The following is a 57671-nucleotide window of genomic DNA, read 5'->3' as shown; positions in this document are numbered from 1 at the left end:
TAGAATCTCTTTCCAATATTCCTTGTTCCCCCATAGATTCACAGCCAGGAACGTACAGATAGCCAGCACAAAGGTAACGGCAATATTACCTGTAATATTCGCACCGCCGGGGAAGAAAGGAATCAATCCCATCAGATTATTGATCAGGATAAAGAAGAAAGCCGTCAGCAGATAAGGTGCATAACGCTTATAATCCTTACCGATACAACCCTTTATCACATCATCATTGATTGCCAGGATACAAGCTTCCATCATGCCCACCATTCCTTTAGGAGCTTCCTTTTCTACTGGATGTTTTTTGTACCAACGGGCACAACTCAACACTAGAATCACCAGAATGGCACTATTGACAAACAACCCGGTAACATTCTTTGTAATAGAGATATCCAAAGGTTTTACTTCGTTACCGCTAGCATCCTTTTCCACTATCTTACCTTTATATTCACCGTCTTTAGCAATGTACAGTCCTTCATACTCTCCGTTTCCTTCCTCAAACCTAGAAGAAAGAAAAACGTGCCATCCTGTACTGCTTTTTACGATTACCGGCAGTGGTATAGCTATAGGTGTATCTCCTATGTCAGTGATATGCCATTCATACGAATCACCTATATGTCCGAAAACGATTTCATTTACGTCTACCTGCTGCTCTTTATAGTCAGTTTCCGACTCTTCCCGGGCATTGGCTCCTTGCAGAAAAGCGATCAGCAACATTAAAACCGTTCCTATATATCGTAAACTTCTCATATTACTTATACTTGTACCTATTACTTTTATGTTTTATCTCAAAATGAAAAAAGAAGCGGGTTTCAAAAATCAGAAAGATAATATAGAATACCATGTAAGTTCCTATAAATGACAGTACTTGATGTGCCACCGCCACTGCATAGACGGACATAATCAAGATGCTCAACATCATCTTCGTCACTTTCGCCACCAAGTAAACCGCCACCATTTTTTGCGGACTTACCCGATAACAGCATCCGAACATAAATATGTAAAAGAGGCCGAAAAGATAAAAAAATATCGGTATGGAGGGATACCAGGCAAAATAATACCTAGGCAACAAGGTGTGAAATACCAAGGCTCCTCCCCAACTCAATACAACCATTAATATGGTCAACGATATGATAAATTTTCTCTTTACGGCTAACAAAAACATAATTATGTATTAGATTTCCACACAGGCCGAAACTATATTGTCCCTCACCTCAACGAACCCACTCGATATTCCAATTGATTTCTCCAATTCGTCCTCCGTGTATTTTATCTCGCCTTTTATCAGTGATGATATCAGCGGAGCATGATCATACAGGACAGAAAAAGAGCCTAATTCCCCCGGTAGTGTCACTATTTCCACTTTGCCGTCAAACAAAGTACTTTCCGGAGAAACCACTATCAAATGAAGATCTTCATGATGTTCCATACTTACTTTTATTTCTTATGGCTGGCAGCATCCAGCAACTTCTTTCCCTTTTCTATTGCTTCCTCTATCGTTCCTACATTCAGGAATGCCTGTTCCGGCAAGTAATCCACCTCACCGTCCAAAATCATCTTGAATCCTTTTATCGTATCTTCGATAGAAACCATGACACCCGGCACACCTGTAAACTGTTCGGCTACGGCAAACGGTTGTGAAAGGAACCGCTGCACCCGACGCGCACGGTTTACAGTCTGACGATCTTCATCACTCAATTCGTCCATACCCAAAATAGAAATGATATCTTGCAACTCCTTGTTGCGCTGCAAAATCTGCTTCACACGCTGAGCCACATCATAGTGCTCCTGCCCTACAATCAGCGGATCAAGAATACGTGAGGTTGATTCCAACGGATCTACAGCCGGATAAATACCCAGTTCGGTAATTTTACGGCTCAATACGGTCGTTGCATCCAAGTGAGTAAATGTAGTAGCGGGCGCAGGGTCTGTCAAGTCATCAGCAGGTACATACACAGCCTGTACCGAGGTGATAGAACCATTCTTGGTAGAAGTGATACGTTCCTGCATCTGTCCCATTTCCGTTGCCAGTGTCGGTTGGTACCCCACGGCTGACGGCATACGGCCCAACAAAGCCGAAACCTCGGAACCTGCCTGAGTGAAACGGAATATATTGTCGATAAAGAACAAAATGTCACGTGGTCCGTTGCTGTCACCGTTTTTGCGGTCACGGAAAGATTCGGCAACGGTCAGCCCCGAAAGGGCAATGGAAGAACGCGCGCCGGGAGGCTCGTTCATCTGTCCGTACACCAATGTGGCCTGTGACTTTTCAACTTCATTATAATCTACTTTGGAAAGATCCCAATGACCTTCTTCCATGCTTTTCTTAAATTCTTCTCCGTAGCGGATTACACCAGATTCAATCATTTCACGCAACAGGTCGTTGCCTTCACGTGTACGTTCACCGACTCCGGCAAAAACAGAAAAGCCGTTATGTTTCTTGGCAATGTTGTTAATCAGCTCCATAATAAGCACGGTCTTGCCTACACCGGCCCCCCCAAACAATCCGATTTTACCACCCTTTGAATAAGGTTCCAGCAAATCAATAACCTTGATACCTGTGAAGAGCACTTCCTGCACAGTAGACAATTCATCAAACTTAGGGGGCTCACGGTGAATGGGAAACGCCCCTTCCTTACTCAACGGGCGCATACCGTCCACAGCTTCACCTACTACGTTCATCAACCGGCCTTTAATCTGATTACCAACCGGCATAGTAATAGGATGTCCTGTCGGAATTACTTCCATACCACGTTGCAAACCGTCCGTACTATCCATAGCTACAGTACGCACTGTGTCTTCACCAATGTGTTGTTGAACTTCCACGACTAGAATTCTGCCGTCATTGCGTTTGATAGTCAATGCATCATGAATGCTTGGAAGAAGCAGATCGGTGTCGATGCCTTTGCCCTCAAAATACACATCGACTACCGGTCCGATAACTTGTGAAATATGTCCAATAATCTGTGACATAAGCTTCTATTTACTTTTATTTGATAATTTACCTTTTCTATATTAACAAATATCGCAGGCTTTTTGTTTACCTACCTTTTGCTTTATATGCGCAGCAAAGGTAAAGATTATCTCAGTAGATTGAACTTAAGCTAACATTTTTTACACATCAATACGACATTATTCCACCAAAAGAAGAAAAAAAGAACATTTCCGCTACTTTTTGTGCATTCCTTCACGAGATAACTGTTTACTTAAATTAGCAATTCCCAAAGCAACCACTGCTGTTACCGTAGCTGCATGCTCTTGGTATTCTGGTATATTCTTCGTATAAAGATCACGTTCCGTATGCCATATTTCCCCATAAGAGAAATTATATCCTTTTATGTCTTGTGTATTGAAACCAAAAGTAGGCACTCCTTCCACTGCAAAAACACTGGCATCCGTACCGCCGCTTTGAGTAGGACGTTTAAAGGGTTTCGCTACCTTTACCTCAAACGGATAATCCGCACGGATCTCTTTCACAGGCTTGCACACTTCCACAAAATCATCATACATAGCCTGAGGAACGGAGATTCCCACCGGTGGAGTCGGCCCTCCGTCCCGGTTGAACAGATTGGCAATCTTTCCCAATTCTTTTGCATGAGTCTTGACATATGCTTTTGCACCCAATAATCCAAATTCCTCTCCAGCAAAAGCCACAAACAGTATAGTACGTTTAGGTTTTGCACCGGAAAGTGCAATCATACGGGCAGCCTCCATCATAGGACCAATGCCTGTGCCACAGTCTATACCACCGGTTGCCACATCATAAGAATCAAGATGTCCGCTTATAATAACATATTCATCCGGATATTTAGTGCCCTTAATGGATGCTACGACATTATGATATTTCACAGGACCTAGTTTGAAATGATTACGAATATCAAATTCCAGCCAAAAGTTCCGTCGTTCTTTCACCATCTGTTTAATAATCTTGTATTGATGTTCATCCAACTTGATATCACAGACTTCGGGCAAATTATCAAACGTAGTATGGGGATCATTCAATAAAGCACGATCATACAAAGCACGTAAAGGTACAGGTGCCGACTGAATAAAGCCAAGTGCTCCTGCCTCACACATCTCTTTATAAAATAGTCCCGGCATTTCACGCAAAGGCTTCATGGCATGTTTGGTTCCTTTGCTCCAATTCTCTTCCATCAAGGCAGCATTCTGCTTTTCTATTTCTATATTTTCAGCTTTGATAGCAGCTCTCAACGAATCTCCTTTAGCAGAACGGTCAACAGGCCAACCTACATTTTCACCTGAGATCAACACCCAAGCGCCTTTCAACTGATGTTTCATGCGGTCCAGCTCTTCTTGAGTACGGGGCTCTATCAAAACATGCCCGCGTTGCAGACCTTTAGTACCTGAAGTGTAGGATGGAGTGACAAAATGCAGATCCATTGCCTGATCTCCCCCGATTAAACGTCCGAACCATGGACCACGGTTAAAACCTACCGGCAGTTCTCCAGCTTCTTCCAAGCGTACATCAATACCCCATCGTTTATATTCACGCATCATCCACTCGGCTGCATTCTCATACGCATCCGAGCCTATAACTCTTCCCCCAAAACGATTGGTGAGAATATCCAACTGATGCATCACCCGGTTATCTGTTTGGCCCGTTTCAATGATTTTCTTTACGGCGGCAGGTTGGGCAAAAGTAGTCCCTGCATACAAAGAAGCAGCTATAACAGCTGCCATGCACATTTTGTTCATCATGGTATTTCTGTTTGTTAGTTGTTAACGATTACAAATATATAGCAAATTTTGGAACTTCAACTATTAATTTCCAACAATTTATCAGGAGAAACCGAATATTTTTGAAGTCGTACAATACAAACAGTATTAAAATGAAAGTTTATTCAACTTTCATTTCTTTCTGGCGCACACAACCATGACTAGAGTTTTTATACGAAACTCAAATAAACTCTTCCACCAAATACATCTCGTTGAATAAAACTTGTTGATAATTGGAAGAATCACTCTCCAATAAATTTAACAAAGTATACTCAGCTCCACGTACCCAATACACAAAATCACGATTGGGATGGTAATCCTTCGCAAATTCCAGCAACTGTTGCAAATTAAAATCGGAGGAAATGATACCCGCACCGCTTTTTTCGGCATCATATGCATTACAGTCCTGTTCTATATGGGCAGGAACCATCAGAATAGGCTTGCCTAAATACATGGCCTCGCACACCGATTCAAATCCGGCAGTACTGGCATAAGCCTTGCATCCCGCCATCTGCCTCAAAAATTCCACATCATCCAGTTGATAAAAGCTCAATGTATTATCCACTCTCTTCACCGGTTCCTCCTCCCACTTGTCCCAAAAGAAACGAAGCGGTATCCTGGGATGTTGCCTGTGCCATTTCATTACATTTTCACTGAAACCCGCATTAACCATATAGCCATGTATATAGTCACCGGAATAAGGTTCATGTAAAGTCACTTCCTTACGCAACAAGGGAGGAATCACACGGATATTATTCTGAGGATCATCCTTCATGTAACGAAAAGAAAGAGCCAAACGTTCCTTCGCCCCCAAGCTGGTCAGTACGGTAAAAAACTTCAAAAGAGCCAAGCTTACTTTATCAGCCTTCGGAAATTCAAAACTTTTATGCAAGAACAGATATTGATGTCCTATGCAGATTTGCGGAACAGAGGGACGGAACAGGAAATAAGTCAGTCCGGTCAGCAATTCATAGAAATTGATAACCCTGTCCGCACCACTGGCCTCGATACGCTGACGAATGTAGTTAATGCTATTGATATACACAGGAAGTTTCACTAGATTATACGCTACGCTCCGCATCAAACTCACCCGTTTGTTGGCTGGTGTAGGCAGAAAATTAGGACTGACAAAACGTTTTATGGGAGCATGGATGTTACGATTGAAAAATCCCGGCAAGCGGCGCGAACTACTTTTACCTACCAGTACTTCCACTACTTCGTGACCGTTCCGGCGCAATATTTCCTCCAACGTAATGGCTTGAGTAAGATGTCCTCTCCCCTCACCCTGTACTATAAATAAAAATTTCATGAGGCTGTATGTATTAGGGTAAACTCTTTATTATCTTCATTCTCATCAGCTAGTACATGATGGTATTCCATGATATTCCAATTCCCGTCCGCATCCTCAGTCAGTGCCGAAAGGCTTTCTACCCAATCGCCCGAATTCAGATAATGAATACCATCATAATAGGTATTAGCCGGATGATGGATATGACCACAAATCACTCCGTCACATTTACGTACACGTGCAAACTCCACCAATACTTTCTCAAAGTCCGATATATAGGAAACAGCCGACTTTACTTTTTGTTTGACGGCCTGTGACAGAGAATAATACGGTTTCCCCCGTTTGGTACGATATTGGTTATAAAAGCGGTTCGCCCATAAGAGGAATGTATAACCTGCATCGCCCAACCGGGCTAACCATTTCATCTGTGTGGTAACCCGGTCGAATAGATCGCCATGTGTCACATAATAACGCTTTCCATGTGTTTCAAGGATGTATTCTTTGACGATTTTTACGTTATAGAATGTCATAGGGACCAAGCCGTCCAGGAAATCATCGTGGTTGCCACGCACATAAATTACTTCAGTACCGAAGTTCTCCATCATTTTCATGATAACCTTAAAGAAATCAGTATGTTTTGCTTGCCACCTCTTAGTACCCGCCTTACGCAAATGCCAACCATCTATAATGTCTCCGTTCAATATCAGACGGTCACAATTGACAGATTTCAAAAAGTTACTGACCTCTATTGTTTTAGAATGAGAGGTTCCCAGATGGATATCCGATAAAACCACTGTAGGATAATACGTTCTCAGATGCATATCTTTATTATTAAAACTATGCAAATATCCATGTTATCTGTTACAAGATCGTGTCGGTAAAATTACTATGCTATTAAAATTAATGAAAAGACAGGCCGTTTCTTCATGGAACAAGAAACGGCCTGCAAAGCTTCAGTTTATCATACATAAACCATACTTCAATCTATAACTAACAATTAATTGTCAATATCAATCACATTGAACTGCATATCAAACTTTATCTCCCAACCATTAGAAAGTTTCACTTCATAGTCATGCTTGTCCCTCTCGATCTTGAGCATCTTGGCATCGGGGTAATTCGTAGCAACGTACTTTTTTATTGCTTCAGGAACCACAGCGACAGGTACAGCGCTGTATTTGCAATTCACTTCTGTCCAAATACCTTTTTTATCGAATTCCAGTTTGTCTCCATTAGTAAAAATCACATCATAGCTTTTATCAAACCAGTCTGTTTCCATTTTAGCCATCGCCACCTTATTATCGGGGAAATGAGTTTTGATAAAAGTCTGTGCAGTCTGAGGCAATTGGTTTACTTGAATAGGTTTGTCATCATCCGCCCATACCACTGTTTGCAACGTAAATAAGCACACTAACAATAATAATACCTTTTTCATAATCGTCATTTTTTTTATTTGGTTCTACATTCTGTTTTCTGATGCAAATATGAAGGGAGATTCTGAAAAGAATTTGAAATTCTAAAAAAAACACGATTTTTTTTATTGATTATGAGTGGATGCATAAAGTGTAAAACAATGCTCCCCGCTCTTATATTCATAGCAAAGCCTGAGAGCCTGCATTTTACATATCGTATCTGCTATTGCCAAACCTAGACCGGTAGAGCCTTCTTTTTTCTTTCCTTGATAAAAACGCTCAAAAATACGCCGGGCATCCAGCGGTTGTGCCGCCCCTGTATTGCAGAACATCACACTGTGGGGAGTAATGACAATCCGGATGTGTCCACCGTCCATATTGTGTACAAAAGCATTCTTCAACAAATTGGTAAGCAACACCACTGCCAATGTTTCATTTATCGTAAGATAGAAAACACCTTCTTCCTCTATACTTGTTATGATCTCACGATATTGATACACTTCTTTATAGTCCTCCAGATATTGCCTCAATAATTTATTCACTTCTACTTGGACAGTATCCGTAAATTGACCGTTCTCTATCTTCGAAAGCAATAACAAAGACTTGTTCAGCTTCGTTATATGTTCCAAAGTCTGGTGGGTTTTCATCAACTCCTCCAATTGGCTTTCTGAAAGATTTTCATCCTCCATCAGCATCTCCAACCGATTACGACAAATAGCCAGTGGTGTCTGCATCTCATGAGATGCATTACCAATAAATTGTTTTTGCTGTTCGAACATCTGCTCACTGCGCTCTGCATAACGAACAGCCGCTTCATTTAATTTTCTGAATTCTGAAACCCGGGTATTATTTTGTAAAGGCTCGTTTACCTTACCGATACGATATTTATCCAACCAATGAAGCAATACATAAAGAGGACGCATATTCCGATAAAACACCCACACATTAATAACAATTATAGTCAATAATAAAGCGATATAAAGAAAAATAATCCAACCTGCCATAGCATCTTTCAAATCTTCTTTTTCTATAGAAGGAATCGCTACCGTCAATTCAAAAAACTTTTCGCCATCATCCTTAAAAATGGTCGTAAGGATTCGTGCAGGTTCAGTTTCATCTTTTTCAGGAATATAAACCATAGAATCTTTATAAATGATATCATCACAAGATCCTGCATATTCCTTCGTCACTTCACGCAGGAAATACTGATTGTTGGAAGCTGTATTTTTAGAAGGAAGCTCCTCTCCCGCCAATGCACGTATGATGATAATTTCCGAATAATCCTCCAATGAGTCATCCACTTCATCATTCACCTCATCCATTACAGCAAAATAGAAAAGGATGGCCCAGCCGGTCAATAAAACCGACAACACCAACGATATACGGATAATGATATAATAAATCAGTTTCATTTATTCCACTACCATTTTATATCCAAAACCATAAACAGCCTTCAGTTCAGGAGTAGCTCCAGCCTCTTTCAATCTCTTTCGTAAATTCTTGATTTGGGCATAGATAAAATCAAAATTATCGACTTGATCTATATGGTCGCCCCATACGGATTCGGCAAGTGTGCTTTTATTAACCAATCTGCCGGGACGGTTCATAAAATAAACCAGAATATCATATTCCTTACGGTTCAGTTCAAGCTTCTTTCCAGCTACGGTCACCCCATATTTATCGGGAAAAATTTCTATATTTCCGTATTTGATACTATTTTCCCCACCTTGCTGATGACGGCGTATCACACTTTTGATACGTGCATTCAGTTCCACCAAATGAAAAGGTTTAGGCAGATAATCATCAGCTCCGAGCTCCAATCCTAGTACTTTGTCTTCTATAGAGTCTTTGGCTGAAAGGATGATCACATTTTCCCGTTTATGCATTTCTTTCAACTTTTCCAACAAATCCAGGCCACTGCCATCCGGCAACATAATATCCAGCAAAATGCAGTCATAATCATAATCCTCTATCTTTTGTAATGCGGTACGGTAATCGGCAGCAATTTCCACCACATAACGCTCCTTTTCCAATGAGCGCTGAGTCACTTCACGCAAATTAGCATCGTCTTCTACTAATAGTATTTTCATAAGTCCTACTTTTGGTTCTTAAAGACAAAGAAACAAGATAATTCTGAAAAAACACTGAAATAAGAAAAAAAACGAAGAAACCATACAATTTTTTCCATCACCCAACTAATAAACAACAAATATCAAACTAAAAACCGTTATCAACTATACAATCAGCCCCCTGCATCTACCACAACAAGACGCAAGGGGCCACACACAACTCTCTCTAATCAAACCCTAATTATTTGATTTCCATTTGAGAAAAATCCATTTGGCTCAAGCCTACTGGTGACGGTGTTTCTTTTAAATCAAAAGAGACTTCCTTTTCACCATTTTTAGCCGAGTTTATTTTTACCTTTATACCCTTTGTTTCCGATGTTATTTCCAAAGAATTCAAATTAAAGGATACCGCACCGTTTCTCCAATAACCAGTAGTATCAGCATACGTATTGTAACGATATTCTAAATGAATATAGCCATCCTGATCGGGCGTAATTGTAGTGTTCTTTACCAAACTAACCAAATGTTTCACTTTAGAAGGCATGTTCTGATTAAAAATAATATTCAAATAACCGCCACTAATCCACATATTACCTTCAAATATATCTACAGGATCATTTCCAAATTCTTCTTCATTCTCTGCTGTCAGCTCCTCTATAGGTTTAGTTAGAATTTCCTTTATACTCAACACTTTGACTGAGCAATCATATCCTTCCGGATAATTATCATACAAAGGATTGAAATAAAGAATAACCCGTTGTCCATCTATCGGGGAATACCAAAAATAATCAGTCGTTGCAGGCCAGATTTGTCCCCATCTGTCACCTGTAAAGTCATAAACATGGGCACCTTTCACATTTACAGTAGCCCAATCCACTGCCACATCACCAAGAGAGTAACCATCATCATCATCACATGATTGGAAAGTGACTCCCATAACTGCCAGGAATGCTAATAATAAAAGGTTCAACTTTTTCATAACTATAATGTATTAATCTATTTTCTACTCTTAAAAGTAAGAAAGAGATCGAATACTGCATATCATCCATTAATATTAACTTATTTTCAGTAAAAGTCTTGTAGAAAAACCAGATTCATCAAGGAAATAATAGAAACTTCCCGATTCGTCACGAACCGGGAAGCTTAAAACTGAGTTATATACAGATTTTCCCATTCAGGGGGAACATGGCTTTTCAGCCTTGTTTTGTTAAGGCAAATGGTTATATATTTTAAAGTTTAGTTTTTAGTGTATTATATTAATTTACATAACAAAAAATATGCCATGGGGCACATCGGCATCCAATACTCTAAAAATCAACAAAATAACCATTATTTCATTTTTCACATTATGTAGAAATACCACAATTTCATTCCACAATTTTGTAGAATTAATCCCCGTTTTTAAAATATATCTTTATCTTTGTAGAATTGATTACTCACTAAACAATATAATTACTATGAAAAAAAGACATTACGGAATGCTTTCATTGGCACTTACTTCATGCTTGGCTGTTCATGCGGAAAACAAAAATCAAAATACAGACAAGCCCAATGTTATCTTCATCTATGCTGATGATTTAGGATATGGTGACTTGGAGTGTTATGGAGCAAAAAACGTACAAACTCCAAATGTCAACCGTCTGGCATCCGAAGGGATACGATTTATCAACGCACACGCCACCGCCGCTACCAGTACCCCATCCAGATATTCCATGCTGACCGGAGAATATGCATGGCGTAAACCCGGAACAGATGTAGCTGCCGGCAATGCAGGAATGATTATACGTCCCGAGCAATATACTATGGCAGATATGTTTAAAAGCTCCGGATATGCCACAGGAGCATTTGGCAAATGGCATTTAGGATTAGGTGATAAAACTGCACAACAAGACTGGAATGCTCCTCTCTCCGCTTCTCTAGGTGATTTGGGGTTTGACTATTCTTATATCATGGCAGCCACAGCCGACCGGGTTCCCTGTGTATTTATCGAGAATGGCCAAGTAGCCAATTATGATCCTTCAGCTCCGATAGAAGTAAGCTATATAAAAAATTTCCCCGGTGAACCTACCGGAAAAGACAACCCTGAACTTTTATATAATCTGAAACCGAGCCACGGTCATGATATGTCTATCGTGAACGGCATCAGCCGAATCGGTTATATGAAAGGAGGTGGCAAAGCATTATGGAAAGATGAAAATATAGCCGATTCCATTACCGCACATGCAGTTGATTTTATCAAACAACATAAAGACGAGCCTTTCTTTATGTATTTCGCCACTAATGATGTGCATGTTCCCCGTTTTCCACACAATCGCTTCCGTGGTAAAAACAAGATGGGACTGCGCGGTGATGCTATCGCACAATTTGACTGGAGTGTAGGTCAGTTACTCGAAGCCCTCGATAAAATGGGATTGACCCAGAACACATTAATTATTCTTTCCAGCGACAATGGACCGGTAGTAGACGACGGATATGATGACAAGGCAGAAGAGCTACTGAACGGGCACGAACCTGCCGGTAACCTGAGAGGTGGAAAATACAGTGCATTTGAAGGGGGTACCCGTGTTCCTGTAATTGTACACTGGCCTAAAGCCATCAACAAGCCGGAAGTCAGCGATGTGCTTATTTCACAAATAGACTGGCTGGCATCACTAGCTTCTTTGGTAGATGCCCGTATTCCGAAAGGAAGTGCTCCCGACAGCTACAACCGGTTAGCAAATTTATTAGGACAAGACAAAACAGACCGCCCATGGGTTATTGAACAGGCATCCAATCACACCCTATCCGTGCGTACTAAAGATTGGAAATTTATTGAAGGCAGCGATGGTCCTAAAATGATTCCATGGGGTCCGAAAATTGAAACTGGTTATTTAGGTATTCCCCAGTTATATGATATGAAACAAGCAGGTGAAAAGGTGAATTTAGCGACTGAACATCCCGAAAAAGTATTCGAATTACAACAAATATTGAGAAAAGTACGAGATAAAAGTATTCAGATGAAGTAACATGCTGAATACACACCAACCCAATGTTTCCAAAAGGGTGAATCAAGACAAAAGAATCACATAAAGGGTCTTGAATTCACCCTCTTTTTTAATCAAGAAAATTTCAATATGGTCCTCATTTCAAAAGAACCAATCCTTATAGACAAAGATCCTTTTCTTTAAAGTCAAAGTATTTATAACAAAACACCTTGAACACTTTCACAAGAATGGGTTACACACAAAAACTCTCAAAGATACAAGATACGTTTTTCCACTTTACCCATAAAAAAGAAATCTCAATTTATTTCTTTATTTTCCCTTCATTCACCAGTTCAGACAGCGCCCTGGCCAATGACGGACGAGTAACTCCCAGCTTCTGCGCCACCTCCTGCTGATTATGAATAACAGAATGTGTTTCTAGATATTTCAACAAACGAGTCTTTAAATTCAACAAAGCAAACTCATTCAATTTCCTGCTTAAAAAGACACTCCTGTCCGAAATATCCTTCAAAAAATTCTGCATCATCAATGGATGCAAACGCATAAATTCTAAAAATCTTTCTTTACCTATTACAAAAACCTCACAAGGTCCTATTGCCTCTACATTAACGGGAAAACGATTTTCAGTGGCAAAAATAAAAGCCGAAGCCAGCAAGTTAGGAGCTCCAATTTCTTCTACCGTCAGTTCTTTCCCTTCATCATTTATCATTCCCGCCCGTACACTTCCCGATGCAAGAATGTACAGCCCTTTACATAAGTCACCTTGCCGGGCAATGATATCACCCGGTTCAAAGTGCTTCAAACTATTCGGAAGTCCGAATAGGAAAGCAACCAATTCTTCCTCTTTCATTCCCCGGAAAGGAGCCATCTGCAATAATCCTGTCAGTTCCATCCTACTTTCTTTTAACTGTTATTTGTATCCGCTGTAACATATGGTACAACTTAAAAGACGAAAACCGTCTACTTTTGCACAAAAGTAATAGAAATCATTAAAATGAAAAAAGATATGGAGAATAACATGTTTTGTTTCCAATGTCAGGAAACGGCCAAAGGTTTCGGTTGCACCTTAAAAGGTGTTTGTGGAAAAAATGCAACTACAGCACGTACCATGGATTTATTGCTCTTTGTAGTACGAGGAATTTCTGTTGTGGCGGATCAATTGCGCCAGCATTCCCTCCCCGTTGAAAAAGAAGTGGACAATTTCATTGTAGACGCCTTATTCTGTACCATTACCAATGCCAATTTCGATGACGAAAGCATTACGAAACGCATTGACAAAGGATTAGCAATACGTGATGACCTTAAGCATCAAGCCTCTGCCAAGGATATTCCTCTGCCGGAAACCGATGAGTTAAATTGGAAAGGCAGTCACGATGAATATGATGCAAAAGCCGCAACAGTCGGAGTTTTACGTGAACAAAACGAGGATCTACGCTCTTTAAAAGAACTGATTATGTATGGTCTGAAAGGAATGGCTGCTTATCTGGAACATGCCATGAGGTTAGGACATAATGACGAAAGTATTCATCGTTTCATGCAGAACACCATCGCACAAATTACAACAAAATCTTTATCGGCGGATGAACTGACTGTATTAGCACTGAAAACAGGTGAAATAGGCGTTCGAACAATGGCTTTGCTCGACAAGGCAAACACTTCCAGTTATGGTAATCCGGAAATTACCCATGTAAATATAGGAACAGGTACCCGCCCCGGTATTCTGATAAGCGGACATGACCTGCATGATCTGGAAGAATTGTTGGAACAAACCAAAGACAGTGGCGTGGACGTATATACTCACGGTGAAATGCTTCCTGCACATTACTATCCGGCATTTAAAAAATATACACATTTTGCAGGAAACTATGGAAATGCCTGGTGGAAACAACGGGAGGAGTTTACCTCGTTCAATGGTCCTATCCTGTTCACAACCAACTGCATCGTTCCCCCTCTGCCCAATGCCACTTATAAAGAACGCATGTTTACCACTAATTCTACCGGATATCCCGGCTGCAAGCATATTACAGCAGACGAGAAAGGACATAAGGACTATACTGAAATTATAGAAACAGCCAAACAATGTGCCGCACCGACAGAAATAGAACATGGAGAAATCGTTGGTGGTTTTGCCCATAATCAGGTATTACAACTAGCAGACAAGGTCGTAGAAGCGGTAAAGAGCGGAGCTATCCGTAAGTTCATCGTCATGGCAGGTTGTGACGGACGTATGCGCAGTCGTGATTACTACACCACTTTTGCCGAGATGCTCCCCAAAGACACAGTCATTTTGACTGCGGGATGTGCTAAATATCGTTATAACAAACTAGGGTTAGGTGACATTAATGGCATTCCGCGTGTTTTAGATGCAGGACAATGTAACGATAGCTATTCATTGGCAGTCATCGCCCTCAAACTGAAGGAAGTATTCGGGCTACATGACATCAATGAACTGCCCATTATTTACAATATCGCCTGGTATGAACAGAAAGCGGTAATCGTATTGCTGGCATTACTCAGTTTGGGAATAAAAGAGATTCATCTCGGTCCCACCTTACCCGCATTCCTCTCGCCCAACGTGACGAAAGTACTGGTCGAAAACTTTGGAGTAAGCGGTATCGGTACAGTAGAAAGTGATATGAGAAAATGGGGATTAACGAACGAATAAACGGAATAATTATGAAACAGAAAAATTACCATTCATGTACAGTCGGACAAATTGTAGCCGGCAACTTTGATACAACCAAAGTATTCTCCCGTTACCATATTGATTTTTGCTGCCATGGCAATACTCCGTTTGCAGAAGCCTGCCGGAACCGTGGTATTGATCCCGAAGCAGTAGCACATGAATTAAATGAATTACAAGAGAATACGGTTAGTAATGCTCCTGACTTTGCCGGATGGCCCATCGATTTATTAATAGACTATGTATTGAAAATACACCATCGGGGAATCCGTGCCAAAGGTCCGCAAATAGAAGCATTATTAACCAAAGTAACCGAAGCGCATTCAAAGAATCATCCAGAGTTACTGCAAGTCCAGGCACTGTTCCGCGACTCGCTTCTTGATTTGGAAAATCATTTATCAAAAGAAGAGAATGTATTATTTCCTTATGTTTATGAAATGTTCCAAGCCAAAGAGGAAGGCTTGAAAGTAGCTAAATTCCATTGCGGCACCATTCTGTATCCCATCGAAGTGATGGAAGATGAACATAATCACGAAGGAGAACGTTTTGAAAAAATCTCTTCATTAACCAACGGATTCACCGCCCCTGAAGATGCTTGTGCCAGCTTCCGCTTGGTTTTACAACAATTGAAACAATTTGAAGAGGCATTACATGAACATATCCACCTGGAAAACAATATCATTTTTCCCAGAGCATTAGAATTGGAAAAGAAGGAAGCCATCTGATAACTACACCATGACACTTCCATTTACAAAAGTGCCCAAAGTGAAATAATGCACAAATCACTTTGGGCATCTTCATGTATTATAACCCACGCTCCACTATATAATCTTGTCCCTGTTCTGTCATCAAGTCATATTCATACACCTTATACAAAGCAGGATATTGCGGGTTTATCTCCTTGGTAACCAAAGGCTCTTTGATCTCTGCCTGCATATAATATTCATTCGGATTCTTACCTTTTGCCTCTTTTAATCCAACCCCACGCAAAGGAACATACGAACGTAAACGCAAATTACCTCCCAAACGGGAATGAATCTTCGCTTTATCCAGCTGCACGCCATTCCAGTTCATATCCACCACAAATCCTCCACGGGCAACCAGTCCTTGCACACTTCCTGTGGCCCAGGCATCCGGAAGAGCCGGAAGCAAATGTACAGCTCCGTCATGGCTCTGCAACAACATTTCAGCCACACCGGCAGTGTAGCCAAAATTACCGTCAATCTGAAAAGGCGGATGAGCATCAAACAGATTAGGATAAGTCCGTCCTTGCGGATAAGCCTCTTTCACTTCATCCCCAGGCAGCAGCTTCAACATATTATTAATAATCCAGAACGCATGATTACCGTCCAGCAAACGGGCCCACAGATTAACTTTCCAGCCAATGGACCAACCGGTAGCTTCGTCGCCACGCTGTAACAACGTGTTTTTAGCTGCCTGGAAAAGCAAAGGATGGGTGTAAGGAGATATCTGATTACTAGGGAACAATCCATATACATGAGAAATATGGCGATGCTTGTCATTCGGATTATCCAAGTCTTCCAGCCATTCCTGTAACTGATTGTATTTCCCGATCTGCATCGGGGCCAGACGATTTAACATAGACTGCAAAGAATCTTGATAAGAAGCGGACATTTTTAGAATTCTTGACGCATGCAATGCATTGCTAAGCACATCGAAAATTATCTGATTATCCATCGTACAACCTGCCACAATCGTTGAAGCTTTTTTAGTATCCTCTCCCGAAGGTCCATGTTCCGGAGACATGGACGGAGCAGTCACCATCCAACCGTATTCAGGATGTTCAGTCAAATAATCAAGATAAAAATCAGCAGCTCCTTTCAATGCCGGATAGGCTTCGGAAAGAAACAGCTTGTCCCCACTATATAAATAATGCTGCCACAAGTGGGTAGTCAACCAAGCACCTCCCATGGGCCATGTACCATAAAACGCCTTATCCACCGGACCGGTGGCACGCCATATATCTGTATTGTGATGAGCCACCCATCCGTTGCATCCATACATAGTCCGTGCCGTTTCCCTGCCGGTAACTGACAATTCTTTCACCATTTCGAACAAGGGCTGGTGCGTTTCACTCAGATTGGTCACTTCAGCCGGCCAGTAATTCATTTCCGTATTAATATTGATGGTATATTTTCCATCCCATGGAGCAGCCAGTTTATTATTCCATATACCTTGCAAATTGGCAGGCTGACCTCCCGGCTGGGAGGAGGAAATAAGCAAATAACGTCCATACTGAAAAAGCAACACCGCCAAAGAAACATCCTTACCCTCATTGAACAGTTCGATGCGTTTGACAGTTTCCAGCTTAGCCCGCTCACTGGTTCCCAAATCCAATCTTACACGGTCAAACTGCTCTTTATAAAGAGCTATATGCTCCTGTAAAACCTGACTATAAGGGCGTCCCAATGCCAGAGACAGATATCCGGACGCTTTTTTACTCTCATTGCCACTTATATCGTGATAATTAATAAAATTCGTACCCGATGAAACATACAGAGTAACACTGTCCGCTCCTTCCACTGTAATGTTTTGGTCATCAATTTTCACCTTACCCCCATCCACATCAGCCTGTGTCTGTGTTTCCATACGAATCAATCCTTTCACTCCCTCATGATCCCTACCCTTTCCGGTCAGAACCAATTTCTTTCCTTTCCTGCTGACTTTATGCTCCAATGGCGACACATATCCGACCTTAAAATTCAGTTTCCCCGGCCGGTCTGCTGTCAAACGGACCACTACCACCTTATCAGGAAATGATGCAAAAACTTCACGTTGAAAAGTCACGCCATCCACTTTGTAACGGGTAGTAGCCACCGCACGTTCCAAATCCAGATCACGATAATAATCGGTAACCTTTTCATGTCCGGGGGTTTCTATAATCAAACTGCCGATTGTCTGATAGGGCATACCATGCTTTCCGGCATAAAAGTTTTCTTGAATCAAGTTCTGAGCCTCCATGTTTTTTCCGGCGAAAATCAGTTCACGCACTTGGGGCAGACTTTCCAATGCTTCCGGTTTGTCATTCCGGTAGGGACTGCCTCCCCACATGGTTTCATCGTTTAGTTGAAGTTCTTCACGGGCCGTTCCGCCATATACCATCGCTCCCATCCGGGAATTGCCGACCGGAAGCGCTTCCACCCACGTTCCGGCAGGTTGCTTATACCACAATTTCAGATCACCAGCCTGAATAGATAACGAAAAAGACAATAAAATGCCTGCTAATAATGAATAAGTTTTCATGGTTAATAGATATTGTATAATGTACAAATATAATTCTATTAACCATACAAACGAAAAGACAGAAGCATTTTATTGTCTAAAAAACAATTATGATAAAGAAAAGACCAAATATTACACCTCCTCCCTATCTGATAACCGGAATCACATAATCGTATTTTCTCAATATTTCCGTTACAGGAGACAGTGGAAGCAAGTCAGGGCGGGGAGATATAAAAGACTTGCTGCCGATAGCCGAGCAATGCCAGGAAGTGGGATTCACGGGAACACCGGGAGAAGTTCGGAACGGCATATTCAACGGCAACAGTAAAGAGGAATCCGCAGAAGAAAGGAAAGTTCCGGTTGTGCATTGACGGAATGCCTATACTTGAATGGTTCAAGATGAAATTTAAAGAGCTTAAGGAAAAGCTGGGTGTAGGCCACACTCCAAAAAAGAAAAACAGGCCCCAAAGAGAGTTGAGAATATAATTCTTTGGTAGAAAATAAAAATGTAATTCTAATTGTTAATGAATTGCACTTTGAGTATTTTTGTAAATACTTTGTTTCACTGATAAATAAACCAAGATGAAAACTATATTTTTATGTTTCTTCTGTCTTTTCACTATCGGATGTACGCATCAGTCCAGTCAAGAAAACTGTGTAGAAATCGGCAGTGCGGATGCAATCTGCGTAAGCACCGATACTTTAGGGAAAACAGTACGCATGAATATGCTACATGGGCATTATACCACTGAAAGTGAAGAAGTGTTCGCTATTGTCCTCAATCCTCAGAAACTTCCACTTAGTTATGGCAGAAGATGGATTTTAGAAAGATGGGAAAATAATCAATGGGTAAGGCTTTGGACGAAAAAGCCCACAGGTTTTTTTGATGACGAAATTATACCGATTACCCCACCTATATATTATTGTTTCAGTTTTCCTATTAAATACTATAAAACAACTCCCGGCAAATATCGTATTTCCATATCACTGTGGAATGATATGGAGAAAATAAACCTCAATGCTGAATTTGAAATAGAATAAACATCTCTTTCACTAAACAATTCAATGTTATGAAAACAAAAATATGGGTAGGAGTTCTATTTTACTCTTTTTTGGGATGTGCGAATAAGGCACCAAAATCAAATCTTACAAGCAAATTAGACTCTACAGGTGAAGCTGTCTATTTTATAGAAGATACTGTTGTTGACCAATCTGCAGGCTTGCAAGTCATTGAAGCCTTAAGCAGGGTCTATGGAAATGATCCGAATTCTATAGGAGGTTTCATCGGTAGCCCGCGTTGCCCTTCTTTCTTGGAAGGTATGTTCTTTGACGGTTCCACGTTGGTTTTTCAGGTAAGAGGTGACACAGCGCATGCAAGGCGAATTTTGGAATCTACTGCCGGTAGCAAAGCTTTTCGACTGGAGCAAGTTACTGAAAGTAATTATTCACAGCAACAACTTATGAGCATCGTAGACGAGTTGAACCAGCGGTTTGACACATTGACAGACAAGAAGCTGAAAAATAATATGACCAGTTGGGGTGTAGGATTACGGAATGTTGAAGTCAGGTTTATTCTCAACACTCCCGAAGCCCGACAAGCATTCCGGGAAAAACTCATGGATTCTCCCGCCATTCGTTTTGAAGGACCGGAACAGCCGATAATCGATGAACGCATTGGTATAACTGATACGCTCGGTATTTCCCTGCATCCGGAATATTCCGTTTACTCCACTGAGGCATCCACAGCTTCCTTTGTTTTGCTAAATCAAGGAAACAAGAACATAATGTGTGGCGAGCATTATTTCATTACTTATGAAGACGAGAATGGCACTTGGCGTGCATTGCCCATCAATGACGCTGCCATAGATATAGGTTATATGGTACTTCCCGGTGGGCATCATTTGTTTACAGCAAATCTTTATCCCGAAGTTCACTCCAATAAACCGGGACGTTACCGTTTTTTCTATGAAGTCATGCTTGATGCTGATACCCCATTGCGTCATGACATATTGATGATGACCGAATTTCGATTGACAGACAACAAAGAAGCTGTAAAACGGGCAATTAAAATGAATATCCCTAAGGAACCGGAAGGGTATGGTATCAGATACGTTCCCGTTCAAGAAGAATCTGCTAAAGAAAATACAACTTTTAAGTAGTTTAATGGATAGCAACATGAAATATTTACTCTTTATATTATTAATACTATTTTGCTCTTGTTATTCCGGCTCTTCCAAGAAAGGGCAAAAAGACAAAAGGGATAGTATTTGTTTGCAAAAAGAACTATATGCTTTACATAAGTATGTGGATAGCATTATTAAAACTGACACCATTTTGCAACAACGCTTTCATTGTTTTGGAGCTGGGCTAACCAAAGATAAAATATCTATTGACTGGAGAACAAACTCCAAAGGGGATTTCGGTTATAAAATCTCAACTCGCTATTGTTGTATCACATGTAAAAAAGAGCTATTTTTCCATGCGAATTCACTCTTTTTTACTTAACTTTGCACAGAAAAGGAACAAAATAATACAACAATGGACGTTAGAGAATCTTTTTGAAAGATTAAAAGCAACAATCATGCGTAATGATTTCTTGCGGACGATTATTATTATCGGATTAATAGCTTTGGCTTGTCTGATAATTTACACAGTAGGAAAATGTACAGGCAAATTCTTTGCAACGATATAAGTATAATAGTAAATATAGAAAAATTAATATGATTATGACAGACAAAAAAATTTAGAGTATTAAACCTTGTATTATTCTCATTCATACTCTTGTTCAGCTTGACGAAATATCTATTTCCAGTAGTAATTGTACCTATTGGTTGGATACCATTCATAGAGAATCCATATCCAGTATCTGTTGCATCCATATTGAGAAATATATTATTGGTTTTTGCTATTATTATCAACCTCTATCATTTAGTTAGGGATAAAAGATAGTTTACCGTGAGGAATCTGAACATTCCCGTCCTTGCGGATGTGTCATCCATAGGAACGGGGTGTTAAACACAATCAGATACCTTATTCACACTATACAATGAAAAGGAGAAGTTTAAAATATGGTTTGTTTTATGCTATAGGATTGCTTGCCGTAATAATGTTTGCATCTGCTTTATGTTTTTGGATAATACCTGCGGTAAACGGGAAATGGGAAGCTATGTCTATTGCGCTGTGGATGTACGGGTGGTATTATGGTTATTACCTATTTACTAAGCGTTATACCAAATGGTGGAAAGAGATAGGGGAATGAACAGTAATATAATCATTCATTATTTCAAATTGCGGTCAAAGCAACTATTCCGAATTTTAAAGGAGTGGGGGATTACCAGAAGCCTGTTTTTGTCCGGACTTCTTTTTTTTAGTATTCTGTATGTTGATAAAGGCAAAACAAAGTTGGATAGTGCCAGCGGTCGCAATCTTAGGATTGATAGGCTATCATAATGAGCGAAAAGACAAAGATTTCCTCCTGCTGCAAACAAAAGATGCCATAGCCCTTTTTAGAGTAGAATACTTGCTCATAGGTTTTCCTTTTATATTAATCGAATGCCTGAGAAGCCGTTTCCCCGAAGCAGGAGCCATGATAGTTACCAGCCTCTTATTGCCTAAATTGAAAGCAATAAAATGGAAATCCATCGCCTTTCCGTTACCATTTCTTTATAAGGGAGGGCTGGAATATTCCCGGATACACAACAGGTTATTACCCAATAATTTGCAAGCAATAAGTCAGGAATATGGCCGTAGCTTTTAATTGTACATTCTAAAGGGTGAAGATTTAACGCTTTTGTTATTTCTTAACTCATGTTGCCAATATTGGCAAACTCTTCTTTATTTCGGTGCAATTTGTGATTGACATTCCACTTTAATTTTGCCTCATTGCTTAAGCTGCTGCAAAAATGTTTTGTTTTATTGTGTTGGTTTCCTTTCTTTTGCTATGTCAAACATCAGTATTTTTCCATTACGTTCTATCTCCAAAGTAAGACCATCAGCCTGTTGAATGTATTTCTCTAATTTGCCACTTGCCACAGACATAATATCTGTGTTTATCGCTCCGTTATCAACAGCGATTACCTTATCTCCTAACATCAATCCTGCTTCTTCTGCAAGTCCGTTTATTTCCAAAGCCGTAACACAAACCGCATTGTTGCGGACATTGATACGTAAACCGAGTGGGGAAAGTCCATCATGAATGGTCGGGAGTATGTCAGCACATTGTTTGACGTATAAATTTTTGCCGACAAGTATAAAATTCATTTTTCCAGCAAAGATATTACCTGCCACATTTTTATCGATAGATGGTATATAGCTCAACGTACAATCCGGAATTACTATACCGTTACAGAACATCGTGATTCCACGGAACTCTGCAATCGTATCTGTCAACCCTTCTCTACGATAATTTGTATACGTTCTCTGTGAATGGGACATCCTTAATTTCTCATAAGTATTTTTGTCTATTATGATGTCATAATTCGAGCCCAAGTCAAACATCAAATCCAAACTGTCAGTCTGCTTACTATACAGTGGCAAATTGTTTACCCCTCCTTTAGCAAGAGTAAATCCTTCTGTTTCTTGCTTTAGTATATCTTCATTTTTAAGCGAGAATGCAGTCATTTCATTGCTATCCATATTGAACTTCCAACCTATATTTCCCATGATAGCACGTCCTAACACCGGGCGATATAATGTATTATACATACCATTATCCTTTGGAACAGATGTGAAAACAACTCTCTTTAATTCGCAATCTCCAAGCTGGATATTATTTACTCTATATAATTTTGAGAAATAGACTTGTTTGTAAAAATTGAATGTCGGCATCGGTTTCCGTTTCCAATATTCAGCCTCGTATCGGTCAAGAATTTCTTGCTTAGCCAGAGCAGTAGATGCTTGTGTATCGAACAAGAGCGTGTCAGTATATTGACCGTTTATTATAGCAGCTACTCCAAAATAACCATTGGGGTCACGGATTATTGGAGAGGTTTGAATAAACTCAGAATCAATGTTTTCTACTGCACTTCTTTGCTCTGCATTAAAGTTTTTAACCCAAATGCTTATATAAACAAAGTAAATAAGTATACAAATCAGCAAAGCTGATAATGTGCGGACTAAATATCTAAACAACTTTTTTACCATATTATTTATAGATTTAATCATTTAAAGAGTAATAGCATTCGTGAAGTTTGAGGTATACCATAGCCAATTTCATAGTTAGGGGCAGAACTGTTTAATCCCGATGTATGTAAGAGATTGATAAGTTCATTTCGACTCATTCGTTTGTACTCCAGTAGAGAAGCACATAATCCGGCAATGACAGGAGCCGTATATGACGTTCCTCGGCGTGGAGGCTGTGCGTAAGCACATACATCGGGCTTTATGAAATCGACACCTCCATAACCTATAGAACTGTAACCGGCGCGAGTTGTGCTGTCTGATTCAATGGCACCAACGGATATAACCTCCCTGACATCGGCAGGGAAATTTGAGTAACGCCAAGGCTCATCCCCCTCGTTACCCATGCTCTGAATAAATATCAAGTTAGAATTGACTTGTAGCACACTGTCTACAAATTGGGATATACGAGAGCTATGTCCATCGAGCATGGAGACTGTATAACCGTCATAATCATCAAATATCGTATAACCACATGAACTTGTTATCACATCTACGTCCTGCGACAGCAACCAGCGTATGGCGTTCATCATACGGTCTTCCTCTATCCGTAACTCTGTATCGAAGTCGTCAATCTCTGCCAAGTAATATTCGGCATTCCATGCCAACCCTTTTATTGTATCACCTGATGAGAGGTAACCACCTATGCATGCACAGGAGTAAGCCCCATGGTCTCGCTCTCGGCCGGGTTCCTTGATGAAGAAATCGGTTGTGTCACCGTCTATGAAATTTGCGTAAGCCGCCACATATATGTTTTTCGTCCATGAGCGTTGCCGCAATCCTCCAAATCCTGTATCCAATACTCCGATTTTAATTCCCCGACCACTGAGATTTAACGAATCATACGATTCATCAATCATCATTGCCGGTGCTGTTGTATAAACTCGTTTTCCGATAGATACATAATGTTCAGGAGGATTTGAAAAATCATTTCGTGTCAAATAATAGCCCAGTATTGATAGGATGATAATGACAAACAATAGTATTCCACCAATAATTTTTATAACTGTTTTTAATGTTTTCATTGGCTCAATATATTTTTTCAATGTAGTTGTTACTCTCGAATATCCTGCTCTATCTCATTAATTGATGCTTGAATAACACACTGGCAATACCCATACACTCATTATTTTAGCTTCTGTATGTTCTGCCTATACGGTTGGTTGTATATCCTTTTATTCCTAATAGCACTTGTCGGTGCGCTACATGGCAGCATCCGCATTGGAAAAGTCGCTTTGATTGTTTGGGGAATCATTCAGACAATGGCATTTACATCCATTCCCCAACGGCAAGAATTCACCCCTTTCCTGAATTATCCAACGTTGCAGAAAAAACTCATTCCTACTAAGAAGTATTCAAATTCAAAACAAACACCCAACTTTACATTTTCGGGTGTAAAATTGGGTGCTTGTTTTGTAAAATATTGAAAATCAATGTTTAATGCGGTGCGTACGGGACTACACCGCAAATTTTTTATATCAGCTCTAAATCAATTACTTACACTTAAAAAATCTATGTAAGGATTTCTAAAAGTAACGATTTAGAAACGATTTTCAAAATTTCAATTTTGTCTTTCGTGACACCGTTGTGTCTCTTTTTGTTTTCGGGTTCAAAATTATGCACTTTTTCTGAAACTACCAAATATTTGATTATTAATTTCATATATTTTTTTCTTCAGTGCAAGGTGCGAGCCTATATATAGAGATAGGCTTGCACCTTGCAGTGTGCCGTGAGAATGTGGTATGGCTGTCACATTCGTAACTGCGATACAGATGAGAGTAGGTCTCTCGCAATCGCTTTGCAGGAAGAGGTTGCAAACCGGTGTATGCTGCTTTCTCCCGAAAGGGTTAAGGTAGTGAACGATACATTTAAAAGGCAGTGATGAACTGTCAGGTAACCATACAGGAGATGACCGTAAGGGAACCATTGATGATGCGTCGAAATGCAATGGGTGATGTCAAAACCATGCTTATGCAAGGAGTATGGGATAAGTTCAGAGGTTACCTGCTTACTGTCTGAACGGCATCCGGCGTAGAGGTGGCATGACCTGTATGGAGGCTGTGTTGTGGGAACACGGGAACTCACCATAGGATGTTAAGGGAGCGGCCAAGAACGGCAAACCCGTAAGGTCTGAGTACCGATGCCTATGGTGGGGGCGGACTGCCTCGTAGTAGCGTTGATGTTGCTGTAATGGCAATGGAGCAAAGGGGGCAGCTTGTCCGGTGTATTTGTTTTTGTACAACTAATTGATTAATGTTATTAGGATGATGCAACATCAAGTCACAAAACCGTTTACAATCGACAAGTATTTGATAATGAATGCTTGGAAACGGGTAAAAGAAAACAAGGGGAGTGCCGGTATCGACAATGTCAGTACAGAGGACTATGAGAGTAATCTGGGAAAGAATCTGTACAAGTTGTGGAACCGCATGAGTTCGGGAAGTTATTTTCCCGAAGCTGTAAAGTTGGTAGATATACCTAAACCCTCCGGAGGAACTCGTCCCTTGGGCATTCCTACGGTTGGTGACCGTATAGCCCAAATGTCGGTCGTATTGCTGATTGAGGAAAGATTGGAGGCGATATTTCATGCAGACTCGTATGGTTATCGTCCTAATCGTAGTGCCCATGATGCAATAGAAAAAGCCCGTGAGCGTTGCTGGCATTATAATTGGGTATTGGATATGGATATAAGCAAGTTCTTTGATACCATTGACCATGACCTGCTAATGAAAGCTGTCGAGCGTCACGTGCAAGAAAAGTGGATACTACTTTACATCCGGCGTTGGTTGAAAGTGCCCTACGCAACATTGACAGGCGAACGGATAGAACGGAAAATGGGACTTCCGCAAGGGTCGGTGATAGGACCGGTTCTTGCAAACTTGTATCTCCACTATACGTTTGACAAATGGATGTCGCTTTATCATCCGACCATTCCTTTTGAACGCTATGCTGATGATACTATTTGTCATTGTAATAGCCTTAAAGAGGCCCAAATGCTAAAAGCATCCATAGTGGAACGCTTCGCTGCGTGTAAATTGAGACTGAATGAAGAGAAGACGCGTATTGTTTATTGCAAAGACGGTAAACGGAGGGGAGAGTATAAGGAAATCACTTTTGATTTCTTGGGTTATACCTTTCAGCCACGAGGTCAGAGGAATAAGCAAGGACAAGTCTTTAATGGTTATGCTCCGGCAATCAGTAGAAAGTCAAAGAAGCGCATCACAGAAAAGATGCGTGGTTGGCACTTAAACAGGCGGGTTCAGCTAAAACTCTCTGATATTGCAGTTGAAATAAATGCAGAAGTACGTGGGTGGATGAATTACTATGGTAAGTTTTACGGTAGTCAGTTAAAGGCTTTTCTACAATGTATCAATTTGAAATTGGCTCGGTGGGCAGAAAGAAAATATAAGCGGTTCAGGCGAAAGCCTAATGATGCTTATAAATGGTTGGTAAGAGTGGCTTCCAAAAATCCTGCCTTGTTTTACCATTGGCAACATGGTGTTAAACCCAATCGATTGAAACCGTTTGGATGAGAGGAGCCGTATGAGGGGAGACTTTCACGTACGGTTCTGTGAGAGGTTTGGGCTGAAATGCCCAGACCTACTCGACCCGAACTTTCACTTACCCTCCCCGACTACCCTATTTTCTTGATTTTCAATAATGATATAAAAAAAGTTATGCCAAGTTGGTAACAAGTTGGCAAATGCTTCGGGGCAATTGCTAGAACTTTGCGGCAGATTCAAAAAAAATAAGTTTATGGAAGTTATCACAATGGAATCCGCCGCTTATCAAGGTTTGGTTGCCAAAATTGAGAAGATTGCGGAATATGTACTCCGAAAGGGAAATGCTCCCAATGAGGAAACGGATATTTGGCTGGACAGCCAAGAGGTGGCAGACATGCTGCATATCAGCACACGCACCCTGCAACGGTTGAGAACGGATAATCTGATTGATTATACGTTTGAACGGGGAAAATGCAAGTACCGGTTTTCGGAAATCGAAAAGAAGGTGAATGAGAAGATTATTAACTGTGAGCCGCATTTGATTGACGAGTTCCGCAAAAATGTATTGATGCGTGGAGAATAAAATTGATAAGGAGGATATTCTCCGTCTGACGGATAGAGGCCTGTCCGTATTCAGACATTACCTGCCGGTATCTTTCCGGCTGGGAAAAAACTTTCTTAATCCGTTCTATCAGGATAAACGGGCTTCGTGTAACGTGTATTATGAACGGAACAGCGGAGTTTACAAGCTGAAAGATTTCGGAAATGATGATTATTCCGGAGATTGCTTTGCTCTGGTTGGAAAGTTGCACGGGCTGGATTGTAAACGGGCAAAAGAGTTCGTGGAGATTATGGCGATAATTGACCGTGACCTGCACTTGGGACTGATGGACGGCTGCGGTATGGATTTACCTGCCGCTCCCACTCCCGTAATTTCGGAAACGACACCTGCGCAAAAAGTGAAGAAGTCTCGACCTTATACGTTAGCGCAAAAGAATTTTACGGCTGCGGAACTTGCCTTCTGGGGAGAAAGCGGTATCACACACGAGATACTGAAATTGTTCCGGGTGGTTTCGTTGAAGAAGTTCAGCAGCGAGAACGGCGAAGGGAAACCGTTCAGTATTGCGGCGACGGAAAAAGAGCCGGTGTTCGGCTATACGGCAAAGCAATATGTAAAGGTCTATCGTCCGCATTCGCAAATGCGATTCTTGTATGCGGGGGATTTCGGGGATAATTACTGCTTCGGATTGGAGCAGTTACCGGCAAAAGGTGACTTACTCTTCATCACGGGCGGGGAAAAAGACGTCATGAGCTTAACGGCGCATGGATTCCACGCTATCTGCTTTAACTCGGAAACGGTGACGATTCCGGTGGGGATTGTTCACAGGCTTTCTTTTCGTTTCAAGCACATCGTATTGCTTTATGATACGGATAAGACGGGAATGGACAGTTCGGCAAAGCAGGAAGAGGCATTGAAAAGTTACGGGGTAAAACGATTGTTGCTGCCCTTGGCAGGGACAAAGGAGGAAAAGGATGTCTCGGACTTTTTCCGCTTGGGAAACAGCCGGGAGGATTTGATTAAATTGTTTCTGGATTATTTGGATACTATATACAGCGAAACTATGTCTGCACTAAAGTCTTGTGAGGTGGATTTTAATAATCCGCCGCCCGTGGCACAAATGGTTGTGTCGGTGAACGATGTACCGCTTGGTACGCAAGGGAATATCCTTTGTATTACCGGTGGTGAGGGAACCGGAAAAAGTAATTATGTAACTGCGCTGATAGCCGGTGCTATCGGCCAGACTGACAAAAACAAAGCAATTGATACGCTAGGGGTGTCGGTCTGTGAAAACAGGAAGCGAAAAGCGATTCTGTTCTATGACACGGAACAGTCGGAGGTACAGACCTACAAGAACATAACGAACCTTTTAAGACGTTGCGGACAGGAAACGATGCCGGAATACCTGAAAGCGTATTGCCTTACAGGGATGAGCCGCAAAGAGCGTCTGCAGGCTATTATCCGAAGTATGGATAAGTTTCATTATCAATATCGGGGGATTCACATGGTGGTAATTGACGGTATTGCTGACTTGATTAAGGGTGCAAACGACGAAACGGAAAGTATTGCAGTGGTAGAGGAATTGTACAGGCTGGCGGGAATTTATAATACCTGTATTGTCACTATTCTGCATTTTATTCCGAGCGGATTGAAACTTCGCGGGCATCTTGGTAGTGAGTTGCAACGAAAGGCGGCTGCGATTCTTTCCATTGAAAAAGATACCGACCCGTCGGTATCGGTAGTGAAAGCACTCAAAGTACGTGACGGCAGTCCGTTGGATGTGCCTATCATGCAGTTTGCTTGGAATAAGGTTATTGGAATGCACACCTATTTGGGTGAAAAGCCAAAGGAAGAGAAAGAGAAACGCAAAGAAGATGAGCTTGCAGGTGTGGCACGGGATATTTTCGGGCGACAGAACTTCATTACTTATGTAGATTTAGCGGAACAGATACAGGCGATACTTGATGTGAAGGAACGCACGGCAAAAAGTTATATCAAGTTCATGCGCGAGAAAGAGATCATACTGAAAGACCCGTCGAATCAGAGTTACTATATTATTGGAAATTTAAAACAGTTGGGCTTATGATACCATTGGATAAAGAAACGTTTGAAGCGTATATGGAACGCCTGCTTGAACAGGTGGAAAAGGTTGTAGGCGCACTGGACAAAAAGGACAAGAAGCCACAAAATTACCTGAACGGAGAACGGCTGTACGATAATCAGGATATTTGTTTGTTGCTGAATGTGAGTAAGCGGACACTGCAACGGTATAGGGATAATGGATTGAAGTATCATACTATCCTGCATAAGACGTACTACAGGGAAAAGGATGTGCATGAGTTTATCCGTCGGTATTTCGACGGGGAGAATGTAGGGAAAGATAAACCGGAGGAAGATGCGGAAGATGAACGTACCAAGAACGCCGGAATGCTATCTGATAATGAAGACGAAGCGACGGCAGATATTAAAAAGGACATTTAGGCAGTTATAATTTCCATATAGATAGTTTAGCCAATAACTTGATGTTGTGTGTATATCCCGTATTGTCGTGATGATAGGACGGGATATTTCTTACCTAATAAGCGAAAAATCACATTTCATCTGCGATTTTATCCGAAAAATGAATAATTTTGCAGATGGAATGTCGATATAGTATGAAACAAGAAGAAATTTATAAAATCAGAGATTGGGTGGAAGAATTACCTAAAAAGGGAATTATCACTTTCTCTGTCGAAGAAGTTTATAAGTTGTTCCCGTCGATAAGTAAAAGGGGAATAGCAAGTGCTTTGTCACGTCTAGTGACAAAAGGCAAAATTTCATCTGTATGGAAAGGATTTTATATTATAATACCTATTGAATATGCGCACAAAGGTATAGTACCTCCCGTTGTTTATATAAACCAGCTAATGGATTATTTAAAAAGACGGTATTATATCGGACTGTTGGATGCTGCCGCTTTTTATGCAGCAGCACATCAACGCCCCCAAGTATTTACGATAATAACAGAATTGCCAAGTGTGAGGGTTTCAGAGAAAAAAGGTATTAAGATGAAATTCATTATAAAGAAGAATATACCGACTTCTTTTCTGGTTCAGAAAAAGACTAAAAGCGGTTATGTGTTTGTTTCCAGCCCGGAACTGACGGCATTAGACCTTATTTTATACGAAAAGGAAATAGGTGGAATTAATAGGGCGGCTACCGTACTGAATGAACTGGCGGAGGAATTGAACTTTCGGAATGTCGGTGTCGATTTATTCAAGAATATACCTATTTCCGTGATACAAAGGTTAGGATATTTACTGGAAGAGCTGGACTATAAAGAGCTAGCAAATGAATTGTTCGGTAAAATTAAGGATGTCGGAATTTTGTTTCGGAAAGCTCCTTTAAAAGCAGGAAAAGATAGTAAGGATTGCGATTATGACGCAAAATGGAGAATAATTATTAATGAAAAAATTGAAATAGACGAATGATACCGGAATATGCAATAACAGAATGGCGCAATGTTGTGCCTTGGACGGCTTCGGAACAAGTGGAGCAGGATTTGATTATATGCCGTGCGCTGACTGAAATATATAAAGATGAATATCTGGCAACACATTTGGCTTTCCGAGGTGGTACGGCTTTACATAAGCTCTATCTTTCTCCCCAACCTCGGTACAGTGAGGATATTGATTTAGTACAAATAGAACCGGAGCCAATAAAAGCAACCATTGACAAAATTCGTGATGTCCTTGCTTTCTTGGGAGAACCAAAGGTTAAACAAAAAAAGCATAACAACACGCTAATTTTCCGGTTTGATTCTGAATCCATACCCGTTGTCCCTATACGTTTGAAGGTCGAGATTAACTGCAAAGAACATTTTAACGTGCTCGGACTACATAAGATGGATTTCAGTGTAGAAAACCAGTGGTATAAGGGGAATTGTCAAGTTACTACTTATCATCTGAATGAATTGATTGGAACAAAGCTGCGTGCACTGTATCAAAGAAGAAAAGGGCGTGACCTTTTTGACTTGTATAAGGCGTTAACTGCCGCTACCCTAAATTGTGACAAGGTAGTGGAATGTTATCATAAGTATATGGATTTTGTTGTAGATAACCCGCCTTCACAAAAGGAGTTCTTGCAAAATATGGAGATAAAAATGCAGGATGATGAATTTTTAGGAGATACGGAACTACTGCTCCGTTCTGGCGAAAAATTCGATCCGCAAAAGGCATACGAACTCATAAAAAGAGAACTCATAGAAAAGATATAATTATGGGATATAAACAATATATAAAGGAAGGAACATGTATCTGGTGTCAACGAAATTCTCCAAGAGTGACTTTTCGTAATGAACCACACATTATTCCTGAAAGTTTAGGTGGTACGGAAATCGGATTTGATATTTGTGATGATTGCAATAGATATTTTGGAAGTGCAAACAAGAATGAACCAAATACAAACTTAATTTTTAAAGAAATGTTTGGAGCTATAAGAGCTTTTTCTTGTACTCCTACGCCTGATACATATAAGAATCTCTCGTCTGTATATTTTGAATATCGGTATAAGACTAATACTATTAAAATCAAAAGTCGTTTTTCTATTTCCGTAATTACACGGCAATTCAAACGTTCTTTATATGAAGTTTTTCTTCAAAAATATCATTATCAAACAGGAAAAGGATTAGATTGTAAAATGGATAATGTGCGTAATTATGCTCGTTGGAACAAAGGTAATTTAAGAGTTTATTATGTATATAACAAGGTGATTCTAACATCTACAGGTAAAGATGCTTTGTTTCTACCCATGTCTGATGGAGCTATTTCCGATATAGATGATTATGGTTTCTTTCCTTTTTGGTTTATGGGACATTATTTTTTGTTAGAGATTATTCCTTCAAAAGCACAATTGGCCGACTTTCTGTATTTACAAAAAAATGCTAATCAACTAATAATACCAGCTACCGGTGAGGAAAGATTAATGGAATTGACAGATATAAGACAAGTAGATTTTTTTATGGAAAGATTTGGTAAAAAACATATTGATGTAAATGAAAAGCTTAATAGATAAGCTTCTTTCTATTTAAAATATTATAATAGCCACCATAAATTCATAGATGAAGTATGGCGGCTATTTTTTAGAGTTTGAAGCCTTTAGAGAGCTTGTTTACATGGGTGGCGGTATCAGGGTCATCCTTGTTTCTCAAAGAGCTCATGGCATCTTTGATGCTAAAACTGTTTGGTGGCCGGTTAAGATGCGGCGGTTTCTTCTCTGAAGGATTGATAAGGAAATCGGGTATCCGGTGAACGTAAGACCCGGTATCGGGTGCAGGCACTTCCCCACTCGCTGATGCGGACGGTGTTGCCATCCTTGCCGCAGGTGATCGGATTATATCTTCGCTTGTGTCTTTCTCTTGGTTTTCATTGCTTTCGTTCTGCTTAATGGGTTTCAACGAGAGCTGGATTTGACGGTCGAGAGTGGCAAGATCGGATTTGAGCTGCTTGAGTTGGTCTTCCTTCTTCCAAGTTTCTTTGGCTACTTCCTGAAGAATTGGAATGTCCTTTGAAATCTTTTCCGTATCCTTTTGGTATTTTCCCAGAAGAGGGGGAATGGTTTCAAAGGTACGAAGAAACATCTGGGCGGCGGTTTTGGGGTCTTTTGCCAGTTTGCCGCCATTGAAGTTGTAGAGGATATTGCCTTCGCCACGAACGAAGAAGCGGTTTTCGATAAAGTCGAAACCGTCTTTCATGCTGGCTTCCGTTTTTACCAGAAGATCGAAACCGTAGAGTTTACCGATAGACTGCGATACGCCGTGGGTACGGGTCTTATCCTCTATCTCTGCCAGTTTTTGGGCGATGAGTTTAGGGTCATTGCCTTTTACACCGTCCAGTTGCAGAAGATTGAGGGGGTTGCCTTGGTCGTCACGTTGTACGCGCTGTTGGAAGTCTTGCAGATCTTTGCCGATACGAGTTATCAGGTCGCTGTTCTTTGTAACATCCTGCAGGATATGTTCCAGTTTGGCTTCGGCAGAGGACTTGCCACGATTGAAGGCTTTGCGCTCGCTTTCCAGGGAAGCAATTTGTTTTTCCAGTCGGGCTTTGTCCAAAAGGTCGGTGTTGCCGGAGAGAATGGCTACATACTCGGAGAAGTTCATGCCGCCTTGTTCATCCATGCTGCCTTCGTCAATGGTACGTGCACCCATTGTTCCCTTTTTGAGCTGCGTGATAAAAAGCTGCTTGTTGTGAAGCAGATTGAATTTGTAGCTGTCTAAGGATCTCTCTACGGCGTAGTTGATAATATCCACCCTGTTATCAGCATACAGTTTTGCCACTTCATTGCCTTTTCTTACGCCACGACCGTTGCGTTGTTCCAAATCTTTCGGCGTCCAGGGTATGTCCAATTGATGGATGGCGACACAACGTTTCTGGGCGTTGACACCGGTGCCCAGCATTTCGGTGGAACCGAAAAGGACACGGATTTTGCCTTCGTTCATGGCGGCAATCATTGCCTTGCGGGACTTTTCGGTCTTGGCTTCCTGAATGAAACGCACTTGGTCTGCGGGGATTCCGTAGTCTTCCACCAGTTTGCGTTTTATCTCGCTGTACGCATTCCATTGACCGGGTTTATAAGTGCCAAGATCGCTGAAGACGAACTGCGTACCTTTATGTTCGTCGTATTTCCGATAGTATTGGTTTATCAAGGCGGCACAATGGGTAGCTTTGTTATCCACATGGTCGTCGTATTTATCTTCGTCAATCAGACGCATGTCAAGGGACATCTTGCGGGCGTAGTTGGTGGCAATGAGCATTTTGGCTTTTTCCTCACGTTGGCTTAACGGGGGACGTCCGAGGACGGTAGCGTTGCCGTTCTTGGCAAATGCCACCAGATTTTGGATAAACTGCTGCTGATCGGGCGTAGGCGGGATATTATGCAGTATCTCATTTTTCTTTGGCCGGTCGATGCCTATGTCTTCGGCGGTGCGGAAATCGGTGATTTCATTGTACATGGCGGCAAGTTCCGGAACTTTGATAAAATACCGGAAACGTTCTTTCTGGATAATTTCGTTGGTGACGGAGAACTCATAGTCAATTGATTTTTTAGCGAAGACTGCCGCCCATGCGTCAAAGGTATTGATACCCTGACGTTCCAGTTCTTTGGGACGAAGGTATTTAAAGAGCAGATACAGTTCCGTAAGACTGTTGGAAATGGTAGTGCCCGACAGGAAAGTAGCTCCCAAATCTTTACCGGTACGCTCCTGGATGGTGCGTAAAGCGAAAAGCATATTCAGGGCACGTTGGCTTCCTTGACTGTTTCCCAGTCCGGCTACACGGTCGTGACGTGTAGTGAACAGAAGGTTCTTAAATTTGTGCGATTCGTCTACAAGCAGGTGATCGATACCCATCAGCTTGAAATCCACCACATCGTCCTTGCGGTTCTCAATGTCGAAAGTAAGTGCCTTGATTTTAGCTTCGAGGTTCATCTTTCGCTTTTCCACACCTTTGAGCATACCGTTGGAGACTTCTTCTCCTTGTTGGCTCAACACTTCGAGGTTTTCTTCCACACTGTCCAGTTCCTGCTGCAAGATTTGTTTCTGTATCTCCGGGGATTGGGGTATCATGCCAAACTGTTCATGGGACAGTATGATGGCATCCCAATCATTATTCTGCATCTCACGCATGATACGAACGCGGTTTTCCGGTGTGAAATCCTCTTTGCCGGGATAGAGTATTTTGGCATTCGGATAGGCGGTTTTGAAAGTCTGCGCTATTTCATGAATATTGGCTTTCAGACCGATAATCATCGGTTTGTTGGCCAGTCCCAACCGTTTCATTTCGTAAGCAGCGGCACACATTATCAATGTCTTACCGCCACCCACTTCATGGTCGATTATTCCGCCACCGTTGATTTTTGTCATCCAGATGGCATCTTTCTGACTGGCATACAGGTCGGGAATACCCAACGCTTTCAGATCAAGTCCGGGGAAGGTCTGTCGGGAACCGTCGTACTTGGGCTTGACGGAGTTATTGAACTTGCGGTTGTACATGTCTGTGAGCCGCTGTTTAAACTCCGGGGATTGTTCTTTCAGCCAATCACTGAAACCGTTACGGATTTCATCTATTTTGCTGTTGGCAAGCTGGATGGCTTCGGTATCGCGGACTTTGACTACTTCATCCCCTGCCTGTACCTTTTTGGTGATGTCGGGGGAAGTATTCTGTATAGCGTGTTTCATCAGATTCAGACCGTCGTAACGGCGGCTTTCACCTTTGACGGCATACTGTTCACGAATACGCACGTTGCCACGCGTGGATGCGTTGACACTAAACTCGTCACGGCTGGCGGCATAGCTAATCTTTACGTCGGTATCGAAAAGATGGGAAGCGTATTTCTCATAGATACCCGTGGGTATCCAGCGCTCACCGAAGTTAAAATCTAGTTCTTCGAACGGAATGGGTGCGGGAAAGGCGGCACGCAAGGCTTCGAGCGATTGCACGGCACGTTCGTTATCGGGATGGTTTGCGATGTATTCTTCTATCATTTCGGCTTTGGAAATGACGTTGCCGGCTATAAACTTATCGGCTATTTCGTAGCCTTTGACCAGTGGATTGAAGAATACACGTCCTTTGAGGTCTTCCAACAGTATGTCTTCACTCTTGTTGGTAAGTCCGGCCATGTATCCGAGGTTGACTTCACCGTATTTGTTGAGGGAAGCGGAAAGAGCTTCGTCCGAAGTATCGACGTGGGTCAGCTCGTTTTTGTTGAATGCCACGGGATGGTCGAAGATGTCGGCTTTGACGGCATAACCGTCTTTGTAACGTTCTAATGAAAGGACGGCACGGTTTCCGTCATCCATGCGGATAAGGTCTATGTTCTTCGGATCATTCAGGTTACCGAACTGACGGGTATAGTCGTCATACAGGCGGTTCAGTTTGTCCCGCTGCTCTATATTTTCTTTCAGTTCGGTTGCTTCGCTGTTATATAAGTCGTGATAGGTGTCACGGATTTCTATATATAGAGAGAGTTTGCGGAGCTGTCTGTCCGGTAATTCCAGTGGATGGAACATGGGATCAAATTCCATGTCACGCAGATAACCTATCCGGTTATCCGTTGCTACCAAGGAACCGTTCTTGTAATGGGACGGGATTTCATGGGTGTATGGAAAAGGCTGCATCCGTCGTTTGCGCTCTTCTTCGGCAGCTATCCTTAACGCTTCTTTTACTTTTTCATCTTCGCTGTTCGGCATGGGACGTTTGGAGGCTTCCTGACGGGTATCGAAAACAGGATAAACGGTAGCAGTCTTGGTCTTTGCAGAAGCTCCGGAAACTTTCTTTTGGGATTTGCCTTTTGATTTGTTACCTCTTTGGACGGTTACCCCTGATGAAGATTCATCAAAAAGGTTGCGTTGTACGGGCTCTTTTCGGGCGGAAGATGCGGAACGGCGTTTCCCCCCTTTCGGGGAGAGCTGGGTACGCTCTTCCGCTGTGAACTCGAAAAGGTCATACAAGCTCAATACCGGAGATGAAAGGGACAGTTCGATTTCTTCTTTCGGGATAGCGGTGGCCGATACTGAAACGGGGATTTCCGATTCAGCAGTAACGGTGGATTTTGTCACTTCCGGTTCGGGTGAAACGGGCTTTGATTCAATTGGAACAGATTCGGGTTCTTTGATTTGTTCCGGCTTTTGCTGCACTTTCTGTTCCGGTTCCTGCTTTGCGGGCAGTTCTTGTACTTCACTCTTTCGGGTCGGTTCCTGCACCTGTCCTCTTTTCCGCTGCTCTTCCAACGGAAGGAATTGTTGATAGAGGGGCACATTCAACCGACGATAAAAATCATTGCGAAGTAAATCCCTAAGTCGGGAAGTGATACCCGGCAGACCATCTTCGTGAATGTAAATCATTGCCGGATGCCCGTAAGGGTCGGTATCTACACGCGCTTTTGTATAGATGATAGGGACATTTTGAAACAGGTAATCATTCACGCTGAAACCGTCCGCCCGTTTGGTGGAAGTAATGAACGCATTTTCATCTTGGGTAAACTGTTCTGTCTTTTCAGCTCTCTTCTGAAGGATAATCAGGTCACTGCCTACTTCTGTGCCTGCACCGTCCGTAAAGAGGTTGTTAGGCAGACGGATGGCGGACACCAAACGGGAATGTTGCATGAGCTGGTAGCGAATATCTTGATTTGCCTGAGAGTCCAGAACACCCTGCGAGGTGATGTACGCCAATATGCCGCCGGGACGGAGGTTGTCCAGTCCTTTGAGAAAGAAATAGTTGTGCAGGCTCTTTGCAGCTTGCTGACGGATAAGGTTCTTGCTCCTGGTAAAGGACGGGTCGAATACGGCCACATCGCCAAAGGGAATGTTGGACGCGGTGAGGTCAAAATGATTCAGGTAACGAAGTCCGCTATCCTCAAAGCCGGCAATACCCACTTTTGCCTCCGGATGGAGGTGAGAGAGGATTTTGCCGGTCAGCAGGTCTTTTTCATAACAGACTACCTTAGAATGGGGTAACTGTTGTTCGGAAAATTGTTGTTGAAAAGCATCGACAAATACTCCGGTTCCGCTCGACGGATCGAGAAACCGGGAAGGGGCAATTCCGTGGTTGCCCAATTCGGAAGCAAGGACAGAAACAATATCCTGCGGCGTATAGAACGCCGTCAGGACAGAGTTTTTCAAACTGGAAAAGTAACGTTTATATTCCGCCTCATCTTTTGAATTACTGCGGATGATGCTGTGTAATTGCGAGACAAGAGGGAACAGTTCACGGTCGCTCTTTGTCCAACGGGCAACGTCGGCAAGGCTGGAAGCGGGATTGAGTACCGCTTTGATACCGCCGAAACCGGAATAGGCACGCAAAATCGCCTGTTCTTCAACGGTAGCGGTACGCCCTTCACGTTCCAACGCAAATGCCAGTTTGATTGCTTCGATATTGTCTTTCAGATGCGCTTTCTTATTGTATGCCATATTCGTCCAGCCAGATTAGGATTGTACCGGTGATTTCCGTATAAAGGTTGTCGAAAGCGGGTTCGTACAGGAAATCATCGGAGAGCGGATATTTGGCAAATACTTCTTCACAAACCGGAAGGAGTTGCAAAGCAAGGGATTGTGCATTGCCTTGAGGTACTTCATCACTGAACTCATTCCAAAGAACGGTTACAATGACATTGTATTTGGAGAAGTGAAGCCCGGCAAACAATACCTGATCGGCGATTTCGGTAGCGGCATCGTGAGTAGAGCCGGTGTGGATGGCTTCACTGTATGCTTCGGCGGCACTGTCGGCACGAGCGGCAATAAAATCGCTATTATCCACTAATTCGGGATGGGATTCTTTCAGGAAAGAAAGCAGTAATAAACGGTAGTAAGACAATTCCTGCGGTTGTGGTTCAGGCTGTTTAGGCGCTGACTGTTTTTGCTGCACCGGAGTTTCCGACTGTTTCGGTTGATGGTATCCTTGTGACTGGATCTGTTGTCTGTTCTTTTTGCTGTTTTTCTTATTCTTATTCATAACTTGGATTTTTTTAGTGGCCGGGCGGGATTGCCCGAAAATAATGAATGGGAAAAGCACTGTATGTAAAAGCACCCAGGGTATCCCTCCCTGAGTGCCACCACTAAAAAATCCATAACAAACAACTGCAAAAACAATTATTTATGAGTTATGAACTTTATAGTGGCAAATATAGCACTTTTCCGGTTATTGTGTCACACGCAGGCGATTACTTTTTCTTCTTTGCCGTACTTTGCGTTCCTTTGTCCGGAAAGGAAAAAGTAACGTTGAACTGCGCATCGAAAACAAGGGCAGCGTCGAATGATTTGCCGCTTTTGCCCTGCAAGCCTTTGATAACGGAGGTTTTACCTTTAGTTATCAGTTCCATGATTTGCTTGTCGGTCAGTTGCTTGTTGCAAATATTGCGGAACACTTTCAAAGTACAGTCAACATTGCTGCATTTGGCTATCTTGTTATAGATAAACACGTGTCCTTTTTTGCATTTGGGGCAAAGGGGAACATCGGGTGAGGACGCTAAGGAGACAGTGGCATTCAAAAGCTCCGTTGTTATTTGTGCGGCATAAACTTCTATTCCACGGTGGAAAGTATCGGCGTCTGTCTCTCCGGTTTCGATTTTGGCAAGGGCACTTTCCCAACTGCCGGTCATGGAGATATCGGCTATCTTCTTGTCCTTGACGATGGCATGGACTGCCAAGCCTTTTTCAGTGGGGACAAGGGATTTCTTTTCACGGCGGATGTAGTCACGGCTGAATAATGTCTCGATAACGGCGGCACGGGTTGCAGGGGTTCCGATACCTGCTTCTTTCATCGCCCGGCGCTCTTCTTCGTTTTCCAACTCCTTACCGGCACTTTCCATCGCTGCAAGCAAGGAACTTTCGGTATGCAGCGGACGGGGCTTGGTTTGTTTGTCCAATATTTCACTGTTATATATAGATAAGGTGTCGCCTTCGTGAAGTTCAGGCAAAGTGGTATTGCCCTCTTCCTCTTCATCGGAAAGGTTAAGCACGGAACGCCAGCCCGGAACTTTGATAACACTGCCACGCACGGAGAAAGCAACACCGGCTGATTGTAAGGTGACTGCGGTTTTTTCCATAATACATTTGCCTGAAAAGGATTCGAGCATACGCGCGGCAACCATCTCATAAATGGTGCGTTCATCCGCAGAAAGGTCACCGGGGAGATTCTCGGTAACGAGCAGCGCATGGTGATCAGTGACTTTGCTTGCATTGACACTGCGGTTGTTCAACGGCCGGCCAACCAATGTGGCGGCATAGGTTGAGAAACGCGGATACGCCGTAAGCAAACGAATGCGCTCCGGAATAATTTCAAATACATCATCTGCTATATAGCGACTGCCGGTACGGGGATATGACATTACCTTCTTTTCATACAGATTTTGTGCTATGGAAAGTGTTTTGTCGGCAGAAAAGCTATGGCGAACGTTCGCTTCTTTTTGCAGAGTGGTAAGGTCATACAGCAAGGGTGGTTCTTGCGATACTTCTTTTTTCTCGGCGGCAGTTACTTGCAGGGAAGCAGCAGAGCAAACTTTCTGCAAATTGCTGTCCGCTTCATCTTTCCTGTCGTATTTGTCGACGGAAAGAGCGGAAAAGGTAATATCGGCTTTGCCGGACTGTACCCGTAGCTGCCAGTATTTCTGCGGCGTAAAGTTCTTGTTTTCCATGTAGCGGTTACATATCATCATCAAGGTAGGTGTCTGCACCCTGCCTAAAGAGAATACGCCACGCCCGGCGGAGAGACACAAGGCTTGGGAGGCATTGATGCCGACGAGCCAGTCGGCTTCGCTGCGTGCTTTGGCACTGCGGTAGAGGTTGTCGTATTCCCTACCGTCTTTCAGGTTCTCCATGCCTTGACGGATCGCTTTGTCGGTCAGACTGCTAATCCATAAGCGGGAAAAGGGCTTGCTGCATCCCAGATAATGATAGATATAGCGGAAAATAAGCTCCCCTTCTCTTCCTGCATCAGTGGCGCAAATGATGGATTCGCATTTATCGAACAGTTCTTTGATAACGGTAAGTTGTTTGACTACTCCGGGATCGTCCTTATACTGTTTGCCGTCCTTTATCTGACGGGGAACAAGCTGGAAACGTTCCGGGAAAATAGGAAGGTTTTCCCGGCGAAAACCTTCATAACCGTAGGCTTCGGGCATTGCCAGCCCTACCAAATGACCAAAGCCCCAAGTGACGGCATAGTCGTTGCCGGTCATGTATCCGTCTTTACGCTCCCGCGCACCTACTATCAGGGCAATATCCCGTGCCACACTCGGTTTTTCTGCAATAATTACTTTCATGATTTTACTTTTTTAGTTTTACATTCTTACATTTTTCTCCCTTTGTTCTTTTTCTTTATCTCTTTCTTTGCCGTTTCCACTTGTGTAGGCTGCTCCTGTGCCGACTTTAGCGGTTTACGTACCTGTTTGGCTGCTTCATCGGTTGCACCGTTGTTCACTGCTACCTGTGTCTTATGTTCGGCTGTGGGAGTGATTTCCTTTGCGCGGCTTTGTGCTTTGTCAGGATTGTACTTGAAGAAATCAACTTTGCCAAGGTGGGGGTTCATACGGACATAAGAATTGAAGGGCTGCCCCTCCTTATCTGTCATACCGGTAACGTAGATAGTCTCCAACTTCCCGAATTTCTCCTGCTGTTCGGGTGTAAGTTCCTTACCCAACAATTTCTTGGGGATGAAGAATTTGTTATTGACGGTCTGTTCGTTACCTTGCAACTGCTCCGTTTTCTCTTTTTGCTGATTTTCCTGTTTCTTATAACGGTTTCTATCCAGTCCGTCGAAATTATAACTGAACGTTTCTTGGGCTACATCGTACTGCATATATGCGTCGAATTTGTTCCCCCATTTTGAAGTCATGCCTTCTACCAGCACTTTCCTGCCCTCGGATAGTTCCCGGTGCTGTTCTGGGGTAAGGCTAACATCCTTTATTTCCATAGGAATAAGAATGTCGTCCACCGGAACTGCAACAAGGTTGTTGGTCACTTTGTCCAATGAAACGAGACAGGGCTTAGGTTCGTTGCCATCCAGTGGGAGATTGACGGGGCGGCCGGCATTGCCGGTGGCGAGAATGCTATCTTTCACTTCTTTATCCAACAGTACCCCATAAAAGGGTAAATCAAGAGCAGGCTTCTGACGATAACAGTCAATCTTCAAGTCCAGTTTGCCGTCCTTGCCTTCCTGAAAGTGAATACGTCCCTGTGTGGTGATAGGAATGCCTTCTACTTCGGTGGAAATGGTGACAAGACCGGACTTCTGACCAGATAATAGAGCTGTCAAATCACCGGACTGTTCTAACGATTCCCGTGTGATCCCCATACGAGCAAGCTGTTCCCAATCTATACGGTTCTCGATACTCGAAAGTTGACGTAGTTGCTGTTCGCTGTTGGATTGTTCCGTTGTTGCAGATTGTGCAGAAGTTGCATTTTCACCGGCTACTTGCTGCTCTATGTCGGATTGGATTTCTTTCTGCGCCGTTTGTTGTTCTTGTCGTACGTAATCTTCGGGATTCACCTCATATTGTGAAATGAAATCCTTGTTCTCCTCCGGAGCTTTGAGCATATCTGTGAATACGTCCAATGTTTCTAATAATGAGATGGGGATCTGATAGAAGCGAAAATCTGTCGGCTGTTTATATTGTCGACCTAAATTTTGAAAAAAGTCCTCCAATATGGAAGTGTTTTTTTCTACTTTGAGAAAATCTTCCAGATTCTCCATTGATGGCAGAAGCATACGTAATATACCGTCCTGTGCAGATGACTTGTCCACCACTTTTAGCTTGCCACCATCCTCCTTGTCGGCAACAAGCAATACTTTTTTGTCTTTTTGCTTTTCGTCCATAAAATATATTTTTATATCGCACCAATGTTGGTGTCCGGCGAAGGTAAGGTATAGGAATGATACTATCTCAGTCAATAAAAGATAGAGTATCATGTGGCATCAAAGTGGCATCGAATGGCATCGATATGTGAATATTAATCGGGACTGTTATAATAGTCATAATAGAGTTTCTTTTTCTATCAGGCTATTTGATGGTCATAATTCAAAATCTTAGTATGTGAAATAGATGCATATTATACCGTTAAATCTTTCATTAATAAAAAAATATATCTATATTTGTCCAAACAATCAGGTGTATAATCTATGAAGTTATTATACCAGTTATATTAATTGCTTCTACCATTTGGTAAATTAAATATTATTTTATGAAAACGGAAGATACTAAAACAACAAAAGATTCTATCATTGATGCATCTTTTAAATTATTTATGGAAAAGAGTTATGATAGGGTTACAGTTCCGGACATTGAGACCGCTACAGGACTAACACGTGGGTCGATTTTCTACCATGTAAGGAACAAAGAGGATTTGTTTGTTAAGGTTATAGACAAATATATAATTGACACGCAACATATTAAGAAAAAAATGCAGGTCCACAAGGAAACCACATTGGAAGGATTCCTTCAAAAATATATTAAGGGGGTCAAAAATACCATGGATTTCATGTACTCTCTGTCGATTAAAAATGTGTATAAATCCTACTTCTTTCTGATTATGCAAGCAACTATATATTATCCGCATTTCGATGAAAAAATCCAGAATATAATCGATACAGAAAAAAAGGTATGGGAAAAAATAATCAAGCAAGCAATACAGAGTGGAGAAATAAATGAAGATACCAATATCAAAGAAGCTATTATAAGATTCAGATGCGGTTTTCTTGGGTTGGCATTTATGAGATCTCTAACAGAAGGAATGGATATAAACAAGCTAACAGAATATTACACAGCTACTTATATGAGTTTAAAAAAGAAAGTCTAATATAGGTGTCACACAATCTAACAGCACTAGTAATTATGGAACAAAAAGTATTTATAACAAAAGTATCTGCTTTTCTCCCCAATGAACCGGTTCTGAACGAAGACATGGAATCGTATCTGGGTAAAATAGGCGGTATCCCTTCACGGGTTAAAAGTATCGTACTACGACAAAATGGTATCAAAAAGCGATACTACGCTCTGGATGCCGAACAGAACATCACGCACAGTAACGCAGAGATGGCGGGTAAAGCTATCAGCCAGCTTCTGGATGAAAGTGTAGAAGAACGGTTGGGTGTTCTGGCCTGCGCATCCAGTACACCTGACCAGATGTTGCCGTCACATGCTGCTATGACACATGGTGCATTGGGAAACAAGCCTCTGGAAATTTATTCTCAACAGGGAGTTTGTCTGACTGCATTTCAAGCATTGAAAGCAGCTTATATGTCTGTGAAATGTGAAGAAACTGAGGCGGCAATCTGCAGCGCTTCAGAATTGGTATCACCCACTTTTTTCGCCCGAAATTATGATCCGGAATATGAAAAATGCCATGATGCGGGAACAGATCCCTACATGGCTTTTGAAAAGGATTTCATGAGGTACATGTTATCAGACGGCGCCGGTGCCGTCTTGTTGGAAAACAGACCGTCATCATCCGGACTGTCACTTGAACTTAACTGGATCAATATGATTTCTTACGCCAATGAGTTGCCCGTATGTATGTTCATGGCATCAGAAGTCCAACCGGACGGTAGGTTGAAAAGCTGGAAAGAGTTTACTCCCCAGGAAATTGCCGACAAAGCAATTCTCGTGGGGAAACAGGATATACGGGTATTGAAAAAATACATTATCAAGTATTGGGTTGATCATCTGGAAGCCTGCTTTGCCAAAAACAACCTGAATCCTTCAGATATAACATACGTAATCCCCCATGTATCGTCAATGTTCTTCTATGGCAAGTTGGCAGAAGAGATAACCAATAGAAATATAGATTTGCCTACCGACAAATGGTTCACCAATTTGCCGGATGTGGGTAATATCGGTTCTGCTTCTATTTATGTTGCATTGGAAGAATTGTTTCATTCCAATAAACTGAAAGTCGGAGATAAAATACTGTTGCTTGTACCGGAAAGCGGTCGTTTTTCTTACGGAACCGCCCTATTGACTGTATGCTAAAATAAATAATATATAACCAAACCAACAAAAGACGGCAAATAATTATTTTGCCGTTTTTTGTTAGAACTCACAATAAAAAGTCAGTTCTGAAATGCCTGATAATTGATTTAATGTATCATAGACTGATTTATATAGTGGTGTCCGGTTAAGTTGTTCCACCAAAGAAGAATTTGTATTTTTAAAAATGTCCCATTCACAGGCGAACTGTTTGAACACAATTTTGTAATGATGCCACACTACAGGAGGGCACCAGTTCTGAAGGAATACAATGCCATCAGGGTCGGGGTTATCACTGGCTATCAATTTAACAATCGCTTCTCTTCTTTTTTCAACCCGGAAAGTCAATTCAACCGAATCGGAGCCTTCTCTATATTTTTGATAGAGTGCCAACGAATGTGCATGGGTCTGCTCATAGGTGAACTCCTGCCTATAGAATTTCAGCAAAAGAACGAAAGTTTCAGCATATCGTTCAAACAGCTCAAGCCCTGTTTCTTCTTTTGATTCATACGGACGAATTGGGGAAACAAGGTTTCCCTTTAATGTATTCGTATAATATTTCAAATAGTCAATTGATTCCATACAATGTTCCATAATTACATCCTCATCTTTATTTATTGTAACATCAAATTATGTATCATCACCACCGGACAGCCATTCCGATAACCACAGTACAGGCCGATACTCATTTCTTCCGCTCCCTCATCTTCTGTGAAGAGCGTCAGGTAAACGGATGAAACATTCTGAGAGAATGTTCTCAGTATCTTCGCATCGGTGAAAGCCTTTTCCGATACCGGCAGTACTTTATAATCACCCCGGAATGTTTCCACTTCCTTTCTAAGAGTGTCCAGAGTAAGCCTACCATTCTTTATAAGAAATCCCTGTACTTCATCATATTTGCCTTCGGATATGCATAATATGATTTCAGTAATTAAAGGTTTAAAATCGTTCAATTCCATAATATTTATTATTTAAGGCTTTAACGCCTGATTCAATTAATATGCCGCAAAGTTAGGAATGAAATTCGGTTTTCTCTTTTCGATTTTCGACTATTTTTTTTCGATTTTCGCTCAACCATCATATATATCTTGGAAAACTACCAGATGCCCTACTGAAAATCAGGGCAAAGCCTTTCAAAATAAGAATAAATGATGTATCTTTGCCACATATAGGAAGCGTTGTGTATGCTTCCGTTTGTGCATTCGTATTACTCGTGATGTGAAAGATTGGTCATTTTTCTAATGGAAAACGAGATGAAATACGCAATGCTTATGCTGTATGCTTTTATACGGTATGGGCTTGTGTTTTCTTTCTTTTCCATAAGCTACGACCAATGGCTTCACATCAGAGGGGAAATTCGGCCCATACCTTTTTATATATCAAGCAAATGGGCTGTTTTGTATAATCAATAAACAGATATTTATGAAAGATGCCTACATTCCTCATTATGATGTGAAATCCCTGATTCTGAAAGAAACATTCAAGATGCTTCTTGTCCGTAATCCGGAAAGTATTACGGTGGCTGAACTTGAATCCGCAATCGGGTTTACAAGAGGTTCTATATTTTATCACATGAAAAATAAGAAGGAGATTATCGAGCTGGCAATGTCCACTCACCTTTGTTCTTCCTTCAATCCGTACTTCCCGGTTAACTCCTTACATATTAAGACCCTGAAACAATATATTGAAGCGAAGATAAATCATCTGTCCGGTATATGCAGGTGGATGGAAACAGAAGGCATACATGTAAATATCGGAACAACATTTTTCCATATCTTATCCCAACTGGAAGTCTGCCATCCCGAATTTTCCGAACTGATGTTTGATATGCGAGAGAAAGATAAGCAGCAATGGGAGAAAATTCTCAATATGGCTGTAGCTAACAGAGAGATAGAAACAGCTATGGATATAAAACAACTGGCCAGTGTTTTTTGTGATTCATATACAGGTTATCTGATACATGACTTCGGACAAAGACAAGACATACATAACAACAGCCTTTATTCCCTTTACGAACTGATAAAACGAAAATATTGATATTACAAGAATACTATTTTTTTAAAAAAATATTTACACATAGTACATTTCTACGTTAAGCACTCCACTTAAAAAAGAAATACTTATGTAATCCCATGTCGAAGATGGGATACCCGCCCATATCCCTCCTTTTCCCTAAATATAAGCATCTATACCCAGACGAGATGCTTTAGACGGGTCACTGGAAATGGTACACATCCGTCCCGAAGTCACTACATCCAATTTAATCTTCACTTCCATATCTGCGGCAAAAAGCATATCAATCAGTTCAAGCAATATATATCTGCATTTTCCGTTGTCAAGAAACTCCGGTATACGGTTAAAGGGAATGTTGTGAACAGTAATGCACGTATCGTATCTGCCGCTTCTGAACTCCGTGCCAATTACTAATGTCTCACCCAAACGTGCCTGTCCGAATGCCGGAAAACTGCCACACTTTTTACGATTCAGCACATGGGTAAGAGTGACAGGTAATCCGAGTATTAAAGAAAGGGCTTTGGTAATTTTATGTTCGTTTCCACGTATCTTATGGATGATGGGAATGATCCTCATGAACAAGGTGGCTTGTTCTAGCGATAGTTGTCGAATCACCGGCCAATAAGCAGTGAACACATTCGTAAAATCCGGATAAACATTTTTTCTATCAACCCGACGTTCAAGCAATTGCATCTGTACAATCGTCCGGTCTATTTCATCCTCAAATACGGAAAAGAATTTCCGTATTTCCATCTCTTCTTTCCGATACTGCCTGACCTGATTGACAACTTTCTTTATGTCCGTGGACTCCAACAAATCAATACCCAAGAAAAATACTCCCTCCGGCAATACATCATAAAGTCCTTCCCGGTTGACATAGATACGCAAACAATCGTTTATCTCGTCATCAGGGCTATATTCCATTCTGACATTCTCTATATCTTTCCCGACTTTCATACGGGAACTACCCAAACGAGTTATTTGTATACTGTCAGGACTGACACCTTCCTCAATTAATGTAGCTGCAACCACTTCCGCCAGATAATCCGTATCCAACGAATTGATTGACGAAAGAGAACTTTCAATATGTGACAAACCAATCTTTCCCATTACTAAACAATTTGAGTGAATATACGATAGTTGAAATGATCCGGTGAACGGGTGATGAGCTTAGTTTTCAGTTCGTCGATAAGCAACGGCATTTCCCTTTCCGAATCAGTGCGTATAGACAAGTGAACATCAATTGATGAAATCAACCCTTCACCCGGTTTTTCACTGACCATCACTCCCGGCTTGATGTCAACAGACATCGCCAGACCGGAGAGTTCCTTGCAACAGAAGTTTATAATATCCGCCTTTGTATAGATCCGGTCACGAGTGGTAAGAATATATTTGTATATATCAAACCGGTTGGCAGATGCCGGAATGCTTTTCCCCCCTCTTGTCGTTGTCAGGAAATAAACCTGCCGTTTATCAATACTGGAACTATTTTGAGGTAACAGTCCCATACCTACGGGCAAACCGTTGGCACGTTCACAGATTGTCGTATAGTAGGAAATGTATAATTTATCCGCATTTTCCGGTAAATCAGCAAGTAGGTATGACAATGAACCAACAGCAGACTGGATATTATTAATGATCCGTTCCATGCTATTCAACAGTCTGTCCATTTCCTGTATTTCATCTGAAAAAGTATCTTTCTGCAATGATGCGATGACAGCCCCCCGACCTTGTAAAAGGTCAAGCACCCGGTAAAGATACTCTTTGATGTCACGGGAGTTCATACGCTCGCAACCGCCATAGCGAACTGCATAGGTTGCGCCTTTTTTTTCAGAACCGCCATTAAATGGAATTTCAGTATATAACCGGTTCTGTGCGTCCATTACAGAATCCACAGAGAAAAAATACTCCTGTTCGCTTGTTGTCAATGGTACGACAGCGGTCAAGTCATTGACACTTGCAATCTTCTCATTCAGCCGTTTGTTTTGTACAACAACGGCATTGATACTGACTTTCAATTCTTCCAAACAGTCTGGGGTAAAGTTAGAGGGAAAGTCAACCCGGAACCAGTAAAGAGGATTCAGTTCACCAGAAGACAACATATCTTCCATATAAAAATCTTTCAATTCTTCAGGGAAAAGCGTTGCTTTTTCCTGAGAAAGAGTGATTGGAGTAGTGATACGGATAAACTGGTTATTGTATATGGAAAGAATGTCCCTATTAATCTCTTTTTCTATATCACAGATAGAAAATAGACTTTCCGGTTCATCAGTTTCTTCTGCCGGAGGAAAGCCTTGCATGGCAGTAAGTGGTTGTCCGTTTAAGCTCCATTTGGCATACGCCAACATGGAATAAAGGGACTGTTTTTTCTCACGGTAAGGAAGCTCGAAATAGAACGATAAATCATCCAGTTTGTATATTTCCGGGGCAAGTTGTAGCCCGATCCAAGCTGTACGGGTGAATTTACCCCGCATCTCATACGGTGCATGATATATCAATTCTTTGGTCATGGTACTATCCATATTGAAAATATCGCCATTGCATATCATACGGCAGACATCTCCGGCATATATTTCCGTTCTCCGTAAAGGATAGAAGCTATATTCCTCTACTATCTGTCCTTTGTTTCTGGGAATATCCGCAAAGAACCCCGAATCGGTATTTACTGTATATTTCAGTATGTCCCGTGGAAAGGCATGGATAACACTGTGCGCCGGACGTACACTTACCAAAATGTCAGGAGTCAGCATATTGGCTATCTTGTCCAATATACGGTGCTGACTAGTTTCTATATCGTGAGATAAGCCAAAAACTTCACTGGAAAGAGCTTCGAGAAGAAGCTTAACAAGAGGATCAAGATTCTCTACTTTCTTCACTCCCCAATAATTCATCGCATGGCGATACATACGGTTCTTGATGACTTCTTTGCTGTAATTTTGAGTGCTCATATTCTTTATTTCTAAATAATGTTCTATTGCTTTGAATGATTATTCTGCACATAATGGTAACAAGGCATTTGCCTGAATGCATCCTAATTCACTACTCTTGTGCCAGTCTTCGCAAGCTCCATCCTTGTCTCCAGATTGATTGCGGGCTAGTCCACGGCCATAATAGAGTTTGCAATCTTCGGGGAAGTGCTCAATGCCCTCTCCATAAGCTTGAGCAGACTCTTTAAAGCGTTTTAAGTCATATAAAGCACGTCCCAGATTGTTATATAAATCGGCATCAGGTTCACAATTCTTTATTGCCTGGCGATAAGTTGCAACCTCACCTTCATAATCTCCTATATCGAATTTTACTACCCCGAGATTTATGTAAGCACTTATATATTGGGGGTTAATCTCTATCACTTTTAGATAGTCAGCAATAGCTCCTTTGTTGTCGCCAAGATTTGACTTTGCATTTCCTCTATTGTAAAAAGCATTTGCGTATTGATTATTTATTTTGATAGCTTGAGTGTAATCACTGATAGCTCCTTTATAATCGTTTCTTTTTGCTTTATTTAGCCCTCTGTTTAAATATGCTTTAGTGTATTGAGGGTTAATTTTTATAGCCTCTGTGTAATCGTCAATTGCCCCTTGGATATCGCCGAGATTGGCTTTACTATTTCCTCTATTGTAATAGGCAAATAAGTAGTGAGCATTTACCTCTATAGCTTTAGTGTAATAAGCAATAGCCTCTTTGTTATGACCTAGTTTCGAACTAATTTTCCCTAAATTATAAAATGCAGTATCATAATTGGGTACTAGCTCAATGACTTTGATAAAATCACGATATGCACCTTCCCAATCCCCTTTATTGATTTTTTCATTTCCTTGAAGTCTATAACTCCTTATTGATAAAGATGAATCAGAAGAATATTGTACTTTTGGAGATTGGCGCGATGTACAACAGCTAGTAAGAAATAGTACTATAATGTATAAAATAATATTTTTCATATCTATAATTTATTCATTAGGTTCACTAACATCATCTCTCTTAACTCTCGGAAACGGTTTTATCAAACCAGCTTTTATAGCTGCTTCTATCACTTCTGGCGAATTTGTATCAAAAGAATGGTTATCAACTCCATCTGCCAAGAAATTAACAATAGTCCCTAAATACTTTAGCTTACCCGGCAATACAAAGAGAATTGGTTTATAATATGGATTAATTTTATGTTCTTTTTTAGTTTTCTTATTAAATGTTTCTACAATCTCTATCTCTTTTTTTAATGATTCAATTTTTTCTTCAATTCTCTCTATATTTGACGATCTTGCATCTGCTTCACCATTTACTATTTTTATAGGGTATGGAGGAAACTTTAATAGTCTTGATTCTAATGATTTACTAAACTTAATCATATAATTATTCGCATCAGTTTCATTAAAGAAAAGCCTACAAATACATTTCATATCCATACTCTCAATATCTTTTAGGGTTAATTCAGGACAGCCATCCACTAAATAATCACTTAGAGTATATGATTTGAAATTAGGTAGTTCTGGAATTATACGATAACCTAAACATTCATATTCTATAGTTTCTTTATGTAGATATACATTATCTTGTCCATAACCTCTTGAAGTAATATTTACATGTGATACTAATACAATTTCCGCACGTGCTATGGTGTTTCGCAATTTATTAAGTAGAGATATTCGATGAGCACAATTATTTTTATATTTTGCTCGGTTTATCTCATCAGTTAATTGATATGATGGGAGTTCGATATTTACTAATTTATCATATTCAAAAGTACTGGTATTAAACGTCATTCGTGAGTTTTCAAGTACCATATGCTCAAATAAAGCTATTCCATCCACTCGATCATATCTATTATATAGTGAAAGATGCTTAATAGGACATCTTTTAATATTGGGAGCATCATTTTTTGCGAAATTAGCAGGATTCTCCGGGTTCAGATATGTATAAATTGTCATACTTGAATTATAAGGAGGACTCATACGAATTTCTTTAAATTCTGTTTTAATTAATTTGAGTCCAGTAATAGGTGTTGCTGTGCTAAACTGCACTTTGTTAAAAACAGGCGAAGCGATAGTTATGAGATAAATAGTTTTAAATCTATTCTTAGCTGCTAATATATCAGCTGCCTGAATTGCAACATTTCCGCCATGACTATGGCCTATCAATACTATTTCTTCATAGCCATCGGAATGATTTAACACATAATTAACAAGCCCTTTATCTCCTGGTAGTAAACAAGCATTTCTTCTATCTTCAAGATTATTTGTCCAACCAGCTAATTGACTCCAATCAAATTTTGTATCTACAGAGTCCTTTTTATTATCTGGCTGAGCAATCAAATTAAGTTTTTCAACTGTATCTTTCCATTCTTCCCATCTACTGCAAGAAGATTTTGTACCATGTATATAGAATGCTTTCCTATTTAGCGTTTCTTCATAGTACGTTACATATTCGCCAGTATTATTATCATAAAATCGTGCCATAATTATTTATATTGAATTACAAAATTCTCTATTGTAGCAAAATTTTCAGAGTTCACTATTCCAGAAACTAACATTTCTGTTGATCCGTTGTCAAAGACATGCCCTTTCGATGCAAGTATTTTTACCGTTACTTGTTCACCTTCTTTATAACCTCGTGTAATAATATAGAGAGTAACTTTGCGACCTTCTTGCACTTCTCTCATTTTTTTATCAGTCACTTCATCAATCCAATATACATCTAAAATCTTTTTGGCAAAATCTATTGGATTTATTATGGTCAATGTAGCCGTTTGACCACTATATACTATTTCTAGATTTTCGCCACTTATCATACAAGGTATTTTAGACTTGACTAAAAGGGCATTACTATTCCCAATAATGGTTTCGGAATAATCTATCCACTCTCCAAGACTTATTACACCTTTACATGGAGGAGGAGGACATAGTGGCTTTTGTTGTGATGGATGCATACAAACACCAGTAAAAGCAAAATTCTTTTTACCATCTTTATCACCAACAGTTGCCCAAAGCTTATCTTGCAATTTGACAGACTCTGTTGTAACAATTAAATTCGCAATAGGAGGATTACAATACTTGCATTGTACTTTTGCTCCCTCACACACAAATTTAACCTGCTCATTCTTGTCTGTCCATTCTCTTCTCTTTTCTTCTTTTTTATTTGAAGATGGCGTGTTTTTACTTGCTCCCATATCTTACAAATTTAGTAATTAGTTAATTTGAAGCTCCAAGATATATCTACATCCTCTCTTACATAGTCTACTTCAATATTTGCATTAATAGGATATGTATTGTTTATATGCATATCAATAATCCCTTGGTATTTTTTTAATTTAATAATATTAGGATTGATAGTTTTTCCGCTGACATTATATCTTCGCATTTGCGAATCAGCAGAAATCGGTGTTATTAATTCTTCAAATTGATAATTGTCAAAATCCGATAACCCTACGGCTCTGTATCCTTGCCATGCTGAATCATGTTTTAAAGGAATCAGAGGAAAGATTAAACCAAAATAAAAATACTGAGCCATAGGTGCAATATTATAATTCTGATGCAACATTTGATTATCAATGTTTTCAATATACTTAGTCACGGAACTACCTATGTAATCTCTCAAAAGTAAATTTTTGATTTCAGACCAAGATTCCATCATTTCCTTGATATTATCAATGGAAACAATCTTTCCATATTCGTTTATTTTACATCTGATCCAGTCATACCTGTATATAGTTCGCCTTAAAAAATCTTCACTTTTTATCAAGGAACGATCTAATTCCATAAAAATATTATCTATTTCTATCTCAAGTATGTTTAATTGGCGAAACTGGTTCTGGTTTATGTCAAGAGTGTTTGGACCTAATTGGATATTGTTATATTTGTCTGTTGAGATATTCTCGACAAGATATGTAAGTTCGTAACGATTTGTCTGAAAATCGCCATTACTTTTCTTTATCGCTAAGTCAGCTTCAAGTAGATATCTCATAACAATTCGTTTAATAGCTGTTGTCATATGATAATAGTAATATCAAACTATTATTTTCTCTTGGTTTCCATATAGTTATCGATCAATGATCCTCTCTTATCATTAATAAATCGATTTATTTGGAATAGTATCTTACCTGTATTTCCATGAATGATATATCCTGTATATTCCCATGAATTAGGAGATTTGTTAATATAGACCAGATATTGAGGACATTTTAAGAATTCATCATCTGGAAAACGTTCTACGTTCCGGCAAATTCTTGAATCCGTAATATCTACATTCAGTTCCAGCCGAAACAAAGTAATTAAATTTTCCACTGTGAATTTGTATAGGGCATCATAATCATCTGATAAAACAAAATTATTAGGTGTTTCGCAATTATACTTTTTCAAAATTGCGTCATAAAAAGAAATTTCATATGACTTTATAAAACCATCGGGATCATAATACCCGCTATACAAATATCCTGAATTGGGGTGGTTTCGTTCATCAGTATATCCTTCAATTTTTTGTCCGTCAGAATCATACCATACAATTTGTCTGACATTCATATCATATTTGTCAGTAAAATGATATTCATCTCCATCTTTGTGCTGATTAAAGATAGAAATATTGAATTTTTTAGGTACTTTGAAATCACTTGGATCAATCATGATAATCTTTTTAGAAGATGATGAATCATCTTGGTTTATTGATAAATCTATTTTCTCACTTGTATGTACTATTGTTCTACTCTCTTTATTACTACAAGCCAATAATAGAAGTAGCGCGATAATATATATCTTCATTTTATGTGAATTTCTTAATTATATCCCATTGCCATTTCCAAGTAGTAATCATAGAACCAAACCGATAACTCATTATATTATCCGTCGCATTTTGGGGATCATAATGCCCATGAGGATAAATATATTTTTTATATTTTGTCGTAATGACTGATTCTCCACTTAGTTCACGATGTGTATGCCAAAGCCCATATCCATGTAGAGATTCATGACCTATAACTTGAGGATTGTAATTTCGTTCTTGAAATAGTACGAGATTTTTTACACCTATTTTTTCTACTTGTCCGGCTGTGCCATCATAAGTCCTAATTCCAAAAGCAAATATGGGGAAACAATTTTTATATGCTGCATTGTTGGGGTCTCCCATAAATTTTTTTCTTAGGTAGCTAAACATACTTCCTCTATCCGCATCTTCATTTAATTTCCCTTTGGGGTCTATATATTTACCTTTTTGAAGAAAATTCGGGTCTTTTGATACATCCATAACAATATCAGTACTACCAGTTGCAGTTTTTCGTTTTGAGTATATGTCAGGCTTTATCAATGCCTGATAAAGCGTTCTGCACATTTGTTCTCTTTCTGAATCTGCAAAACTTCCTTTTTGTGTTTTGCCGGCAACATTCGTTTTTACACATACAAATACCATTTCAACTTCTTCCCTGTGTATTGCGGAATTTGGACGCAGAATTAATCTTCCTGCAAGTGTCTTTTGAGACTCCTGTTCTATTTTTGACATGAAGAATGAGCCTAAAGGGTAAGCATAGACATTTATCTCTTGTTCCTGATTAAAATCTTTGTTGCATTGAATCGTTATTGATCCCGCAACTGTTTGCTTGCATTTTTTGGTTATTGGGATTAAATCAGATGTGTCTACTGTAAATAATTCTTTATTATATGAAAATTCAATCTTTTCTATATCTTCGTCAATTTCAATTAATACACATAGCTTTGCCTTATAAGTCGGTTTAGGAGTTATTGATGCCTTATCACTATATTCTTTGGAAAAAAGATTGAGATAGGGAACAAAGTACTTTTCTCTTCCGGCTAACCAAGGAGCAGTAAAAGGACGCCGTCTGATATAAATTTTTTTATATTCATTCTCTAATTTTTTATAAGCTTCATCCTTGGATAAATCAGTCTTCCCATTTTTAAAACCACCTTGAATAATATCTTTATAAGGGGGTTCTACCGCTTGTGGCTCGTCAATCCGTAACCAGTCAAAGCCAAATGAGCCGTCATAGTCATAGTCTGTACGAAATTCAACAATACAAATAGGGTCTATTTTATCTTCACATAAAAAAGACTCGAAAAGATCATATACAAAACTATTGTATCCCATAACTTTTCACTTTTAACCTTTACTAACTCTAGCATCATCAGCTCCCTGTAAAAGTGCCTTTGAAGCACTTTTTAGTATAATATCACCTTTAAAAGTCTCAATATCAATATCTCCACTTTTGCAGTTGAAGTTCTTCCCAATGTTAAGTGACAATTTATCATTTATCACTTCTTCTAAATTTGTAGATGTTTGCTTTATATTTTTACCTACATCTATATTTGCACTATCTTTGACATTTACATTCGTGTTTTCTTCAACATTAATATTTAGGTTTTTAGCATTTAAGGTCATCGTTTCACCTGCCGTAATCGTCACATCCTTATTTGCAGTAATGAGAATATTGTCGCCGGAAGTATCTATTTTTATAGTATTCTTTTTTCTATCCTCAATTGTAATTCCCCATTCTCCTCCTTCATCATCATTAAACTCTATAAGATGTCCGCTACGTGTAATGATGCTTTTAACACTGTTTTCAGATTTTCCTCCTTCTCCATTATTTGTATGAAACATACTACCAGAAACGTAAGGACAAGACGGATTTCCGAATTCAAAATCAACCAACACTTGATCTCCTTTTTCTGGTACAAAAACAAAACCACGATTTTTAGGGACGGCTTTACTTGTGCCAGCATCCAAACTTCGTACCCGAATCCAGTTTGTTGTTTTATTCTGGTTCTCCTGCCATACAAACTGTACTTGGACCCGCCCAATGTTTTCTGGATCAGTATTGCTTATCACCTTAGCAAGCATTGGTCGTGCATCTGGTAACACAACGTTATTAACCGGAATACGCTCCATACTTGCCGGGATACCTTCAAATGTGTTGGAATATACACCATTCTTATCAACCTCATGGATTACAGACATCACCCTATATTTTCCCAAATCCCGACGGTCACACATGGAAGCCGGTATTTTGACCGCAATCGGTTCGCCAATACGCACACGGCAAGTCTTACTCTTACCTTTAAGCCAAACCAAAGAAGCCGTATCACGTCCTTTCTCAAACTCCAAAAGCCGATTCATGTGAACCGGATGCCCGACTACCGCTTTGTTATATAAAGTAGTAGGAGACTGATAAACGGACTCGGACGTACTAATTGCATTTGCCAGATAGGTGTTGATACCGTTCACACTGGCACTGTCATCTGCATACAGAGGACGGTCATCTTCCGCCATATAGTCATGGCGTGAATAATGGAAAGGAGTCACACGGGAACCGAAACTAACCTTATCTAAATCCACGTCGTAGGTGACGGTTTCATCCTTGTCCTTTTGCGGATTTCCAAAATGAAGCTTCTGTCCGTCATAATAGAACCATTCGCCGTATTGGTAAGCAATCCTACGAAGAAACTCATATCCGGTTTCTTCGTGCATCTGAGCATAAGGAATCTGTTCATTGAAAAGGGGTTTGTTGACAATCTCCACTCCATT

General features: G+C 40.7%; 48 protein-coding genes and 1 pseudogene (2 of these 49 cut by a window edge). 20 read left to right on the top strand and 29 right to left on the bottom strand.

The genetic code is table 11. The features are described from left to right. From atpB to RE317_RS07895, 10 genes are all read right to left on the bottom strand, one after another. Window positions 1-744 carry the 5' portion of a F0F1 ATP synthase subunit A gene (atpB, locus tag RE317_RS07940; protein ID WP_005847746.1) on the bottom strand. The gene continues 348 nt to the left of window position 1, outside the view, so the window shows 744 of its 1092 coding nt (coding positions 1-744); it begins with the start codon at window positions 742-744; the stop codon falls past the left edge of the window. Window positions 745-1168: 424 nt separating this feature from the next. Continuing rightward, window positions 1169-1423 (bottom strand): F0F1 ATP synthase subunit epsilon, encoded by a 255-nt coding sequence (locus tag RE317_RS07935; RefSeq protein ID WP_005846822.1) that lies wholly within the window; start codon window positions 1421-1423, stop codon window positions 1169-1171. Between the two features lie 8 nt (window positions 1424-1431). Continuing rightward, on the bottom strand, window positions 1432-2967 hold the full coding sequence (gene atpD / locus RE317_RS07930; protein ID WP_005846820.1) for a F0F1 ATP synthase subunit beta: 1536 nt from the start codon (window positions 2965-2967) through the stop codon (window positions 1432-1434). A gap of 195 nt (window positions 2968-3162) precedes the next feature. Beyond that, the gene (locus tag RE317_RS07925; protein ID WP_022509051.1) at window positions 3163-4710 is read right to left on the bottom strand and encodes a M28 family peptidase; all 1548 of its coding nucleotides are present in this window, start codon (window positions 4708-4710) and stop codon (window positions 3163-3165) included. A 202-nt stretch (window positions 4711-4912) separates the two neighbouring features. Further along, on the bottom strand, window positions 4913-6040 hold the full coding sequence (locus tag RE317_RS07920; RefSeq protein WP_008667179.1) for a glycosyltransferase family protein: 1128 nt from the start codon (window positions 6038-6040) through the stop codon (window positions 4913-4915). After that, entirely contained in the window at window positions 6037-6840 is an 804-nt protein-coding gene (locus RE317_RS07915; RefSeq protein ID WP_008667177.1) for a UDP-2,3-diacylglucosamine diphosphatase, read from the bottom strand. The genes RE317_RS07920 and RE317_RS07915 overlap by 4 nt, the downstream gene beginning before the upstream one ends. 176 nt (window positions 6841-7016) lie before the next feature. Then, complete coding sequence (locus tag RE317_RS07910) at window positions 7017-7454, bottom strand: PepSY-like domain-containing protein (protein WP_008667175.1); 438 nt, start codon at window positions 7452-7454, stop codon at window positions 7017-7019. Window positions 7455-7556: 102 nt separating this feature from the next. Beyond that, the gene (locus RE317_RS07905; RefSeq protein WP_008667172.1) at window positions 7557-8843 is read right to left on the bottom strand and encodes a HAMP domain-containing sensor histidine kinase; all 1287 of its coding nucleotides are present in this window, start codon (window positions 8841-8843) and stop codon (window positions 7557-7559) included. Next, window positions 8844-9521 (bottom strand): response regulator transcription factor, encoded by a 678-nt coding sequence (locus tag RE317_RS07900; protein WP_005846803.1) that lies wholly within the window; start codon window positions 9519-9521, stop codon window positions 8844-8846. It abuts the gene before it with no gap. Between the two features lie 220 nt (window positions 9522-9741). Next, entirely contained in the window at window positions 9742-10479 is a 738-nt protein-coding gene (locus tag RE317_RS07895) for a NigD-like protein (RefSeq protein WP_005847758.1), read from the bottom strand. A 478-nt stretch (window positions 10480-10957) separates the two neighbouring features. Between RE317_RS07895 and RE317_RS07890 the strand changes: the two genes are divergently transcribed. Further along, window positions 10958-12505: an arylsulfatase gene (locus tag RE317_RS07890; protein ID WP_011965849.1), complete on the top strand. Its 1548-nt coding sequence runs from the start codon at window positions 10958-10960 to the stop codon at window positions 12503-12505. A gap of 280 nt (window positions 12506-12785) precedes the next feature. Here the strand turns inward: RE317_RS07890 and RE317_RS07885 are convergent, their stop codons facing one another. Further along, a complete protein-coding gene (locus tag RE317_RS07885) occupies window positions 12786-13376 on the bottom strand; it encodes a Crp/Fnr family transcriptional regulator (RefSeq protein ID WP_005846794.1) in 591 nt (196 codons plus the stop codon). 114 nt (window positions 13377-13490) lie between these two features. Here RE317_RS07885 and hcp point away from each other — a divergent pair, with 114 nt between their 5' ends. Both hcp and ric read left to right on the top strand, forming a co-directional pair. Continuing rightward, window positions 13491-15149, top strand: coding sequence for a hydroxylamine reductase (hcp, locus tag RE317_RS07880; protein ID WP_032944629.1), 1659 nt, complete (start codon window positions 13491-13493; stop codon window positions 15147-15149). 11 nt (window positions 15150-15160) lie between these two features. Next, on the top strand, window positions 15161-15892 hold the full coding sequence (gene ric / locus RE317_RS07875; protein WP_005846790.1) for an iron-sulfur cluster repair di-iron protein: 732 nt from the start codon (window positions 15161-15163) through the stop codon (window positions 15890-15892). A 79-nt stretch (window positions 15893-15971) separates the two neighbouring features. On the opposite strand, the gene RE317_RS07870 is transcribed toward ric, so the two are convergent. Next, window positions 15972-18431: a glycoside hydrolase N-terminal domain-containing protein gene (locus RE317_RS07870; RefSeq protein ID WP_032944561.1), complete on the bottom strand. Its 2460-nt coding sequence runs from the start codon at window positions 18429-18431 to the stop codon at window positions 15972-15974. A 209-nt stretch (window positions 18432-18640) separates the two neighbouring features. On the opposite strand from RE317_RS07870, the pseudogene RE317_RS07865 reads away from it, so the two are divergent. The 6 genes and pseudogenes from RE317_RS07865 to RE317_RS07840 all read left to right on the top strand — a co-directional run. Then, a pseudogene (locus RE317_RS07865) lies at window positions 18641-18896 on the top strand (mobilization protein); the annotation flags it as partial. Between the two features lie 96 nt (window positions 18897-18992). Then, entirely contained in the window at window positions 18993-19451 is a 459-nt protein-coding gene (locus RE317_RS07860; protein WP_032944562.1) for an immunoglobulin-like domain-containing protein, read from the top strand. Window positions 19452-19480: 29 nt separating this feature from the next. Further along, complete coding sequence (locus RE317_RS07855; protein ID WP_227193992.1) at window positions 19481-20569, top strand: immunoglobulin-like domain-containing protein; 1089 nt, start codon at window positions 19481-19483, stop codon at window positions 20567-20569. A 16-nt stretch (window positions 20570-20585) separates the two neighbouring features. Then, the gene (locus RE317_RS07850; RefSeq protein ID WP_229057121.1) at window positions 20586-20915 is read left to right on the top strand and encodes a hypothetical protein; all 330 of its coding nucleotides are present in this window, start codon (window positions 20586-20588) and stop codon (window positions 20913-20915) included. A gap of 541 nt (window positions 20916-21456) precedes the next feature. Further along, window positions 21457-21669, top strand: a complete 213-nt coding sequence (locus tag RE317_RS07845) for a hypothetical protein (RefSeq protein ID WP_032944564.1) — start codon at window positions 21457-21459, stop codon at window positions 21667-21669. Between the two features lie 150 nt (window positions 21670-21819). Continuing rightward, complete coding sequence (locus RE317_RS07840; RefSeq protein ID WP_057279382.1) at window positions 21820-22167, top strand: hypothetical protein; 348 nt, start codon at window positions 21820-21822, stop codon at window positions 22165-22167. A gap of 155 nt (window positions 22168-22322) precedes the next feature. Here RE317_RS07840 and RE317_RS07835 read toward each other — a convergent pair whose 3' ends face one another. Both RE317_RS07835 and RE317_RS07830 read right to left on the bottom strand, forming a co-directional pair. Beyond that, window positions 22323-23552, bottom strand: coding sequence for a PDZ domain-containing protein (locus RE317_RS07835; protein ID WP_117897918.1), 1230 nt, complete (start codon window positions 23550-23552; stop codon window positions 22323-22325). Between the two features lie 17 nt (window positions 23553-23569). Continuing rightward, the gene (locus RE317_RS07830) at window positions 23570-24613 is read right to left on the bottom strand and encodes a S8 family serine peptidase (RefSeq protein ID WP_050484585.1); all 1044 of its coding nucleotides are present in this window, start codon (window positions 24611-24613) and stop codon (window positions 23570-23572) included. 856 nt (window positions 24614-25469) lie between these two features. On the opposite strand from RE317_RS07830, the gene RE317_RS07825 reads away from it, so the two are divergent. The 8 genes from RE317_RS07825 (at window position 25470) to RE317_RS07790 (ending at window position 32702) form a co-directional block, all read left to right on the top strand. Further along, window positions 25470-25607, top strand: a complete 138-nt coding sequence (locus RE317_RS07825; RefSeq protein ID WP_162222281.1) for a hypothetical protein — start codon at window positions 25470-25472, stop codon at window positions 25605-25607. A gap of 245 nt (window positions 25608-25852) precedes the next feature. Beyond that, window positions 25853-27121, top strand: a complete 1269-nt coding sequence (gene ltrA / locus RE317_RS07820) for a group II intron reverse transcriptase/maturase (protein ID WP_258974104.1) — start codon at window positions 25853-25855, stop codon at window positions 27119-27121. 223 nt (window positions 27122-27344) lie between these two features. Then, entirely contained in the window at window positions 27345-27674 is a 330-nt protein-coding gene (locus RE317_RS07815; RefSeq protein WP_118214484.1) for a helix-turn-helix domain-containing protein, read from the top strand. Beyond that, a complete protein-coding gene (locus RE317_RS07810) occupies window positions 27664-29736 on the top strand; it encodes a toprim domain-containing protein (protein WP_118214481.1) in 2073 nt (690 codons plus the stop codon). Before RE317_RS07815 ends, RE317_RS07810 begins: the two co-directional genes overlap by 11 nt. Beyond that, window positions 29733-30131, top strand: coding sequence for a helix-turn-helix domain-containing protein (locus RE317_RS07805; protein WP_118214480.1), 399 nt, complete (start codon window positions 29733-29735; stop codon window positions 30129-30131). The genes RE317_RS07810 and RE317_RS07805 overlap by 4 nt, the downstream gene beginning before the upstream one ends. A 173-nt stretch (window positions 30132-30304) precedes the next feature. Then, window positions 30305-31120, top strand: coding sequence for a type IV toxin-antitoxin system AbiEi family antitoxin (locus tag RE317_RS07800; RefSeq protein ID WP_118214479.1), 816 nt, complete (start codon window positions 30305-30307; stop codon window positions 31118-31120). After that, window positions 31117-31905 (top strand): nucleotidyl transferase AbiEii/AbiGii toxin family protein, encoded by a 789-nt coding sequence (locus RE317_RS07795; protein WP_118214478.1) that lies wholly within the window; start codon window positions 31117-31119, stop codon window positions 31903-31905. Before RE317_RS07800 ends, RE317_RS07795 begins: the two co-directional genes overlap by 4 nt. 2 nt (window positions 31906-31907) lie before the next feature. Then, window positions 31908-32702: an HNH endonuclease gene (locus RE317_RS07790; RefSeq protein ID WP_118214477.1), complete on the top strand. Its 795-nt coding sequence runs from the start codon at window positions 31908-31910 to the stop codon at window positions 32700-32702. A gap of 67 nt (window positions 32703-32769) precedes the next feature. On the opposite strand, the gene RE317_RS07785 is transcribed toward RE317_RS07790, so the two are convergent. The 4 genes from RE317_RS07785 to RE317_RS07770 all read right to left on the bottom strand — a co-directional run bounded on the left by RE317_RS07785 (window position 32770) and on the right by RE317_RS07770 (window position 42994). Further along, on the bottom strand, window positions 32770-38592 hold the full coding sequence (locus RE317_RS07785; protein ID WP_258973577.1) for an N-6 DNA methylase: 5823 nt from the start codon (window positions 38590-38592) through the stop codon (window positions 32770-32772). Continuing rightward, complete coding sequence (locus RE317_RS07780) at window positions 38579-39133, bottom strand: DUF1896 family protein (RefSeq protein WP_118214474.1); 555 nt, start codon at window positions 39131-39133, stop codon at window positions 38579-38581. Before RE317_RS07780 ends, RE317_RS07785 begins: the two co-directional genes overlap by 14 nt. Before the next feature lie 208 nt (window positions 39134-39341). After that, window positions 39342-41441: a type IA DNA topoisomerase gene (gene topB / locus RE317_RS07775; protein WP_118214473.1), complete on the bottom strand. Its 2100-nt coding sequence runs from the start codon at window positions 41439-41441 to the stop codon at window positions 39342-39344. 26 nt (window positions 41442-41467) lie between these two features. Then, window positions 41468-42994 carry a DUF4099 domain-containing protein gene (locus RE317_RS07770; RefSeq protein ID WP_118214472.1) on the bottom strand — a complete coding sequence of 509 codons (1527 nt, stop codon included), beginning with the start codon at window positions 42992-42994 and terminating at the stop codon, window positions 41468-41470. A gap of 365 nt (window positions 42995-43359) precedes the next feature. On the opposite strand from RE317_RS07770, the gene RE317_RS07765 reads away from it, so the two are divergent. Then, window positions 43360-43974 carry a TetR/AcrR family transcriptional regulator gene (locus tag RE317_RS07765; protein ID WP_303266231.1) on the top strand — a complete coding sequence of 205 codons (615 nt, stop codon included), beginning with the start codon at window positions 43360-43362 and terminating at the stop codon, window positions 43972-43974. 35 nt (window positions 43975-44009) lie between these two features. Continuing rightward, complete coding sequence (locus tag RE317_RS07760) at window positions 44010-45146, top strand: beta-ketoacyl-ACP synthase III (RefSeq protein ID WP_118214470.1); 1137 nt, start codon at window positions 44010-44012, stop codon at window positions 45144-45146. A gap of 60 nt (window positions 45147-45206) precedes the next feature. Here the strand turns inward: RE317_RS07760 and RE317_RS07755 are convergent, their stop codons facing one another. Continuing rightward, the gene (locus RE317_RS07755) at window positions 45207-45737 is read right to left on the bottom strand and encodes a hypothetical protein (RefSeq protein WP_118214469.1); all 531 of its coding nucleotides are present in this window, start codon (window positions 45735-45737) and stop codon (window positions 45207-45209) included. Between the two features lie 20 nt (window positions 45738-45757). Then, window positions 45758-46102: a hypothetical protein gene (locus tag RE317_RS07750; RefSeq protein WP_118214468.1), complete on the bottom strand. Its 345-nt coding sequence runs from the start codon at window positions 46100-46102 to the stop codon at window positions 45758-45760. Window positions 46103-46565: 463 nt separating this feature from the next. On the opposite strand from RE317_RS07750, the gene RE317_RS07745 reads away from it, so the two are divergent. After that, window positions 46566-47180: a hypothetical protein gene (locus tag RE317_RS07745; RefSeq protein WP_118214467.1), complete on the top strand. Its 615-nt coding sequence runs from the start codon at window positions 46566-46568 to the stop codon at window positions 47178-47180. Window positions 47181-47315: 135 nt separating this feature from the next. Here the strand turns inward: RE317_RS07745 and RE317_RS07740 are convergent, their stop codons facing one another. The 9 genes in view from RE317_RS07740 to RE317_RS07700 are tightly spaced (at most 50 nt apart) and all read right to left on the bottom strand, a layout consistent with a single transcriptional unit that may run on beyond the window. Continuing rightward, window positions 47316-48266, bottom strand: a complete 951-nt coding sequence (locus RE317_RS07740) for a hypothetical protein (protein WP_118214466.1) — start codon at window positions 48264-48266, stop codon at window positions 47316-47318. Between the two features lie 2 nt (window positions 48267-48268). After that, on the bottom strand, window positions 48269-50104 hold the full coding sequence (locus tag RE317_RS07735) for a type VI secretion system baseplate subunit TssF (protein WP_118214465.1): 1836 nt from the start codon (window positions 50102-50104) through the stop codon (window positions 48269-48271). 39 nt (window positions 50105-50143) lie between these two features. Beyond that, on the bottom strand, window positions 50144-51094 hold the full coding sequence (locus tag RE317_RS07730) for a tetratricopeptide repeat protein (protein WP_118214464.1): 951 nt from the start codon (window positions 51092-51094) through the stop codon (window positions 50144-50146). A 9-nt stretch (window positions 51095-51103) separates the two neighbouring features. Next, entirely contained in the window at window positions 51104-52606 is a 1503-nt protein-coding gene (locus tag RE317_RS07725; protein ID WP_118214463.1) for an Mbeg1-like protein, read from the bottom strand. A gap of 2 nt (window positions 52607-52608) precedes the next feature. Next, window positions 52609-53316 carry a DUF4280 domain-containing protein gene (locus tag RE317_RS07720; protein ID WP_118214462.1) on the bottom strand — a complete coding sequence of 236 codons (708 nt, stop codon included), beginning with the start codon at window positions 53314-53316 and terminating at the stop codon, window positions 52609-52611. A gap of 11 nt (window positions 53317-53327) precedes the next feature. Further along, window positions 53328-54110, bottom strand: coding sequence for a hypothetical protein (locus tag RE317_RS07715; RefSeq protein WP_257421177.1), 783 nt, complete (start codon window positions 54108-54110; stop codon window positions 53328-53330). Between the two features lie 50 nt (window positions 54111-54160). Next, complete coding sequence (locus RE317_RS07710; RefSeq protein ID WP_147399448.1) at window positions 54161-54901, bottom strand: hypothetical protein; 741 nt, start codon at window positions 54899-54901, stop codon at window positions 54161-54163. A gap of 1 nt (window position 54902) precedes the next feature. Further along, window positions 54903-56237: a hypothetical protein gene (locus RE317_RS07705; RefSeq protein ID WP_118214459.1), complete on the bottom strand. Its 1335-nt coding sequence runs from the start codon at window positions 56235-56237 to the stop codon at window positions 54903-54905. 12 nt (window positions 56238-56249) lie between these two features. After that, on the bottom strand, window positions 56250-57671 hold the 3' portion of the coding sequence (locus RE317_RS07700; RefSeq protein ID WP_118214458.1) for a phage baseplate assembly protein V. It continues 408 nt past the right edge of the window; 1422 of the gene's 1830 nt are visible here — the last part of the coding sequence; the start codon falls outside the window, past its right edge — the gene reads right to left on this strand; the stop codon is at window positions 56250-56252.

Source organism: Phocaeicola sp. GP0067 (assembly GCF_031119655.1).
GTDB lineage: Bacteria > Bacteroidota > Bacteroidia > Bacteroidales > Bacteroidaceae > Phocaeicola > Phocaeicola vulgatus.
Note: the sequence above shows the minus strand (reverse complement) of the source record. Positions and strands in the feature narration are given on the sequence as shown.

Excerpts from the sequence above, each read along its gene's own strand:
- RE317_RS07745 (WP_118214467.1), top strand. The coding sequence starts at position 46,566 with ATGAAAGATGCCTACATTCCTCATTATGATGTGAAATCCCTGATTCTG.
- RE317_RS07720 (WP_118214462.1), bottom strand. The coding sequence starts at position 53,316 with ATGGGAGCAAGTAAAAACACGCCATCTTCAAATAAAAAAGAAGAAAAG.
- RE317_RS07740 (WP_118214466.1), bottom strand. The coding sequence starts at position 48,266 with ATGGGAAAGATTGGTTTGTCACATATTGAAAGTTCTCTTTCGTCAATC.
- RE317_RS07795 (WP_118214478.1), top strand. The coding sequence starts at position 31,117 with ATGATACCGGAATATGCAATAACAGAATGGCGCAATGTTGTGCCTTGG.
- RE317_RS07735 (WP_118214465.1), bottom strand. The coding sequence starts at position 50,104 with ATGAGCACTCAAAATTACAGCAAAGAAGTCATCAAGAACCGTATGTAT.
- RE317_RS07725 (WP_118214463.1), bottom strand. The coding sequence starts at position 52,606 with ATGGCACGATTTTATGATAATAATACTGGCGAATATGTAACGTACTAT.
- RE317_RS07910 (WP_008667175.1), bottom strand. The coding sequence starts at position 7,454 with ATGAAAAAGGTATTATTATTGTTAGTGTGCTTATTTACGTTGCAAACA.
- RE317_RS07885 (WP_005846794.1), bottom strand. The coding sequence starts at position 13,376 with ATGGAACTGACAGGATTATTGCAGATGGCTCCTTTCCGGGGAATGAAA.
- RE317_RS07780 (WP_118214474.1), bottom strand. The coding sequence starts at position 39,133 with ATGAATAAGAATAAGAAAAACAGCAAAAAGAACAGACAACAGATCCAG.
- RE317_RS07925 (WP_022509051.1), bottom strand. The coding sequence starts at position 4,710 with ATGAACAAAATGTGCATGGCAGCTGTTATAGCTGCTTCTTTGTATGCA.
- RE317_RS07850 (WP_229057121.1), top strand. The coding sequence starts at position 20,586 with ATGAAATATTTACTCTTTATATTATTAATACTATTTTGCTCTTGTTAT.
- RE317_RS07770 (WP_118214472.1), bottom strand. The coding sequence starts at position 42,994 with ATGGACGAAAAGCAAAAAGACAAAAAAGTATTGCTTGTTGCCGACAAG.
- RE317_RS07845 (WP_032944564.1), top strand. The coding sequence starts at position 21,457 with ATGAAAAGGAGAAGTTTAAAATATGGTTTGTTTTATGCTATAGGATTG.
- RE317_RS07765 (WP_303266231.1), top strand. The coding sequence starts at position 43,360 with ATGAAAACGGAAGATACTAAAACAACAAAAGATTCTATCATTGATGCA.
- RE317_RS07870 (WP_032944561.1), bottom strand. The coding sequence starts at position 18,431 with ATGAAAACTTATTCATTATTAGCAGGCATTTTATTGTCTTTTTCGTTA.
- RE317_RS07750 (WP_118214468.1), bottom strand. The coding sequence starts at position 46,102 with ATGGAATTGAACGATTTTAAACCTTTAATTACTGAAATCATATTATGC.
- RE317_RS07815 (WP_118214484.1), top strand. The coding sequence starts at position 27,345 with ATGGAAGTTATCACAATGGAATCCGCCGCTTATCAAGGTTTGGTTGCC.
- RE317_RS07715 (WP_257421177.1), bottom strand. The coding sequence starts at position 54,110 with ATGAGATATCTACTTGAAGCTGACTTAGCGATAAAGAAAAGTAATGGC.
- RE317_RS07790 (WP_118214477.1), top strand. The coding sequence starts at position 31,908 with ATGGGATATAAACAATATATAAAGGAAGGAACATGTATCTGGTGTCAA.
- RE317_RS07905 (WP_008667172.1), bottom strand. The coding sequence starts at position 8,843 with ATGAAACTGATTTATTATATCATTATCCGTATATCGTTGGTGTTGTCG.
- ric (WP_005846790.1), top strand. The coding sequence starts at position 15,161 with ATGAAACAGAAAAATTACCATTCATGTACAGTCGGACAAATTGTAGCC.
- ltrA (WP_258974104.1), top strand. The coding sequence starts at position 25,853 with ATGATGCAACATCAAGTCACAAAACCGTTTACAATCGACAAGTATTTG.
- RE317_RS07710 (WP_147399448.1), bottom strand. The coding sequence starts at position 54,901 with ATGAAGATATATATTATCGCGCTACTTCTATTATTGGCTTGTAGTAAT.
- RE317_RS07855 (WP_227193992.1), top strand. The coding sequence starts at position 19,481 with ATGAAAACAAAAATATGGGTAGGAGTTCTATTTTACTCTTTTTTGGGA.
- RE317_RS07785 (WP_258973577.1), bottom strand. The coding sequence starts at position 38,592 with ATGGCATACAATAAGAAAGCGCATCTGAAAGACAATATCGAAGCAATC.
- RE317_RS07730 (WP_118214464.1), bottom strand. The coding sequence starts at position 51,094 with ATGAAAAATATTATTTTATACATTATAGTACTATTTCTTACTAGCTGT.
- RE317_RS07705 (WP_118214459.1), bottom strand. The coding sequence starts at position 56,237 with ATGGGATACAATAGTTTTGTATATGATCTTTTCGAGTCTTTTTTATGT.
- RE317_RS07860 (WP_032944562.1), top strand. The coding sequence starts at position 18,993 with ATGAAAACTATATTTTTATGTTTCTTCTGTCTTTTCACTATCGGATGT.
- RE317_RS07935 (WP_005846822.1), bottom strand. The coding sequence starts at position 1,423 with ATGGAACATCATGAAGATCTTCATTTGATAGTGGTTTCTCCGGAAAGT.
- RE317_RS07895 (WP_005847758.1), bottom strand. The coding sequence starts at position 10,479 with ATGAAAAAGTTGAACCTTTTATTATTAGCATTCCTGGCAGTTATGGGA.
- RE317_RS07800 (WP_118214479.1), top strand. The coding sequence starts at position 30,305 with ATGAAACAAGAAGAAATTTATAAAATCAGAGATTGGGTGGAAGAATTA.
- RE317_RS07890 (WP_011965849.1), top strand. The coding sequence starts at position 10,958 with ATGAAAAAAAGACATTACGGAATGCTTTCATTGGCACTTACTTCATGC.
- RE317_RS07760 (WP_118214470.1), top strand. The coding sequence starts at position 44,010 with ATGGAACAAAAAGTATTTATAACAAAAGTATCTGCTTTTCTCCCCAAT.
- RE317_RS07900 (WP_005846803.1), bottom strand. The coding sequence starts at position 9,521 with ATGAAAATACTATTAGTAGAAGACGATGCTAATTTGCGTGAAGTGACT.
- hcp (WP_032944629.1), top strand. The coding sequence starts at position 13,491 with ATGGAGAATAACATGTTTTGTTTCCAATGTCAGGAAACGGCCAAAGGT.
- RE317_RS07830 (WP_050484585.1), bottom strand. The coding sequence starts at position 24,613 with ATGAAAACATTAAAAACAGTTATAAAAATTATTGGTGGAATACTATTG.
- RE317_RS07915 (WP_008667177.1), bottom strand. The coding sequence starts at position 6,840 with ATGCATCTGAGAACGTATTATCCTACAGTGGTTTTATCGGATATCCAT.
- RE317_RS07920 (WP_008667179.1), bottom strand. The coding sequence starts at position 6,040 with ATGAAATTTTTATTTATAGTACAGGGTGAGGGGAGAGGACATCTTACT.
- RE317_RS07825 (WP_162222281.1), top strand. The coding sequence starts at position 25,470 with ATGAACTGTCAGGTAACCATACAGGAGATGACCGTAAGGGAACCATTG.
- RE317_RS07835 (WP_117897918.1), bottom strand. The coding sequence starts at position 23,552 with ATGGTAAAAAAGTTGTTTAGATATTTAGTCCGCACATTATCAGCTTTG.
- topB (WP_118214473.1), bottom strand. The coding sequence starts at position 41,441 with ATGAAAGTAATTATTGCAGAAAAACCGAGTGTGGCACGGGATATTGCC.
- RE317_RS07755 (WP_118214469.1), bottom strand. The coding sequence starts at position 45,737 with ATGGAACATTGTATGGAATCAATTGACTATTTGAAATATTATACGAAT.
- atpD (WP_005846820.1), bottom strand. The coding sequence starts at position 2,967 with ATGTCACAGATTATTGGACATATTTCACAAGTTATCGGACCGGTAGTC.
- RE317_RS07805 (WP_118214480.1), top strand. The coding sequence starts at position 29,733 with ATGATACCATTGGATAAAGAAACGTTTGAAGCGTATATGGAACGCCTG.